The sequence below is a fragment of the Mesorhizobium sp. BR1-1-3 genome, from assembly GCF_020165455.1.
Classification (GTDB): domain Bacteria; phylum Pseudomonadota; class Alphaproteobacteria; order Rhizobiales; family Rhizobiaceae; genus Mesorhizobium; species Mesorhizobium ciceri.
In genome coordinates, this window is record NZ_JAIUIC010000010.1 from 223,609 (window position 1) to 276,022 (window position 52,414).

General features: G+C 64.3%; 55 protein-coding genes (1 of these 55 cut by a window edge). 26 read left to right on the forward strand and 29 right to left on the reverse strand.

Going from position 1 to position 52,414, the window contains the following annotated elements:
* The 4 genes from LB559_RS22465 to LB559_RS22480 form a co-directional block, all read right to left on the reverse strand.
* Nucleotides 1-185, reverse strand: partial view of an ABC transporter substrate-binding protein gene (locus LB559_RS22465; protein ID WP_013530558.1) — the beginning only. The gene continues 622 nt to the left of window position 1, outside the view; only the first 185 of its 807 coding nucleotides appear in the window; it begins with the start codon at nucleotides 183-185; the stop codon falls past the left edge of the window.
* Nucleotides 186-295: 110 nt separating this feature from the next.
* Nucleotides 296-1,459, reverse strand: a complete 1,164-nt coding sequence (locus LB559_RS22470) for a saccharopine dehydrogenase family protein (protein WP_224675004.1) — start codon at nucleotides 1,457-1,459, stop codon at nucleotides 296-298.
* Entirely contained in the window at nucleotides 1,456-1,956 is a 501-nt protein-coding gene (locus LB559_RS22475) for an Lrp/AsnC family transcriptional regulator (RefSeq protein WP_013530560.1), read from the reverse strand. Before LB559_RS22475 ends, LB559_RS22470 begins: the two co-directional genes overlap by 4 nt.
* A gap of 131 nt (nucleotides 1,957-2,087) precedes the next feature.
* A complete protein-coding gene (locus LB559_RS22480; protein ID WP_224675005.1) occupies nucleotides 2,088-2,960 on the reverse strand; it encodes a LysR substrate-binding domain-containing protein in 873 nt (290 codons plus the stop codon).
* Between the two features lie 138 nt (nucleotides 2,961-3,098).
* Here LB559_RS22480 and LB559_RS22485 point away from each other — a divergent pair, with 138 nt between their 5' ends.
* A complete protein-coding gene (locus LB559_RS22485) occupies nucleotides 3,099-3,305 on the forward strand; it encodes a hypothetical protein (protein WP_224675006.1) in 207 nt (68 codons plus the stop codon).
* Nucleotides 3,306-3,326: 21 nt separating this feature from the next.
* Nucleotides 3,327-4,076 carry a sulfite exporter TauE/SafE family protein gene (locus LB559_RS22490; RefSeq protein ID WP_224675007.1) on the forward strand — a complete coding sequence of 250 codons (750 nt, stop codon included), beginning with the start codon at nucleotides 3,327-3,329 and terminating at the stop codon, nucleotides 4,074-4,076.
* A 35-nt stretch (nucleotides 4,077-4,111) separates the two neighbouring features.
* Here LB559_RS22490 and LB559_RS22495 read toward each other — a convergent pair whose 3' ends face one another.
* The 3 genes from LB559_RS22495 to LB559_RS22505 form a co-directional block, all read right to left on the reverse strand.
* A complete protein-coding gene (locus LB559_RS22495; protein WP_127368917.1) occupies nucleotides 4,112-4,606 on the reverse strand; it encodes a GNAT family N-acetyltransferase in 495 nt (164 codons plus the stop codon).
* Nucleotides 4,603-4,893 (reverse strand): DUF1778 domain-containing protein, encoded by a 291-nt coding sequence (locus tag LB559_RS22500; RefSeq protein WP_013530564.1) that lies wholly within the window; start codon nucleotides 4,891-4,893, stop codon nucleotides 4,603-4,605. Before LB559_RS22500 ends, LB559_RS22495 begins: the two co-directional genes overlap by 4 nt.
* 86 nt (nucleotides 4,894-4,979) lie before the next feature.
* Entirely contained in the window at nucleotides 4,980-5,429 is a 450-nt protein-coding gene (locus tag LB559_RS22505) for a universal stress protein (RefSeq protein WP_027160859.1), read from the reverse strand.
* 191 nt (nucleotides 5,430-5,620) lie between these two features.
* Between LB559_RS22505 and LB559_RS22510 the strand changes: the two genes are divergently transcribed.
* On the forward strand, nucleotides 5,621-6,202 hold the full coding sequence (locus LB559_RS22510) for a histidine phosphatase family protein (RefSeq protein WP_224675008.1): 582 nt from the start codon (nucleotides 5,621-5,623) through the stop codon (nucleotides 6,200-6,202).
* Nucleotides 6,203-6,232: 30 nt separating this feature from the next.
* Here LB559_RS22510 and LB559_RS22515 read toward each other — a convergent pair whose 3' ends face one another.
* Together LB559_RS22515 and LB559_RS22520 are read right to left on the reverse strand one after the other, a co-directional pair.
* Entirely contained in the window at nucleotides 6,233-6,634 is a 402-nt protein-coding gene (locus tag LB559_RS22515; RefSeq protein ID WP_013530567.1) for a VOC family protein, read from the reverse strand.
* 120 nt (nucleotides 6,635-6,754) lie between these two features.
* Entirely contained in the window at nucleotides 6,755-7,507 is a 753-nt protein-coding gene (locus LB559_RS22520) for a pseudouridine synthase (RefSeq protein ID WP_224675009.1), read from the reverse strand.
* Nucleotides 7,508-7,665: 158 nt separating this feature from the next.
* Here LB559_RS22520 and LB559_RS22525 point away from each other — a divergent pair, with 158 nt between their 5' ends.
* Nucleotides 7,666-8,112 (forward strand): SRPBCC domain-containing protein, encoded by a 447-nt coding sequence (locus LB559_RS22525; RefSeq protein ID WP_013530569.1) that lies wholly within the window; start codon nucleotides 7,666-7,668, stop codon nucleotides 8,110-8,112.
* A 41-nt stretch (nucleotides 8,113-8,153) separates the two neighbouring features.
* On the opposite strand, the gene LB559_RS22530 is transcribed toward LB559_RS22525, so the two are convergent.
* A complete protein-coding gene (locus LB559_RS22530) occupies nucleotides 8,154-8,996 on the reverse strand; it encodes a helix-turn-helix transcriptional regulator (RefSeq protein ID WP_127366235.1) in 843 nt (280 codons plus the stop codon).
* A 78-nt stretch (nucleotides 8,997-9,074) separates the two neighbouring features.
* On the opposite strand from LB559_RS22530, the gene LB559_RS22535 reads away from it, so the two are divergent.
* Entirely contained in the window at nucleotides 9,075-9,959 is an 885-nt protein-coding gene (locus LB559_RS22535) for an SDR family oxidoreductase (RefSeq protein WP_224675010.1), read from the forward strand.
* 112 nt (nucleotides 9,960-10,071) lie between these two features.
* Here the strand turns inward: LB559_RS22535 and LB559_RS22540 are convergent, their stop codons facing one another.
* Complete coding sequence (locus LB559_RS22540; protein ID WP_127366234.1) at nucleotides 10,072-10,773, reverse strand: RibD family protein; 702 nt, start codon at nucleotides 10,771-10,773, stop codon at nucleotides 10,072-10,074.
* 56 nt (nucleotides 10,774-10,829) lie between these two features.
* Between LB559_RS22540 and LB559_RS22545 the strand changes: the two genes are divergently transcribed.
* From LB559_RS22545 to LB559_RS22565, 5 genes are all read left to right on the forward strand, one after another.
* Nucleotides 10,830-11,462, forward strand: a complete 633-nt coding sequence (locus LB559_RS22545; RefSeq protein WP_411970106.1) for a dienelactone hydrolase family protein — start codon at nucleotides 10,830-10,832, stop codon at nucleotides 11,460-11,462.
* Between the two features lie 306 nt (nucleotides 11,463-11,768).
* Complete coding sequence (locus LB559_RS22550) at nucleotides 11,769-12,716, forward strand: substrate-binding domain-containing protein (protein WP_013530574.1); 948 nt, start codon at nucleotides 11,769-11,771, stop codon at nucleotides 12,714-12,716.
* Between the two features lie 245 nt (nucleotides 12,717-12,961).
* A complete protein-coding gene (locus tag LB559_RS22555) occupies nucleotides 12,962-14,530 on the forward strand; it encodes a sugar ABC transporter ATP-binding protein (RefSeq protein WP_224675011.1) in 1,569 nt (522 codons plus the stop codon).
* Nucleotides 14,527-15,543 carry an ABC transporter permease gene (locus LB559_RS22560; RefSeq protein ID WP_013530576.1) on the forward strand — a complete coding sequence of 339 codons (1,017 nt, stop codon included), beginning with the start codon at nucleotides 14,527-14,529 and terminating at the stop codon, nucleotides 15,541-15,543. Before LB559_RS22555 ends, LB559_RS22560 begins: the two co-directional genes overlap by 4 nt.
* A gap of 285 nt (nucleotides 15,544-15,828) precedes the next feature.
* On the forward strand, nucleotides 15,829-17,118 hold the full coding sequence (locus tag LB559_RS22565; protein ID WP_224675012.1) for a hypothetical protein: 1,290 nt from the start codon (nucleotides 15,829-15,831) through the stop codon (nucleotides 17,116-17,118).
* Nucleotides 17,119-17,145: 27 nt separating this feature from the next.
* On the opposite strand, the gene LB559_RS22570 is transcribed toward LB559_RS22565, so the two are convergent.
* The 4 genes from LB559_RS22570 to LB559_RS22585 form a co-directional block, all read right to left on the reverse strand.
* Nucleotides 17,146-17,715 (reverse strand): hypothetical protein, encoded by a 570-nt coding sequence (locus LB559_RS22570; RefSeq protein ID WP_224675013.1) that lies wholly within the window; start codon nucleotides 17,713-17,715, stop codon nucleotides 17,146-17,148.
* Complete coding sequence (locus LB559_RS22575; protein ID WP_024501760.1) at nucleotides 17,712-18,326, reverse strand: hypothetical protein; 615 nt, start codon at nucleotides 18,324-18,326, stop codon at nucleotides 17,712-17,714. The genes LB559_RS22570 and LB559_RS22575 overlap by 4 nt, the downstream gene beginning before the upstream one ends.
* Nucleotides 18,323-18,904: a hypothetical protein gene (locus LB559_RS22580; protein WP_224675014.1), complete on the reverse strand. Its 582-nt coding sequence runs from the start codon at nucleotides 18,902-18,904 to the stop codon at nucleotides 18,323-18,325. Before LB559_RS22580 ends, LB559_RS22575 begins: the two co-directional genes overlap by 4 nt.
* Nucleotides 18,905-18,995: 91 nt before the next feature.
* Entirely contained in the window at nucleotides 18,996-19,364 is a 369-nt protein-coding gene (locus LB559_RS22585; RefSeq protein WP_013530581.1) for a hypothetical protein, read from the reverse strand.
* A 187-nt stretch (nucleotides 19,365-19,551) separates the two neighbouring features.
* Here LB559_RS22585 and LB559_RS22590 point away from each other — a divergent pair, with 187 nt between their 5' ends.
* Nucleotides 19,552-19,854, forward strand: coding sequence for a hypothetical protein (locus tag LB559_RS22590; RefSeq protein WP_024501757.1), 303 nt, complete (start codon nucleotides 19,552-19,554; stop codon nucleotides 19,852-19,854).
* Between the two features lie 64 nt (nucleotides 19,855-19,918).
* On the opposite strand, the gene LB559_RS22595 is transcribed toward LB559_RS22590, so the two are convergent.
* The gene (locus LB559_RS22595) at nucleotides 19,919-20,623 is read right to left on the reverse strand and encodes an XRE family transcriptional regulator (RefSeq protein WP_013530583.1); all 705 of its coding nucleotides are present in this window, start codon (nucleotides 20,621-20,623) and stop codon (nucleotides 19,919-19,921) included.
* Nucleotides 20,624-20,811: 188 nt separating this feature from the next.
* Between LB559_RS22595 and LB559_RS22600 the strand changes: the two genes are divergently transcribed.
* Both LB559_RS22600 and LB559_RS22605 read left to right on the forward strand, forming a co-directional pair.
* Nucleotides 20,812-21,102: a hypothetical protein gene (locus LB559_RS22600; protein ID WP_224675015.1), complete on the forward strand. Its 291-nt coding sequence runs from the start codon at nucleotides 20,812-20,814 to the stop codon at nucleotides 21,100-21,102.
* Between the two features lie 113 nt (nucleotides 21,103-21,215).
* A complete protein-coding gene (locus tag LB559_RS22605; protein ID WP_224675016.1) occupies nucleotides 21,216-21,884 on the forward strand; it encodes a GcrA cell cycle regulator in 669 nt (222 codons plus the stop codon).
* Between the two features lie 249 nt (nucleotides 21,885-22,133).
* Here LB559_RS22605 and LB559_RS22610 read toward each other — a convergent pair whose 3' ends face one another.
* Nucleotides 22,134-22,496 carry a DUF982 domain-containing protein gene (locus LB559_RS22610; protein ID WP_027160844.1) on the reverse strand — a complete coding sequence of 121 codons (363 nt, stop codon included), beginning with the start codon at nucleotides 22,494-22,496 and terminating at the stop codon, nucleotides 22,134-22,136.
* Between the two features lie 54 nt (nucleotides 22,497-22,550).
* Entirely contained in the window at nucleotides 22,551-22,832 is a 282-nt protein-coding gene (locus tag LB559_RS22615; RefSeq protein ID WP_013530587.1) for a DUF982 domain-containing protein, read from the reverse strand.
* Between the two features lie 246 nt (nucleotides 22,833-23,078).
* Here LB559_RS22615 and LB559_RS22620 point away from each other — a divergent pair, with 246 nt between their 5' ends.
* Nucleotides 23,079-23,681 carry a DUF6456 domain-containing protein gene (locus LB559_RS22620; protein WP_224675017.1) on the forward strand — a complete coding sequence of 201 codons (603 nt, stop codon included), beginning with the start codon at nucleotides 23,079-23,081 and terminating at the stop codon, nucleotides 23,679-23,681.
* A gap of 55 nt (nucleotides 23,682-23,736) precedes the next feature.
* Here the strand turns inward: LB559_RS22620 and LB559_RS22625 are convergent, their stop codons facing one another.
* From LB559_RS22625 to LB559_RS22640, 4 genes are all read right to left on the reverse strand, one after another.
* The gene (locus tag LB559_RS22625; RefSeq protein ID WP_024501751.1) at nucleotides 23,737-24,042 is read right to left on the reverse strand and encodes a hypothetical protein; all 306 of its coding nucleotides are present in this window, start codon (nucleotides 24,040-24,042) and stop codon (nucleotides 23,737-23,739) included.
* Nucleotides 24,043-24,153: 111 nt separating this feature from the next.
* On the reverse strand, nucleotides 24,154-26,124 hold the full coding sequence (locus tag LB559_RS22630) for an acyltransferase family protein (RefSeq protein WP_063168641.1): 1,971 nt from the start codon (nucleotides 26,122-26,124) through the stop codon (nucleotides 24,154-24,156).
* A 216-nt stretch (nucleotides 26,125-26,340) separates the two neighbouring features.
* A complete protein-coding gene (locus LB559_RS22635; protein ID WP_013530594.1) occupies nucleotides 26,341-26,634 on the reverse strand; it encodes a hypothetical protein in 294 nt (97 codons plus the stop codon).
* Nucleotides 26,635-26,796: 162 nt separating this feature from the next.
* Nucleotides 26,797-27,543, reverse strand: coding sequence for a helix-turn-helix domain-containing protein (locus LB559_RS22640; RefSeq protein WP_224675018.1), 747 nt, complete (start codon nucleotides 27,541-27,543; stop codon nucleotides 26,797-26,799).
* Between the two features lie 228 nt (nucleotides 27,544-27,771).
* Between LB559_RS22640 and LB559_RS22645 the strand changes: the two genes are divergently transcribed.
* Nucleotides 27,772-28,095: a hypothetical protein gene (locus LB559_RS22645; RefSeq protein ID WP_224675019.1), complete on the forward strand. Its 324-nt coding sequence runs from the start codon at nucleotides 27,772-27,774 to the stop codon at nucleotides 28,093-28,095.
* Here LB559_RS22645 and LB559_RS22650 read toward each other — a convergent pair whose 3' ends face one another.
* The 5 genes from LB559_RS22650 to LB559_RS22670 form a co-directional block, all read right to left on the reverse strand.
* Nucleotides 28,096-28,839: a Crp/Fnr family transcriptional regulator gene (locus LB559_RS22650; RefSeq protein ID WP_027160839.1), complete on the reverse strand. Its 744-nt coding sequence runs from the start codon at nucleotides 28,837-28,839 to the stop codon at nucleotides 28,096-28,098.
* 1,045 nt (nucleotides 28,840-29,884) lie between these two features.
* Nucleotides 29,885-30,004 (reverse strand): hypothetical protein, encoded by a 120-nt coding sequence (locus LB559_RS22655; RefSeq protein ID WP_013530600.1) that lies wholly within the window; start codon nucleotides 30,002-30,004, stop codon nucleotides 29,885-29,887.
* Between the two features lie 109 nt (nucleotides 30,005-30,113).
* Entirely contained in the window at nucleotides 30,114-31,145 is a 1,032-nt protein-coding gene (locus LB559_RS22660; protein ID WP_024501745.1) for a hydroxyacid dehydrogenase, read from the reverse strand.
* A gap of 422 nt (nucleotides 31,146-31,567) precedes the next feature.
* Nucleotides 31,568-32,758: an FAD-dependent oxidoreductase gene (locus LB559_RS22665; protein WP_224675020.1), complete on the reverse strand. Its 1,191-nt coding sequence runs from the start codon at nucleotides 32,756-32,758 to the stop codon at nucleotides 31,568-31,570.
* A 118-nt stretch (nucleotides 32,759-32,876) separates the two neighbouring features.
* Complete coding sequence (locus LB559_RS22670) at nucleotides 32,877-34,373, reverse strand: formyl transferase (RefSeq protein WP_224675021.1); 1,497 nt, start codon at nucleotides 34,371-34,373, stop codon at nucleotides 32,877-32,879.
* A 249-nt stretch (nucleotides 34,374-34,622) separates the two neighbouring features.
* Between LB559_RS22670 and LB559_RS22675 the strand changes: the two genes are divergently transcribed.
* Together LB559_RS22675 and LB559_RS22680 are read left to right on the forward strand one after the other, a co-directional pair.
* Entirely contained in the window at nucleotides 34,623-36,725 is a 2,103-nt protein-coding gene (locus tag LB559_RS22675) for a GumC family protein (RefSeq protein WP_063168635.1), read from the forward strand.
* A 1-nt stretch (nucleotide 36,726) separates the two neighbouring features.
* Complete coding sequence (locus tag LB559_RS22680; RefSeq protein ID WP_224675022.1) at nucleotides 36,727-38,073, forward strand: VpsF family polysaccharide biosynthesis protein; 1,347 nt, start codon at nucleotides 36,727-36,729, stop codon at nucleotides 38,071-38,073.
* Here the strand turns inward: LB559_RS22680 and LB559_RS22685 are convergent.
* Both LB559_RS22685 and LB559_RS22690 read right to left on the reverse strand, forming a co-directional pair.
* Nucleotides 38,036-39,298 carry a glycoside hydrolase family 5 protein gene (locus LB559_RS22685; protein ID WP_027160835.1) on the reverse strand — a complete coding sequence of 421 codons (1,263 nt, stop codon included), beginning with the start codon at nucleotides 39,296-39,298 and terminating at the stop codon, nucleotides 38,036-38,038. The two genes, LB559_RS22680 and LB559_RS22685, sit on opposite strands and share 38 nt — an antisense overlap.
* Nucleotides 39,295-40,464 (reverse strand): DUF1972 domain-containing protein, encoded by a 1,170-nt coding sequence (locus LB559_RS22690; RefSeq protein ID WP_224675023.1) that lies wholly within the window; start codon nucleotides 40,462-40,464, stop codon nucleotides 39,295-39,297. The genes LB559_RS22685 and LB559_RS22690 overlap by 4 nt, the downstream gene beginning before the upstream one ends.
* A 336-nt stretch (nucleotides 40,465-40,800) precedes the next feature.
* On the opposite strand from LB559_RS22690, the gene LB559_RS22695 reads away from it, so the two are divergent.
* The 9 genes from LB559_RS22695 (at nucleotide 40,801) to LB559_RS22735 (ending at nucleotide 52,318) form a co-directional block, all read left to right on the forward strand.
* Nucleotides 40,801-41,970, forward strand: coding sequence for a glycosyltransferase (locus LB559_RS22695; RefSeq protein WP_224675024.1), 1,170 nt, complete (start codon nucleotides 40,801-40,803; stop codon nucleotides 41,968-41,970).
* Nucleotides 41,967-43,274, forward strand: a complete 1,308-nt coding sequence (locus LB559_RS22700) for a hypothetical protein (RefSeq protein WP_024501738.1) — start codon at nucleotides 41,967-41,969, stop codon at nucleotides 43,272-43,274. Before LB559_RS22695 ends, LB559_RS22700 begins: the two co-directional genes overlap by 4 nt.
* Nucleotides 43,275-43,282: 8 nt before the next feature.
* On the forward strand, nucleotides 43,283-44,512 hold the full coding sequence (locus LB559_RS22705) for a GNAT family N-acetyltransferase (protein ID WP_013530610.1): 1,230 nt from the start codon (nucleotides 43,283-43,285) through the stop codon (nucleotides 44,510-44,512).
* 12 nt (nucleotides 44,513-44,524) lie between these two features.
* The gene (locus LB559_RS22710) at nucleotides 44,525-45,748 is read left to right on the forward strand and encodes a GNAT family N-acetyltransferase (protein ID WP_127385385.1); all 1,224 of its coding nucleotides are present in this window, start codon (nucleotides 44,525-44,527) and stop codon (nucleotides 45,746-45,748) included.
* Nucleotides 45,749-45,848: 100 nt separating this feature from the next.
* A complete protein-coding gene (locus LB559_RS22715) occupies nucleotides 45,849-47,030 on the forward strand; it encodes a glycosyltransferase family 9 protein (protein ID WP_318014182.1) in 1,182 nt (393 codons plus the stop codon).
* A gap of 224 nt (nucleotides 47,031-47,254) precedes the next feature.
* Complete coding sequence (locus LB559_RS22720; protein ID WP_027160830.1) at nucleotides 47,255-47,479, forward strand: hypothetical protein; 225 nt, start codon at nucleotides 47,255-47,257, stop codon at nucleotides 47,477-47,479.
* A gap of 45 nt (nucleotides 47,480-47,524) precedes the next feature.
* Nucleotides 47,525-50,014, forward strand: coding sequence for a DNA ligase D (gene ligD / locus LB559_RS22725; RefSeq protein WP_224675025.1), 2,490 nt, complete (start codon nucleotides 47,525-47,527; stop codon nucleotides 50,012-50,014).
* Between the two features lie 286 nt (nucleotides 50,015-50,300).
* Complete coding sequence (locus LB559_RS22730) at nucleotides 50,301-51,206, forward strand: Ku protein (protein ID WP_024501732.1); 906 nt, start codon at nucleotides 50,301-50,303, stop codon at nucleotides 51,204-51,206.
* On the forward strand, nucleotides 51,203-52,318 hold the full coding sequence (locus LB559_RS22735; RefSeq protein WP_224675026.1) for a tetratricopeptide repeat protein: 1,116 nt from the start codon (nucleotides 51,203-51,205) through the stop codon (nucleotides 52,316-52,318). Before LB559_RS22730 ends, LB559_RS22735 begins: the two co-directional genes overlap by 4 nt.
* Nucleotides 52,319-52,414 lie beyond the last annotated feature (96 nt).

Here is a 52,414-nt window from a genome sequence, read left to right on the forward strand (position 1 = left end):
CCGGTGCGTTCGCCATTGGCGCCGACCAGCGAGAAGGGCGGTCCCTGGGTCTGCACGGCGACGCGCAATTCGCCGCGCTTGGTGATGTCGTCGAGCGTACCCGCACTGGCCGCAGCGGTGAGCCCGGCGAGCGCAAGCCCGGCGATGAAAAGTCTTCCGGCGATGAAAAGTCTGGCAATCTTCATTTCGGTATTCCTCCCTGTTGTCGTTAATGTGTGCCCGCGGTTCTCCTTGGGCTCCTTTTTGAGCGGCAGCGCCGTTGCCGGCGGCAGCCACCGTTCGAAAATCTTTCGCCTCAGTCCCGTGCCACCGTCTCGGAAACCGTGATGCCACGCCTGGCCAATTCATCGAAGAACCTGATGTCGGGCACATCCAGCAGCGGGTTCAAAAAGCCGGGTCTGGTGATCTCGCCCCTCGCCAGCATCTGCGCCACGATGCTGGCGGGATAGCCGACGCCGAGGCTCATGCCGAACAGGCCGGAAACGAGATCGCGTTCGATGATCAGGTCCGACGTCACCGTCTTGGCGCGGCCGCCTTCGAGGCCGGAAAAGACATTGCGCATCACGCAAAGATCCTTTTCGCCGGGGCCGTATTGCAATTGCGGGCCGAGCAGCCGGCCAAGGAATTCGCGCGGGCTGTTGGAGGTGCCGGGCACCTTGTCCTCAGAGAGGAAACCGAGTTCCTTCAACGGCGCCCAGAAGGCCGACCATCCCGGCCAGCGCAGTGTGTAGCGGCCGGAGCGGCGCAGCCCTTTTGCGGCGTCCAGCATCTCGACATAGTGCAGCGCGTCGCCATTGGGGAAGGCTTCGAGCCTGCCGAGGCCGGCAACCTCGATTTCATGGATGAACGGATTGTCGTGCTGCTGGCCGGCAGGCACTGCGACACGGTTCCCGTCCTCGATCATCACGCTGTCGCGGTTCTGGCTGACCAGGACCATGTCGAAATTCCAGCTCACCTTGTAGCACAGCGGCTTGGCCATCGCCTTCGGCTCGGGGATGCCGCCGCAATAGGAATCGATCGAAGAAATCGAGTCGAACTGCCTGGCGGCGCGCGCGTAGAGCACGAGGTCGATGCCGGGGTCGAGCCCGCATTCGGTCATGATCGAGACACCGGCCTGTTCGGCGGCCGGCGCCAGGTCGGCGATCGACTTGGCGTAGTTGGTGGTGACCAGCGGCGTGCGCGTGGTAATCGCGGCCGTTACCGCCTCGCGCATCAGCGGCTGCGGCAACAGGTCGATGACGGCGTCGACATCATCAAGCACAGTGGCCAGGGCCTGGCCGATCGCGCCCTCAGGCACCACGAAGCGCACGCGGGCAAGATCGGTCAGGCCGGCAAGCCGGGCCGGGCCGTCCGGCGCGGTGTCGACGCAGACAATTTCCTCGACGCCGTCGCTGGCGACGAGGTCGGCGATTGCCGCCCGGCCTTGCAGGCCAAGGCCGCCGAGTACCGCGATCTTCATGCCGGCTCCTTACGATCGTCCGACCAGCAGCCTTCCGGCAGGCTGACCCATTTGTTGCAGGACGCCATGACGACGAATGTCTCGCTGCGCACGACTTCGCCCGGCTCGCCGGCGCCGGGGATCAGCTCGCTGGTGACGCGGTAGAGATCGGCGACGTCACCGGCCACCGTCACGTCGACGATGATGTCGAAGCGTCCGGTGACCACCGAGGCCGAATTGACGAAAGGCAGTTCCGAAATGCGCTGCGCCAGTTCGCGGGCCCGGCCGCGCCCTTGGGCATTGATGCCGACAATGGCGGAGATCAGCTCGGGGCGCTCGGTCAGGTTCAGCAGCCCGACGATCTTGAGCAGGTTGCGGTCGAGCAGGTTGCGCAGCCGCGAGCGCACCGTCGGCACCGAAATCGCCAATATCTCGGCGATCCGGTTGATGCCCGGCTGGGCGTCCTGCGACAGCTGTTTGACCAGCCGCCGATCGGTCAGGTCGAGATGTTCCCGCAAAGTCCCCGTCTTTCACAAAAGGAAAAAAGTTTGGCGATTTTTTTGCCAATGTGCAAACAAGCTACGTCACGAATATTTGAAAAGCAAGGCAATGATTCAGCGCTGATGGGGATAGGTGCTCGCTGTCCGGCTCACGCCAGCGCTGTCGCGAGCAATTTTGCCTGCGGTGTCAACTCGTCGAAGCGGCGGGCGCAGAGGTTGAGCTGGCGCGTTGCCCAGTCATCGGTCAGCCGCAGTGTGCGCAGCGTCCGCGCCGAGCGGCGGGCGGCACTTTCCGGCACGATGGCGATGCCGGCACCTTGCGCGACCAGCCGGCAGACATTGTCGAGGCCGGGAACGCGGATGCGGACATGCAGATGGCCGCCAAGGCGGGCCGCCTGGCGGGCGATGTGCTCCTGCAGCGCATGGCCGGTGCTGAGGCCGACGAAAGATTCGCCGAGAAGCTCAGTGAGGTTGACGGTGCGGCCTTCAATGCCGGGCCGGTTTCGCGCGGCGATCACCACCAGCCGGTCTATGAAGAACGGTTTCTGCTCGAGGTGCGCAAGGCCGGCCCAGGTGGCGGCGATGCCGAGATCGGCCGCACCACTGGCCACGGCTTGCGCGATCTCATGGCTGGGGCGCTCGTCGAGCTCGATGTCGATGCCGGGGTGCGCGACAAGGAAGGCGGGCAGGATCTCGCGCAGCAACTCGGCTGTGGCGGCGGTGTTGGCCATCAGCCGGACGCGGGCGCGCAGGCCGGTGGCATAGGCGGCGAGGTCGCCGGCCATCGCTTCGATCTGGTTCTGCACCGCGCGCGCATGATGCAGCAGCGCCTGTCCGGCCGCCGTCGGCACCACCCCACGGCGCCGGCGCTCCAGCAGCGGCGCGCCGAGCCGCTCCTCCATGCCCTTGATGCGGGCGCTGGCCGACGCCAGGGCCAGTCCGGCAAGCTCGGCGCCATGGGTGATGCTGCCGCGTTCGGCGACCAGCAGGAACAGGCGGAGATCGACCAGATCGAAGCGCATTCTCTTGCTCCTGCGAATATTCAGCGCCGGGAAGGCGGTCGGCTCTCCAGCCTTCGCCTTGGCCGAAGGCTGGCAGCGCAACTTCCACATTGTGATCGGCCAGGATTTTCGTCAAACAGTTTCGAAGGAGATCTTGTGATGAACGAACGAACATCAGGGCGGCTCGGCATTCTTGAAAGCACGGCGATCGTGCTGGCCATTGCGGTGGCCGGCCTTGCCATGGCGCGAGCGGGATCAGGCCTGCGGGGATGCGCGGCGACGGTCGTATCCACCAGCCGCGATGCGGCGCCGGCAAAGGCCGCCAGCCCGGATGCCGAAGCAACCGATATGCTGCTGCATGACTGATCCGGCCCTGAAGATACGATCATGCTGAGCGCCGGCATCCTCGCCTGGATCGGCGCCGTGTTCCTCGCCGCCGGCTTCGTCAAGGGCGTCGTCGGCATGGGGCTGCCGACCGTGGCGATGGGGCTGCTGGCGGTAACGATGCCGCCAGCACAGGCCGCGGCACTGCTGCTGATCCCGTCGCTGGTTACCAACCTCTGGCAATTGCTGACCGGCCCGTCCTTCGGCCGGCTGTGCAAGCGGCTGTGGACGATGATGGCCGGCGTGATGCTCGGCACCGTTGCCGGCGCCGGCCTGCTGACCGGCACGCATACGGGCGCGGCCTCAGCGGGGCTGGGCGCCGCACTGGTGCTTTATGCGATCCTCGGCCTCGCCAAAGCCGGCTTCACCACGCCGGCGCGCCGCGAAGCCTTGATGTCACCGCTGGTCGGGGTGGCGACCGGGCTGGTCACCGGCGCCACCGGCGTCTTCGTCATCCCGGCGGTGCCCTATCTGCAGTCGCTGCGGCTGGAGAAAGAAGACCTGATCCAGGCGCTCGGCCTGTCCTTCACCGTGTCGACGGCGGCGCTCGCCATCGGGTTGTTCAAGGCAGGCGCCTTGGCGTCGCCGAGTGCGCAACTGGTGGGGTCGGTCGCAGCCCTTGTGCCGGCGCTGGCCGGCATGTTCGCCGGCCAGGCGCTGCGCCAGAAGATGAGCGTCGAGACCTTCCGCAAAGTGTTCTTCGCGGGGTTGCTGGCGCTTGGGGTCTATCTCGTGGGGGAGTTGGTGTTCTAGGCGCCGGACTTCCCCAGAGCACTGGCAGGAAGTCGTCAGCCAATGCTTTCGCTGAGATCAGCGAGCGTGACCATGAGTGTCAACGGCTCGACCGGCGAGGGCTCGAACCCGATGGTGATGTAGAAAGCTCGGGCATCGTCGGAAATCGCATGCACCACTATGCCTTTGATGCCCAGTATTTCAGCAGCCTGGAGAATTCGTAGACCGGCATCCCTTACCAGCGCCCGACCGATGCCCCGACCGTGATAGGCTTGGTCTACGGCCAACCTGCCTTGCACTGCGACGGGGATCGGATCGGGCATGTCGCGCCGGAAACGGCTGGAAGCTTCGACCATTTTCACGGCGCCGCTGGCAACGGCATAGTAGCCAATCACACGGTTGCCTTTGCAAGTCACATAGGTCCGGGATGCACCGCCCGCTTGATTGGTGCGAGCACGTTTTTTCAACCAATCGTCGAGCGCTGTAATGCCCGACGAAAATTCCCCGAGTTCGTGATGATCCGCGAGTGGAACCGGGACCGACAGCGTCACGCAGCTTCCCACGGAGCCTTTGTCGTCATCGTGCGGCGCAATCGGTCGTTGGGCTGCGGCGGCGCGTCGAGGCGTGCCAGAAACGCAGCGTAGACATCCGGTTCGACGGTAAACACGAGACGGTTGAGCAACGCTTCCTCAGCGGCGCGTTGCGAGGCTTCAAGCATGAAGTCGGTGCGATTCTTACCGAGCAATTCGGCTGCGCGGTCGATCAGATTGCGAACTTCCGGCTTGACGCGGATGTTGAGCGGAACGCTCTTCGGCACCGGATGATGTGACGTTGGCATGGACGGCTCCTTCGTTGCACATATCTAGCACAGCGTAACGACATTGTCATTACGCGGTTCGATGGAGCATGCGATCCGTAGTAGCCCTAGCGCACGACCAGCACCGGGATCTCCGTGTAGGACAGCACTTCCGCCGTCTGGCTGCCGAGGAGCAGCTTGCCCAGCCCGCGGCGGCCGTGCGAAGCCATGACGATCAGGTCGCAGCCCAGGGCCTGCGACAGTTCCAGAATGGCTTCGGCGGGCCGCTTGTCCTCGACATGCACGACCTCCGCCGAGACGCCGGCGGCGTCGGCCGATGCCTTGCACTTGTCGAGAACTTCCTTGGCGTATTTGCGCGCCTCTTCCTGATAGGCGGCCAGTTCATCGCCGGCGGCGTAGCCGGCCATGGCGCCGCCCCAGGCGAAGATCGGGAATTGTTCGGAGACGGTGATGAAAGTAACAGAGGCGCCGAGACCCTTGGCCAATGTCAGGCCGTGGGTAACGCCCTTGTCGGCCAGTTCCGATCCGTCCGTGGCGATGAGCAAATGTTTGTACATGATGACATGACCTGTTGCGCAAGGGCCAATGCCCTTGAGGTGGCGGGAACCTTGATATAGTTGCGGCCTCGGGCCGATCACAGGGCCGGCCCGCCGCGAATCAAGGCCAGGCGACCACGCAGTTTTGTACCAAGCGGATTCCCCTTTGCCGCATCGTCGCCTAAGGTGCCGGTGACATTGAAAGGCAGTCCATGAGCAACTCGTATCCCCAAATCCATCTGGTCCGGCATGGTGAGACGGCATGGAGCCTTTCGGGGCAGCATACCGGCCGCACCGACATGCCGTTGACCCCGGTTGGCGAGGCCGCCGCGCGGGGTCTCGCGGACAGGCTCGAGGGCCTGTCTTTTTCGGCGGTATGGTCGAGCCCGTCGCAGCGCGCCTACAATACCAGCGTACTGGCCGGCTTCGGCGCGCAGAGCGTCAAGAAGGACGATCTGCAGGAGTGGGACTATGGCGCCTATGAGGGGCTGACGACAAAACAGATCCTGGCCGAGCGCCGCGGCTGGAATGTGTTTCGCGATGGGTGTCCAAAGGGCGAGATGGCGGCCGATGTCGGCGCGCGGGCCGACAGGATTATCGCTGGGCTGCGCGAGGCCAATGCCAGCATATTGGTGTTTTCCAGCGCGCATTTTCTGCGCGTGCTGGCGGCGCGCTGGATCGGGCTGCCGCCGGAGGGCGGCGCGCTGCTGGTGCTCGATACGGCCAGCATCAGCGTGCTCGGCTACGAGCATGATTTGAGCGAGCCGGTCATCCGGAAATGGAACCAGAAATAGAGCAGCTTCGGCCAGCGGCGCCGCTTACGCCTATCTGTCGAATTTCCTGATCGCCTCAGCGGTTACCGGCGTGAAGAAATTCACCAGATTGCCGTCAGGGTCGCGAAACAGCAGCGAGCGGTTGCCCCAGGGCATGGTGGTCGGCTTCTGCACAGTGATATTCCTGAGGAGGTCCGAGAGCCTGGCGAATTCAGCATCGACGTCGCCGACGCGGAACTCGATGATGGCGGTGTGGTTGTCGGCGGGGCGGGCGATGTCGCCGCCGAACAGCATCAAGGTGCGTGTGCTGCCGATCGCCAGCGTGCAGGTCGGCGTCGCCAGTTCGGCGAAGTCTTCCGTGTACACCGTCACGGGCATGCCGGTGATCTCACCGTAGAAGTGAACGAGACGCTGGACGTCCGACGTGATGATGCGGACGGAGACGAAATTCATTGCATTGGCTCCCTGATCGTTGAAGCCATGGCCGGCTCCCATCCGACCTATAGGCCAGGTCTCCTGACAGCTTTCCGTCAGGAAGGATCGCCGTGCGCCTGTACCAGCGGCACGCCCTGCTTACCCCCTCAGCAGCGCCAGTTCCTCCGGTGTCAGGTGCCGTGCCGTACCCTTGGCGAGGTCGCCGAGCGGCAGGCGGCCGATAGCGATGCGGATGAGGCGCAGGACCTCGACGCCGTGCGCGGCGAGCAGGCGACGGATGTGGCGGTTACGGCCTTCGTCGAGCACGATCTCCAGCCAGGCGGTGCGGCCGCCACTGCGCAAAAGTTCGATCGCGTTCGCGGTGAGCACCTCGCCGTCGACGATCACGCCGGCGCGCAACGTCTCCAGCATCGGAGCATCCGGTACCGTGCCGATCTGCACGTGATAGGTTTTCGGCAAATGCGAAGCCGGGTCCATCAGCCGGTTGGCAAACCGGGTGTCGTTGGTCATCAGCAGCAGGCCTTCGCTCGCCTTGTCGAGGCGGCCGACCGGGGAGACGAAGGGCAAGTCGAGCCCTTCCAGGCAGGCATAGACGGTGTCGCGCTGCTGCGGGTCCTCGCGGGTGGTGACCAGCCCGCGCGGCTTGTTGAGCATGAGGTAGACCTTGCGCTCGGCAACCACCGGCCTGTCGTCGACGACGATGCGGTCGCGGTCGAGGTCGACGCGCAGCGCCGCATCGCGCACCACCTTGCCGCCGACACGCACGCGGCCTTCGGCGATCAGCACCTCGGCCTGCGTGCGCGAGCACAGGCCGAGCTTCGACAGCGCCCGGTTGAGACTGACGCCGGGCGCCGCCTGCCTGCCGCTCTGCCGTGTCTGCCGTGGTGTCATGGTGCCGTCTGCGCTGGTGGAGCCGACAGATGCCACGGGCTGCAATGGCTTCGCAAGCGTGGTGCTGTCTTCCTATACAGGGCAAGGGGCAATGGCGGCATCCGTACCGCCTGGAACAGCGATATTGTCGCCGCCGCATCCGCTATAATCTGCACCCCATGAGTGAGTCCGCTGCGCCGATAACCAAGACCGTCGTCATCGGTGCCGAGCCGGCCAAGGTCTGGCGGATACTGACGACGCCAGAAATGATCCCGCAATGGATGTCCGACGAGGAGTTGACCGTCAGCCTGCAAGGGCAGGCCGGCGGCGCGATCGTGATGCGCGGACTGCTGCACGGAATGCCGTTCGAAAACCACGGCACCATCCGCACTTTTGAGCCGGGAATGAGCTTCGCCTACAGCTACTGGAGCACGCTATCGGCCTCGCGTCTGGCGGACGTGCCCGAAAATCACACCGTGGTCAGCTTCGACCTGGCGCCGGCGGATGGGGGAACACTGTTGACACTGACGCTCAGCGACTTCGCCGAACCGGCGATCCGGCCGCATGCCGATCTCTACTGGGGGCCGACCTTGCAGATCCTGAAGGCGGTCTGCGAGCGCGCTTGAGGGCGGGCGGGAGTCATCGCAGCGGATAGGTCGTCCCGCCCTTACTCTTTGGGGTATCGGGCGAGAGCCAGCGCGCGGATGCGGTCGGCGACGGCGCTGTCGACCGGGTTGTAGACGGTCAGGCTCAAATCCGGCCGGCCGTCGACCGCGAAGCCCGAATATTCCAGTTCGATATCGCCAAGTTCCGGGTGCTTCAGGCGCTTTGTCCCGTCGCCATGGCTGAGCACGCCGTTTTCCCGCCACAGGGCGGCAAACTCGGGGCTGGCGCTGCAGAGTTCGTCGACGAGTTCACGCACCTGGGAGACAGCGCCGGCGCGTGCCGCATCGGCCCGGAACGCGCCCACCACGAAACGGGCGAGGTTTTGCCAGTCGTGCTGCCTGGCGCGGATATGGGGACTGAGGAACATGAAGCGCAGAATGTTGCGCTCGCCCTCGGGCAGGGTGCTGTAGTCGGTCAGCACGACCCTCGCGGCACGGTTCCAGGCAACGACGTCCCAGGTGGCGGTCCTGACTATGGCGGGGCTGGCATCGAGCGTGTCGATGAGGCGCTGCAGCCGGGGGCTGACGCCTTCGACGCCCCTGTAGCGGACCTCGGGCGGGCGCCCCAGCCCGAGCATGAAAAGATGTTCGCGCTCCGCCTCGGTCAGCAGCAGCCCCTTGGCGATGCGGTTGAGGACATCGGCCGAGGGTGCGCCGCCGCGGCCCTGTTCCAGCCATGTGTACCAGGTCGGGCTGATGTTGGCGCGCTGTGCGACCTCTTCGCGGCGCAGCCCCGGCGTGCGTCTGCGTCCGGAAAACCCGAATGATGCGGGATCAAGCCGGGTGCGCCGGTCTTTGAGGAACGCTGCTAGTGAGCCGGAATTGGAGGGCATCCTGTTAGCCATTATACCACGATAAGATCACTACTTTAATAGAATAATAGACCAGCAATATTACGCAGGCAACTGTACAGGAGATTTTGCATGCGTATCTTTCTCACCGGCGCGACCGGTTTCATCGGTTCGGCGATCGTTCCCGAACTCATCAAGGCAGGCCACCAGGTGGTCGGCGTGACCCGCTCCGACGCCGGCGCCGAGGCGCTGGCCGCCGCCGGTGCTGAAGTGCATCGCGGAACGCTCGAGGAGCCCGAAGGGCTGTGCGATGGCGCGGCCAAGGCGGACGGCGTGATCCACACGGCATTCGACCACGACTTTTCGCGGTTTGCCGAGAATTGCGAAAAGGACAAACGCGTCATCGCGGCACTGGGCGCCGCGCTCGCCGGCTCCGACCGGCCGCTGGTGATCACCTCCGGCGTCGGCATGGGCAGCCCCGGACATGGCCAGTTGGCGATCGAGGACGTCTTCAACGCCAGTCATCCCAATCCGCGCATCGCCTCGGAGCTGGCCGGCAATGCCTTGCTGGACGCCGGCATCAATGTGTCGGTGGTGCGGCTGCCGCAGGTCCACAATCCGGTCAAGCAAGGCCTTATCACGCCGCTCATCGAGATCGCGCGTGAAAGGGGCGTCTCGGCCTATGTCGGCGAAGGCCGCAATCGCTACTCCGCGGGCCACCTCCTCGATGCGGCGCGGCTTTACCGGCTCGCCGTGGAAAAGCGGCAGCCGGGCGCGCGCTATCACGCAGTCGGCGAGGAAGGTGTCGAAGTGCGCGCTATCGCCGAGGCGCTCGGCCGGGGTTTGAAATTGCCGGTGGTTTCCATTGCGCCGGAAAAGGCGGTGGAGCATTTCGGCTGGATGGCGATGTTCGCGCCGATGGATCTGCCGTCCTCCAGCGCTCTGACCCAGGCACGGCTCGGCTGGCACCCCACCGGCCCGACGCTGATCGCCGATCTCGACGCCATGCGGTATTGATGCGCTTAGCAACGCTCGAGGTGAGCCGAAGTCTCTGACTTCCTCATCCCTGGACGAAGCAGGAGCGCAGCTCCGTCGCGGAGACCCTGGACCACGCCGCGACCTTTCGGGATTATGCTCCAGGGCTGACCGCGTAGCGCAGATGGACGAGCCCATGCGCCAGCGCCTCGCAGCTCTTCAGGGACAGCTGCGTCTTGCCCGCCAGGCCGCTCTCGCCGAACTCGACGAAACCCTGATTGGCGGCCCGCCCGTCGATCGCGGGTGCAACGAGAAGGCTCAATTCATCGACGAGCCCGGCGGCGAGGAAGGAACCGTTGATGCTGGCGCCGCCCTCGAGCAGCAGCCGGCTTATGCCGAGTTCGCGTCCGAGGACCTCAAGCATCGCGGCGAGATCGACATCGGCAGTTTCCGCGACGATATAGGACACGCCGTCGGCGGCAAGCTCTGCCAAATGGCTGTCGGCAACGTCGCGCCCAAGCAGCACCACGACATGGTCGCCACCGATGTCGGGTTTGGAAAAGTGAAGCTTGCCCGAGGCATCGAGCGCCACGGCATAACTGCCCGCACCTATTTGCGCGAAATGATAGGGCCGGTCGACCTTGCCGGCATTGGCCGGCGGATGCGCGCCGGCCTTGCTCATCTCGGCCATGGTGACGCGCCCGACGATCCAGGCATCAGCCGCGAGATCATTATGGATATGCTCGTAGAGGCTCGACCACTCGGCCCGGGTGCCATCGGGGCTCGAGGTATAGCGGCTGGGGTGGAGGCTGCCGTCAAGGGATGCCAGCATATGGCAGATGATTTGCGGCTTCATGTTGTTCTCCAGTCGAGTGCTTTGGGTTCAGTCCAAAGTAGTGCCACGCCGGGAGAATGGAAGCCGCACGCCTCATGACGTACCCAGCCGTTGAGACGGCATGTGCCGGCAGGTATCATGACCGGATGTCCGCGAACATAATCCTGTTTCATTCGGTTCTGGGGCTGCGCGAGCACGAGCGGCATCTCGCTGGAAAGCTGGGCGCCGCCGGTCACGCCGTTTCGCTGCCGGACCTCTATGCGGGCGTGGCGACGGACGATCTCGAGCAAGGCTTCGCGATCAAGGCGCGGATCGGCTGGGAGGTCATTTGCCAAAGGGCGCGCGATGCCCTGGCCTCGACGCCCGGCGATACGGTGCTGGCGGGGATTTCGATGGGTGCAGGCGTGGTCGCGTCAGTCTGGGCCTTGCGGCCGCTGACGGCCAAGGTGCTGCTGTTGCATGGGCTGGCAACCGTGCCTGCGAACATCCGGCCCGGCCTGCCGGTTCAATTGCATGTCGCCGACACCGATCCGTTCTTCCCCGAGCCGGATGTCCGCGCCTGGCAGCACGCCGCCGAGGCCGCGCAAACCGATGTGCGGATCTTCCGCTATCCAAACTCGGGACATTATTTCTCGGATCCAGCTCTGCCCGACTACAACGACACAGCCGCGGCGCTGCTTTGGCAGCGTGTTCTGGCGTTCCTGGATTGAGAAGCAGAGGGGCGGCCTTGCATTGGAGGTCTTCCGACAAAGCGGCCCCCACGCCGGAAATCCAAAATCCGACAATTCCGATAATTTGCCTGGCACCGCTGTTATATCGATGTTGCACAAATGGTTGGCCCTGGGTTAGCATCCCTGCGCAGGCGTCGGTGGGAGGCTCTTTTTACAGCGGCGGCCAGCTGGAGCGGCATGCGTTTTCGGGCGCAGGGAGGATGCTCCACACTTTGAACCGACGCATGATCCTTCCTGAAACCGATCCCGGTTTTCGGGTCATGCGTTCTTGTGGAGGAGGATCCCATGAACAGACGTGAATTCCTGCTGTCGTCCGCGGCTTTCGGCGCCATGATGGTTGCCGCGCCTTCTGTGTTTGCGCAGGACAAGCTCACTATCCTTGGCTCGGTGCCCAGTCTCGGCTTTCCGTTCTTCGTGCACATGCTGAACGAGATCAAGGCGGAAGCCGCCACGCAAGGCGTCAATCTGACCGAAAGCGACGGCCAGAACTCGGCCACCAAGCAGACCGCCGACATCGAGGCCGCCCTGGTGCAGAAGGTCAACGCCATCGTCATCTCGCCGCTCGACGTCAACGCCCTGGCGCCGGCCATCGAAGAAGCGGTCAAGGCCGGCGTTCCCGTGGTGACGATCGACCGCCGCGTAGACGGCGTCGAGGGCATCCTCGCCCATGTTGGCGCCGACAATGTGAAGGGCGGCGAGGCGGAAGCCAACGCCGTGGTGGCGGCGTTTCCCAACGGTGCCAAGCTGTTCCATCTGCAGGGCCAGCCCGGCGCCGGCCCGGCGATCGACCGCAACAAGGGCGTGCACAATGTGCTCGATCCTCTGAAGGACAAGTATCAGATCGTCTTCGAGCAGACCGCCAACTTCGCCCGCGCCGAGGCGCTGTCGGTGACCGAGGCTGGCCTTGCCGCCAACGGCAAACCCGACGCCATCGTCTGCGCCAATGACGACATGGCGCTGGGCGCCATGGAGGCTTGTGCCGCGCGCAACTTCACCGACGTCAAGATCTACGGCTTCGATGCACTGCCCGAAGCGCTGGTCGCCGTGCGCGACGGCAAGCTTGCGGGCACCGTCGAGCAATTCCCCGGCGAGCAGTCGCGCACTGCGGTGCGCATCGCGGTGGCCTTTGCCAAGGACAAGACCGAGCCGAAGGAGAAGCTGGTGCTGCTGACGCCAATCGTCATCGGCAAGGACAATCTCGACAAGGCGGAGCGGATTGGCGAGACGAAGTAGGGGTTTGGCGGGGATCGGCCGATTGGCAAAGCCGGCGGGACAGCGCCCCCCTCTGTCCTGCCGGACATCTCCCCCTCTGAGGGGGAGATCGACTGTTCCTCCTGCTTTCGCCAGTTCCCAAATGTTGAAAGAAAAGGTGCCGCCGGTGACACAGCCAATCTCCCTTGAGGGGGAGATGTCCGGCAGGACAGAGGGGGGCGTTCAAGCGCTGACAGGCGACATCAACTGCATGGAAGGAGCCACCCTTGCCGCCAGCCGCTGAAGCCGCCTCGCCCGAACCCATCCTGCTTGCCGTCGAAGGCATCACCAAGCATTTCTCGGGCGTCACCGCGCTCAGCGATGTCTCGCTCGATATCCGCCCCGGCGAGATCCTCGGCCTGCTGGGCGAAAACGGCGCCGGCAAATCGACGCTCTTGAAAATCCTCTCGGGCGTCATGCCGCCGTCGGGCGGCCGCATCACTTTCGACGGTGCCGATTATCATCCCTCCAGCCCGCAGGATGCCAAGCGGCTTGGCATCGTCACCATCTATCAGGAACTGAGCCTGATCCCGACGCTGACTGTGGCGGAGAACATTTTCATCGGCCGCGCGCCGATCGGCCCGCTCGGGCTGGTGAGTTGGCGCAAGATGGAGGAAGATTCCCGCACGATCATCGCCCGCGTCGGTCTCTCCATAGACCCGATGACGCCGGTCTCGGCATTGTCGGTGGCCGAGCAGCAACTGGTCGAGATTGCTCGGGCGCTGTCGCTGGAAAGCCGGCTGATCATCATGGACGAGCCGACCTCGGCGCTGACCGAGACCGAGGTGCAGCGGCTGCTGTCGATCATGGACCGGCTGCGCAAGGACAGGGTCGCCATTATGTTCGTCACCCACCGGCTGGAGGAAGCGTCCGCCATATGCGATCGCATGACGGTGCTGCGCGACGGCAGGCTTGCCGGCCACCTTAACCGTGAAGGCGGGCCGATCGCGCTGCCGAAAATCATCGAGAAGATGGTCGGCCGCGCGGCGTCCGAGCTCTACGCCCGGCCGGCGCAACGCGCGGTGGCCGGCGATGTCGTGCTGTCGGTGCGCGGCCTGCGCACCGTGCGCGACCCCGAGGCGCCACACGCCATCGTGCTCGACGGCGTCGACATAGACCTCAAGGCCGGTGAAATCCTCGGCGTTGCCGGGCTTGTCGGCTCAGGCCGCACCGAATTGGCGCGCGCCATCTTCGGCGCCGACCGCATCGCGGCCGGCACCATCACGCTCGACGGCGAGCCGATCGCCCCGGCATCGCCCGCGGACGCCATTGCGCTCGGCATCGGCCTGGTGCCGGAGGACCGCAAGCACCAGGCGATCTTTGCCGCGCTGGGCATCCTGCCGAATTTCTCCATCGCTTCGCTGGGCAGCTTCAGCAACGGTTTCGGCTTCATGGCCGAGCGGCGCGAGCGCGATGCGCTGTCCGGGTTTCGAAAGATGCTGTCGATCCGCATGGCTTCGGCCGAGCAGGCGATCGAGGGCCTGTCGGGCGGCAACCAGCAAAAGGTGATCCTGGCGCGCTGGCTCGCGCGCGATCCGAAAGTGCTGATCGTCGACGAGCCGACGCGCGGCGTCGATGTCGGCGCCAAGACCGAGGTGCACCAGATCCTGGTGCAGCTTGCGGCGCGCGGCATTGCGGTGATGATGATCTCGTCCGAGCTGCCCGAGGTGCTGGCCGTTTCGGACCGCATCGTCACCATGCGCCGCGGACGCATCACCGGCCAGATGCCGGGCGTCGAGGCAAACGAGGAAAGATTGATGGAACTGATGGCACTCGACCGCAAGGAGACACTATGAGCGTGGCGGGGGAGCAGGATCAGCGCGGCGGCATCAACTTCGCGCGGCTTTTGATGAGCTTCGGGCCGCTGCTGTTCCTGGTGGCGCTGATCATCGTCTTCACGGTGCTGAAGCCGAGCTTCATGGACCCGATCAACCTGTTCAACATCACAAGGCAGATCTCGATCACCGGGCTGATCGCGCTCGGCATGACCTTCGTCATCCTTACCGCCGGCATCGACCTGTCGGTCGGCTCGCTGCTCGCCTTCTGCGGCATGGTCGCCGCCGTGGTCGCCAAGGGCGGCACGGCCAACACGCTGTCGCTGTCGACGAGCGGCACGCAAGGGTTCGGCTGGTTCGCCGCGCTGCTGGCCGCCATCATCGTCGGAGCCGCTGCCGGCGGCGTGCAGGGACTTGTCATCACCCGGCTGAAAGTGCCGCCCTTCGTCGTCACGCTGGGCGGGCTGACGGTGTTTCGCGGGCTGACGCTGACCATCTCCAATGGCGGCCCGATCTCGGGCTTCGACGCCTCGATGCGCTGGTTCGGCACCGGGCTGATCGGCCCGGTGCCGGTGCCGGCGCTGATCTTCGCGGCGGCCGCCATCCTGTGCCACATCGTGCTGCGCTACACGCGCTATGGCCGCGCCGTCTATGCCGTCGGCGGTAATGCGGAAGCAGCGCGGCTGTCGGGCCTGCGCGTCGACCGCATCCTGGTCTCGGTCTACGTCATTGTCGGCTTCTTCGCCGGGCTCGCGGCCTTCGTGCTGTCGGCCAGGCTGAACTCCTCGGAAGCGGTGGCGGGCATCGGCTACGAACTGACCGTCATTTCGGCCGTCGTCATCGGCGGCACCTCGCTGTTCGGCGGCATCGGCTCGGTCGGCGGCACGGTGGTGGGGGCGGCGCTCATCGGCGTGCTGCAGAACGGGCTGCAGTTCAACAATGTCTCGTCCTACACGCAAAGCATCGTCATCGGGCTCATCCTGATCCTGGCGGTGGCGTTCGACCGCTGGCTGAAGTCGCGGGTGCGACGGTGAGGGGCGAAGGGAGATGTTAACGCCCAGGCGCCCCCCCCTGTCCTGCCGGACATCTCCCCCTCAAGGGGGGAGATCGGATGTCATGACTGCTTTCGCTAATTTTCAACGTTGAAGAGAAAGCGGCGAGGACGAAGCTGCTGATCTCCCCACTTGAGGGGGAGATGTCCGGCAGGACAGAGGGGGGCGCCTCGCTCTGCCCCCTGGCAGGAGACCCCACCCCATTCCTTGCAAAACAATCATGCTTTGCTAGAAAGATTTTGGCGGGTGGCATCGTGAGAGAACCTCATGTTTGCCGATATCATCAGACCGATCACCCTGGGTTTTTCGCTGCTGCGGCGGTTCTGGCCGCAGCTCATGGCACTCGTGCTGGCCGGCGTGCTGGTCGGCGATCTCCTCATGCTGCTGGCGGCGAAGGTGGCGCTGGCCAATCACTTCGCCGGGTTGGCGATGCTGACGCTGGTGGCGCTGGCGCAGCTGGTGATGACGGTGGCAATGTTCCACGTGCTGCGCCCCGGCCTGCCGCATGTGGTGGCCGCGCAGCGCGGCGTCGACAAGGCCGCAACCACCGAGACGCAAACGAAGCCGGGTGCCGAGGCTGACCGGCGCGGCTCGCGGCTGGTGCGGATGATCACCATCGCGCTTCTGCCGTTCTTCGCCTATTATGCCGCCTGGGGATTTCTGGGCGACATCGTGCGGCAGTATTCGCGCGAAACACTCGACCAGGCCGATTTCGGCCAGAGCGCTGATGTGCTCGACGTGCTCGATTCACGCTGGCTGCTGGTCTCCGTGGCGGTGTCCTGGCTGATCCGCCGGCTGGCCAAATTCATGCAGGCTGAAACAGGTGCCGCGTCGTTCTGGCAGATCGTGGTGGTGATCTGCGAGACCAACTGGATCTTCGTCGGTCTCTACGTGATCAGCCGCTGGAAGGATTCGGCCCTGCAATGGCTGATGAGCCGCAATTTCTGGTCGGCCCTGCAGGCATCGGTGGACGGGCTGGCAAACCCGGTGCCTATGGCCTCGGCCGCACCCATGGTGCCGGTCGAGATCTCCTCGATCGCGCCGTCGACGGCTGCGATCAACCTGTTCTTCTTCATGCTCCTGCCGCTGATCTGGCTGGTGATGGCGGCGCTGATCTACGGCTATGATGTGCGCGACGATGCTGCCCTGATGCGCGTGCACGGCCGGCTGGAGCGTGCCGGCCAGCGCTATGCCGGCCTGCCGAAATTCCTGCGCGATTTCGTCGAGCATTTCATCGCCGGCTACCGCTCGCGCTATCTGCCGATCGCCAACGGCGTGCGGCTGACGGTCAGCGCCAGCCTGGTGCTGTTGTGCACGCTGGTGGTCGGCTACCGGTTGCTCGACTGGGGCGCGGCCTGGCTGTGGCTCGGCGCGACGCGGCTGATCGGCCCACACGAGCTCGATATCTGGCAGATTTTTTCGCATGCCGTGACGCTGCTCTTCGGCAGCCCGTTCCAGGATTCTTCCACCGGCATCCTGATCGAGTCGCTGCGCATATGCTTTCTCGCCGCCGTGCTGGAGACGGCGTTTTCGATGGCGAAGCGGGCGGGGAAGTGAGCTTTCTTTACGGGGAGAAGGATGCTGTCACTTCGGCGGCCGCTGAAAACGCAGGAACCAGGGGCGCTCGCTGCTCAGGCCAATGGCTGGGCGGATGGTCTCGATCGCATCCTCGGGCACGATGAAGGTCTCGCCGACGCTGATGATTTCGCCCTTTTTGGCGCCGGAGAAGATCGCCGAGGTGCAGTTCATCACGCCGTCCGGCAGGCTGACGCCGGAGATGAAGTCAGGCAGCCAGCGGCGGCCGGCGGCGTCGGTCAGCATCACCTTGCAGCCCAGCCACTGCTTTTGCAGATCGGGATCGCCGACCGTGACGGCGAAGGTGGCGATGACGGCCAAGGCATGCTCGGGCAAGCGGCCGGCCTTGCCGCCGCGCAAATCGGCCAGCCGCCATTCGCTGCCGCCGAACGGCGCGCCTTGGCCAAGCTCGACATCCCTGGCGATGAGGTCCTCGCCATGCAGCCATTCACGGATGCTCTCATAGCTGGTTTCGGCCAGCGTCAGCGGCAGCAGGATAGCGAGCGCGGCAAGACCGCGCCGTCGCCATTTTTTCTCGCCACCGCCGGCTGGGTCGATGTCGGTTGAAACCGCGCTCATGTCTTGCCCTGCCGTGTCTGGCCCTGCGGCGGTGCAGGAGCGTCGAGATCGTATAGCGGCAAGACATCCGCCGGTTGACCATCGGCACCGGTCGGAACGGCATCGAGGCTGATGCGAGCCTGGGCGTCGAGCGGGCCGAACTGACGTGCGGCGATAAGCAGGCTGGCGCCTCGGATCTGGTCGGCCGGCAACTCGAAGACGAACAGGCCGCTTCTCTCCAGCCCTGGATCGACGGCATGTGGCGGCATATCCTGGCGATAGTTGAGCCGCTCCGTCTGGCGGTAGCGCAGGCCGGTCGGGCCTTGCCAGGTGCCGTCGGCGACCGTGGTGGAGGTGCTGGTGGCGGTGAGATTGGTCGTCGCCACCGCCCACAGGCCGCTGGTGGTCAGCAGCCTTTCCTGGCCGAACTGGTTGGTCTTCAGCGTGCGCGCAAAGACCATTCTGTCGAGGCGGACATCGAAGCTGCGCGCCCGCACCGTGTCGTGCATGGCGCCATCAATGGGGATCGGCGCGGTGAGTTCGGCATAATGCGGCTTCGACACCTGCATGCCGTAGCTGAGCGCCACGGTGGCGGCGACGATCAGGAGATTGCCGATGGCGCGGATCCTCATGAGCCGCTCTCGGGCAGGTCGGCGACCGCCATGGTGACGGTGCCGAGCCGATAGGGATTGAACCAGCCCGGCGTGCCGTTAAGATTGTCGCGCGGCTTGAAGATCTCGGCGGTGACGCCGAAGCTGAGGTTTGCCGGCACGGCGGCGTTACCGGCAAGCGGCCAGACATAGGCCATGCGTTCGGTCATGCCGGGATGCAGTTCCGGCGTCAGCGTCGAATCGCGGGCCAGCGCGATCATCGGCGTGGAATCGGGCAGGTCGATCCCGTCCGGCTTGAAGACGTTGAAATAAGCCTTGTCGGATTGCGCCGTGCGATTGGTCAGATCGGCCTCCAACACCAGCGCCTTCTGGCCTGGTTTCAGCGCCACGCCATAGACCTTGGCGCGGCTGACATAGGCGCGCGCGGGCTGGACCCGCCAGCGCCCGGCATCGATGGCGGCATCGGGCGGCAATTGCGGCGGGGCGTGGGCGGGCAGGGCGCCGAACGCGCCCATCAGGCCGGCGACGAGCAGGGCGGCGATGGTTCCCGCGCCGGCCGTTATCCAGGTTTGAAATTTTGAGCGGGCAGTCTTGAACATTCCAAACTATGCACGTCGAACGGTCAGCCACCCCTGCGCAGTCTAGAAAGAAAAAATGGCTGATGGGACCCGCAAACGGCTGGTCCAGTCCTCACGCCGCTTCCCTTGCCCAGAGCCTGTGGCCATGGCGGCGGAAATAGCGCGCCACCAGGCGCTGCTGCTTGGCCCTGATCAGGTCGGGCAGGCGCCGCTCCTGGCGCCAGCGCGGTATGTTGCGCCAGCAGGCTATGAAGCGGGCGGCGTCCTCGATTGCCTCCTGCGCCGAGAGTGCCGGACCGATAGCGGCCAGGAACAGCGCCTCCGACGGTTTCAACTCGTCGATCACCGCCTTGCGCCTGACGTGATCCTGGCGGGCGTGGGCGATGCCGCTGCGACGGATTGCTTCGAAGGCTTCAAGCAAGGCCAGGCTGTCGCCGGCGTAGCCGCAGGAACGGGCAAAATCGGCGGCAAAAGCGTCCATTATCGCTCCCGGGTCTGATGCAGTGGGCAGGTTCGTACCCGACTCACATTTTCATACATTTATGAAAGCATAACTCAAATTACGCTAGAAGAAAAACTTCTGGGAAAGTTTGAAAACTGCGACTCGACTCCCGGCGTAAAACACAGGAATATGCGAACAAATCAGGAACAAAGACGAGGCAGGGGCGATGGCATTGCCGGGCAAGGAACCAACGATCGCGCATGTCGCCTCGATCTCGGTCGAGTGCGCCGATTGCGGCCGCAACAGGTGGTGGCGACCCGATCAGCTGAAGCGGTTCGGGGTGACGGGGAATACGCCGCTGTCCGCTCTGTCGGGCCGCATCGTCTGTTCGGCCTGCCGCGCCGACGGACTGCCGGGGACGGCGATTTCGATCCAGGCGGCGTTTGTCGACGAGCGCCAGCGCGTGCGCAGCGAAGCGCGGATGCTGAGCGACAGGGATGTGCCGCTGGAGGGATCGCGGCGGGCTTGAGTGGGAGGGTGCCAGCGCTGGTTCTTCCTTCTCCCGCAGGAGGAGAAGGAAGAGCGTCCCTTGCTCAATACCCCAGCAATTCCTTCAGCGGAATCACGCGCCAGACATGTTTGATGGCGTAGCGGTTGAAGGTCAGCGTCTTCGGCGGGTTGTACTGCTCGACGACCAGCTCGCCCGCCGTGCGCTTGACCAGCTTCTTGATGAAGGCCTTGCCGTTGCGCTCGTTTTCCTCCGGGAAGGTCTCGATCACCACATGGTCGCCCGGTACGGCGTCGCGGCCGCCGCAATAGATCAGGTCGCCGGGCTCGTAACGCGGCACCATGGAATCCGAGAGCACGTGCAGGGCGAACACCTTCGGCAGGTTGCGCACGCCCGGCGGGCGCTGGACGTAACCCGCCGGCTCGCCGTTGAAGGTGAAATCGCCATCGTCGCCACCGACAGCCGCGCCCAGCACCTCGATGTCCATCGAGCTGGCGGGTAGCGGACCTGCATCGGTGACGATCTCCGCATCGGCAACCGGTCCGGCATCGTCGAGAAACACGACCTGCCCCTGGCCCAGCGCAACCGGGTCGACGCGCAGGAAGGCGGCAGTCTTCAGCAGGTTCTCGGTCTTGGGCAGATTGCGGCCGGTTTCCCAGTTGCCGACGGCGGCGACATCGGTGTCGTTGTGCTCGGCGATGTGGCGCATGACCAGGCCGCGCTGCTTGCGCGCCTTGCGGATCGCCGCTCCGACCTTGATCGACAGTTCCGTTTTTGCCATGGCGCCCATGTGAGGGATGAAAGCCGCTCTCGTCTATGAAAGAATGGCTTGCATCTATTTTCGAGTTATGCTTATATCTGCTCATGCAAAACCTGTCCAGCTTTGATGGCGCCGAGTCGCCGGCCTCACGCGAGGCGCGCCCGGCGGTCATAACCGCCCATTCCCTTTCATCCCGGCCGTCCTCCTCCCCGGCGCGGATGAAGCCCGAGGCCCAGTGCCTGACCGCACCAGCCTCGGGTCCGGTCCGCCGCCTGTCTCCGGCGACCGGAACGGCCGGAGCCGCCGCTCCCAGCGGCTTCGGCCCCCAATTCGGCCGGCATGGCGCCGGCGCTGTTTTTGCGGCAGGCCGATCCTGCATCCGCACCGAGGACGGCACCGTCATCCTGTTCGACAGGCTAACGGGCAGGGCGGTTTCCGCCCTGGACAGAAACACGGCCGAAGCGCGGCTTCTGCACCTTGCCGGCGGGAAATCGGCCCAAGCCGGCTGAGGCTGGCCGGCTGACAGCCGCCTCTTGAAAAACAACCTGACTGCGGCCTGGCGACCGGGTCGAACCTTGACGCTGCCCGACGGCGCGCGGCCGAACTTTGGATGGAGCTGGATATGGCAAGCTATAGCGACGCGGAATTGCACGAGATCGCCCGCTGGCTGAAGGATGGGTTCTCAGCCTCCAGGATTGCAGTCGCGTTCAGCGCGTTGCGCGGCAGTCCGGTGTCGCGCGACGCCATCATCGGCATCGTGCACCGCAACGCCATGCTCGGCGCGATCGGCTTTGCCAATGGCAAGGGGCCGCCGCCGCGATCCAGGCAGGCCGTGGGCAAGCGCGCTGGAAGCAAGCGGGCGAGTGGCGCGTCGGCGAAAGCGACGCCTGTCGTCGGCAAGATGGAGGGCGTGCTTGCCGCCAAGGACATCCATGCGCGTGAAGTGGCCCGGCCCGGGCGCGCGCATTCGTTCGTGCGCGAGGTGGGCGTGCTGATCGCCGACGGCGTGGCCTATCGCCTGGAGGCGCCGGCGCCGCCGCGCGCGGCCATCGGCCGGCAGCCGCATGGCGTGGCGATGCGCTTCATCGATTGCCTGTTTTCACGCTGCCGTGCGCCGCTGGATCTGACGGTGGAGGGGGATCCGGACATTTCTATTGCCGAAGAGGGGGCGCCAGGCAGCCGCCCAGGCGCCGACATGCTGTGCTGCGGCATGCGCACCGGGGCGCTGAAAAGCTATTGTACCTACCACCAGGCGCGCTTCCAGCGCCGCGTATTTGTTGCGACGGGGTGAGGTTTGATCTCTTCTCCCCCGTTCACGGGGAGAAGGTGCCGGCAGGCGGATGGGGGGCAGCGCTGACGAGGCAGGATGGAAGCTGACATGAAATTCAAGCATCCGATTCAGATGCCACTTACCGAAGCGTTGGCGCCGCCCCTCATTGCCCTGCCGGGCGTTCGCTGTTCGAAAAGCCAAGCAATTGGCTTTTCGTCCGCTGCGCGGATCACACCTCATCCCCGTAAACCGGGAGAAAGAAGCAAAGCCCTATTTCGGCATCTGCCGGCCTTGCTTGGGCGTGCGGCTCTGCATGCTCCTTGCGTCCATCGCCATCGGCGGGTTGCCCTCGCCGACCAATATGCCGGTCACCCGGGCAAAGCCGGTAAACACCTTCATGGCGTCGGCTTCGGAAATCTGGGCGGCGATCGCCGCGCTGCAGGCGTTCAACGCGCTGCGGTAGACATGGCCGCGCCGCTCCAGCGGCCAGCGCTGAAGAAAATCGGCGGCTTCGCTGACGCTGTCGATCTCTTCGATCTCATCTTCCACCCGCACTTTGAGCGGCACTCCGGTTTTCATCGTACCCACGGCGTTCACCTTCGCTTTGCGCGCGGCTCCAGCTACCGCACCCATAAACGCGCCCCGCTGGGGGCCGGTTGCATCAATTTTTCGGGCGGCGCCCGCTCCTCACGGGCTAGCCACCGCATCCAGCCAGTCATGGGCGCGGCTTTTGGGCCTGTCGACCAGTATGTTCTGCTGCTTGGCCGCCCTGGTGAAGGCGTCGAACGCGATGCGCTGGCAGCAGATGCCGTCCACGGCGAGCGTAACCAGCCGGGAAGCCTCGAGATAGCCAGGCGCTGTCTTGTCGGGCCATTGGTGGCGCAGTGCCTCGGCGGCCCCGGCCACCGAACTGACCAGCATGGTTTTGTTGTCGCAAAAGCGCACGGTAACCGGCATGAAGGCTGTCATCGGCGAACCTCCCCTTGGCATGGACGCGACATAACGTCGAAAGCTCGCGCCGGTTCCATCAGCCTGGATGGCGGGCGGCAAGGATGCTGGCGCGGCGGCGAAGAGGCGACGACCTCCGGTTCATTGAAGGCCAACCGAGCAGCGCTCCGCTCTGCCACCGCGTGGGGAGATGCCCGGCAGGGCCGAGGGCGCGCGAAGGATCGCCACGTGCCGGCCTCCACCACCCATCCCAACCAGGAGCCTCCCATGAGCAAAAAGACCAGACCCGCAAAACCGCAGGCGCCGAAATTGCCGAAGGGCGAGGCCGAGCAGGTGCGCATACGCCGCGAGATCGGCCATGATTTCGCGCTCAGGGATGACGCCTTCGGCCGCAAGCGGCTGGCAGCGGGCACGCTGGAGGCTGCGCGTGTCTACGAAGTGTCGAATGACGGCTACGCCGCGACCGGCGGCATCGTGCGGCTGCGTGCCATCGATGCGCTCGTCGGCATCACTTCGCTGTCGCGCCAGCAGCGCGAGGCAGGCCTGCGCTACCGCGAGGATTTCCGCCGCAGTCAGCAGGCTGATGTCAAGCCGATGCGCTGGACCGAGCGCATCGACGGCGGCCGCGAGGGCGGCGGCATCGCCGACAGCGTTCTCGACGCCGGCAGGGCCTATGCCGCCGCCACAAGAGCGTTAGGCCATTGGGAGGTGGCCGCCGTGGTACGACAAGTCTGCTGCGCGGACGGTTCCCTCAAGCGCCTGTCCGAGCAGACCGGCGAGGGCCGGAACGTGGTGACGAAGCTGCTGAAGGTGGGGCTCGATCTGCTGGCGGTGCATTATGGGATGATGATGAGGAGGCGGGTGGGGTGAGCGGCGCAAATATCCGGCCGGCGGCGCCGGCCGGATCATTTTTCACAGGATCAGATCATCGGCAGACGCGGATTTCCTCGACGATCCTGTGGTGATGGCGCCAATGCTTGACCAGTGCGATGTGGCAACGGTGGTGACGGTGGTAATAGCGCGGCCTGTAGCCGTTGTCATAGGCGTCGTACTGGTAATAAGGGCGATAGTAGCGATCGCCATAGTCGTAACCATTGTAATAATCGTCGCCGTAATAGTCGTCGGCATAGCCGCCAATGCCGATACTGATACGGCTGCGGGCGTCGGAGGGGGCGATCATCGCCGCCGCCGAAGCAATGGCGATAACCGAAACAAGCAGGAGCTTTTTCATAGCCGCCTCCTTTTCAAGGTTAGGCTAATATAACTGCCGAGTTGCAGCCTCGTTCCACAGATTCGTAAGATGTGACGAACAATGCAGACCGGGGCGCAGATGCCCAGGCGCCTAAAACAAGGCCCTTTCCAATGGCCCCGCCAGTGTCTCGGCAAAGCCCGTCGCCAGATGGTGCCTGTCACGAAACGCCAGCTTGCCTGATATGACGACGTGGCAGGAGGTCGGGCCGCAGAATTGGTTGGTGAGGTCGATGTAGCGGGTGTCGGGCACGCTGGTCACCACGGCGCGCTCGGTGGCGGCGGTGCTGTCGTTGGCGGCTTCGGCCCTTGGCGTGTCGCAGTGCGGCGAGGGTGCCTCGCGCCACCACAGGGTGCGCGCCACGCAGGAGCCGGCGAAGCTGGCGTTGATCGGCGTGTCGCGGATGACTGCCGTCTCGACACCGGCCCGGCTGAAGGCCTGCAAGGTCGAGCGCAGGCCGGCCTGCCAGCGCGCTACTTCGGCGGTGCGTTCGGCGGCGGGCAGATCGCGGGTCAGATTGCCGATGGAAAATTCGGAGATCACCACCAGGCGCGGCTTGCGGCGGATGATCTCTGATATGGCCTGCTCGCGCCAGGCGTCGCATTCGGTGTAGTCGCGCTTCAGCACCGTGTTGAAGGTGGAGAGCCGCGAGGCGCGGCACGATGATTTGAGGTAGGTGACCACCTTGGTGTCGTTGCGCCTGGCTGCTTCGATCAGCGGCGTCGACCAGTGGTCGGCGTGCGAATCGCCAAACAGCACGATGGTGCGGGTGGCATCGGCCGGGCCGAATGTGCAGGGTTTCGGCGTCACCGTTTGGAAGTCGGCCAGGCAGTTCTTGTCGACGGCCCGCGCGATGGAAGGTCTTTCGGCTGCCTGCTCGATGCCGCGCTGCTCGGGACCGATGTTGCGCGTGGCCAGATGCGCATTGGCGTAGGCGACCGCCACGCCGGCACCGGTCAGCGCCAGCGCGGGTGCGAGCGCGCGAGCGCCCACCGTCAGCCAGGCGCCGCGTCGTGCCGGGTTCTCGATGAGGTGATAGGTGAGCACCGACAGCGCCAGCGCCAGCACGCCGCAGCCCAGCCGCTGCGGCACCGTAAGATCGGGCGTCAGCATCCCGGCGTAGACGATGACCGGCCAGTGCCAGAGATAGAGCGAATAGGAGAGCGTGCCGATCCATTGCAAGGGCGGCAGCGACAAAGCGGTGGCCGGGCCAAGGACGTGCCGGTCGGTCCGCCCGTTGGTCTGTTCCCCGCAGCCGCCGCTCAGCAGCACCAGCACGGTGCCGGCAACCGGCAGCAGTGCATACCAGCCGGGGAAGGGCAGGTCCTCGCTCAACAGGCGATAGGCCGTCGCAATCAGCGCCAGGCCGAGCCAGCCAAGGGCTGGCCGCAGCCAGATGCGGTGCTGCAGCAAAGCCATGGGGACCAGCGTCGCCAGGCCGCCGGCAGCGAACTCCCAGGCGCGCAGCGGCGAGAAATAGAAGGCCCAGGCCGGCGCCGCGCTGGTCAGCCACAGGCAGGCGGCGAAGGAGGCGAGGCCGACCACGCCGATCATGGCTGCGGCCGTTCGCCGGCCCGGCCGCAGCCAGGCGGCCAGCAGAAGCAGCGCCGGCCAGGCCAGATAGAACTGCTCCTCCACCGACAGCGACCAGAAGTGGATGAAGGGATTGCTGGTGGCGTCGGCGGCGAAATAGTCGAACGACCAGCGCAGCAGCCACAGATTGATGGCATAGGCGGAGGCAAACATGGCGCCGCGCGAATAGAGCGCCTGCTCCTGCGGCGCCAGGATGAAGTAGCCGGCGGCCAGCGTGACCAGGATGACGAACAAAGCTGCCGGCAGGAGCCGCCGCGCGCGCCTGGCATAGAAGCGCCAGAGGTCGAGCCGGCCGGTCTCGCCGATCTCCTGCATGAGATGGGTCGATATCAGCCAGCCCGAGATGACGAAGAAGATGTCGACGCCGGCAAAGCCGCCGGGGAGCGCGGTGAGGCCGAAATGGTAGGCGACGACGCCGCCGACGGCGAGCGCGCGCAATCCTTGTATGTCCGGCCGGAACGATGCTGCCACGACGGCTCCCTCGTGCAAGCCCCGCCCCTGTGCAATGTCGGCGGTGCAGGCCGATATCGCAATGCAACAAATTTATCGCAGTGCAACATGGCAGAAATGGGGAGATGGGCCGGGTGCCGGCCGGGCCGATCCTTGCGTGGCTGGCTTGTCTGCACACCTGCGGCAGACGCAAAACAGCCCCGCGCGGGGCTGTTTCTCATTCGGGTTGCTGGACTGCTACTTGCTGCCGCCGTTCGCTTTCACGCTGCTGCAGAATTCGGGATGGCTGTTGGCCGCAGTGGCGTCTTTCGCCTCGTCCTCGCAGGCCTTCATCATCGCGGTCTGGTCGTCCGGCGTAAGGGCCTTCCAGGCTTTCACGAAGTCGTCGTTGCTGACCATCGTCTTCATGCTGCTATCGGTGTAGAAGGGCTGCATCTTGGCTGGATCGTCGAGAGCCGACGTTTTGGCAAACGCCGCGCCGCCGACCATCGAAAGTGCCATGGCGCCCAAGCAGATCATCTTGATGTTCATGGGTACTCTCCTGTTGCTTTGGGATCGTCGAAGCAACGATCCATTGGAAAACGACAGGTTTGGGTGAAAGTTCCGGCATTTTTTGCGCAGAAAAGCCGAAACGAGGAAAAATATAGCCGAAAAACTTGAAACTTTTCCCGATTTTTCCCGTAGGAGGCGAGTTTATCGGGTCTCTCGTGCGAGACTGACCACCAGTCGATCGACGCTGGGGTCGTCGAGGCTGACGATATGGGCCATCTGCAGCGCCCGCTTCATGCTGACCCTGGTGACGTCCTGCCGCATGATGACCGGCACAAAGGCCGGCCCCGATCCTGTGAGGACGATCGCCCTGCCGACCAGAACCGGTTCGGAGATGGGAGCCCACTGTACGGTCATGATCGAGGGCTCGCTTGTCTGGCGGCGGTTGATGCCTGTGAAATAGATCCAGTTCAGGCGCGAGATCGCTACGCCGTAGTGGTTGCCGGGCATTCTGGCGCCACCCTGGCCATCGCCCGGGGCCCACCGCGTCACCCGCCTGAAGGTGACCAGCTCGGCCTCACGTCGCAGGAAGGTGACCGAGCGCATCAGAAGGTCGGGGCGGCCGGGAACCGAAAAATAGGTGAAATAAGTGCCGCCGGCGATGGCGGGCGACGGCGGCCGCACCATGTTTTCGTACAGTGCCTCGCGCAGCGATGCGTTGCCGTCGCCCTTGGCTGCGGGAACAGCCGGCTCGCGATACAGCTCGTTTTCGTCGATCTTGAAATAATCGCAGATCAGCCTGGCGGTGGCTTTGTTGGGCACTGCCTTGCCTTGCAGATAGCGCTCGAACTGGGTGCGATTGATGCCAAGCTCACGGCACACCGCGCTGACGGAAGCGTGGCGCTGGACCAGCCGCCTGAGATTGACGGCGAGATTCTCGCGAATTGGCACGACATCTCCCCGACAGACGTACGGACCAGCATTCAAGCGATAGCTTATATACACTTGCATGCCGCGGCGCTGGCGCGAAGATGGACCTTTGGCCAATAGGCAACGATCCCGTAGAGCGTAGGCTGTACGATTCTGACAGTCCGGCTATGCAAGCCGTGTAAATGGGCGTATTTCGGTGGCAAGAGCGACCTCGGATCGGCCTCTCGACATCCTGTAATGGAGGGCGGTTTGGATCGTACCGGCCTGGTCGAGCTTCTGGACTACACGCAGGCGCAATTGACGAAGATCCGCCAGGCGGTCGCGTCAAGCGATCACGCCGGTGCCATGTTCACCATTGATTGCCTTGTCGGAGCGGCGGCCGAGCAGACGAAGTGCAAGCTTGCAAGCCTGGAGCATGCCGGCTTGCCGATCGGCAAGGATGGGCCGATCGGCAGGGATGGGCCGATCGGCAGGGATGGGCCGATCGGCAGGGATGGGCCCATAAAAGGCGGTGCGGCACCGCCCGGCAAAGCGACATCGGGCAAGCCGGATGCCGGCGGCAGCCGCTCCTGATCAGGCCGCGCCGATCTCGCCGATCAGCCTTGCATATTCGGCCTCGGCTTCGCCGTAACTGCCATTGGCGAGTTCCAGCAGCCCGGCGCGGTCGCGAATGACGATCTCGCCCCGTCTCGAGCGAATCAACGCGCGGCCTTCGAGCAATTGAAGCGCGACGGTGACGCCTGGCCGCCTGACACCAAGCATGATGGCCAGGAATTCGTGGGTGATGGCGAGATGTTCGCCGGGCACCCGGTCGTCGCACATGAGCAGCCATCGCGCCAGCCGCTCCTCGAGCTTCAGCCGCGCGTTGACGAGCGCGGTGCAGCCGGCCTGGGTTTGTAGTGCGTTGACGAAGCGCAGCAGGAACATGCGCAAGGTCGTACTTGCCTCCAAAGCTGCCTTGAAAGCGCCGGCTTCGATGCGGATCGCTTCGCCTTCGAGTTGGACAAAACAGGCATGCGGCGCACGGTCGTCGCCCATCACCAGGGAGTATCCCGTCATGCCTTCGAAGCCGATGAAGCCCACTTCGGCCTCTTGGCCGCTTGCCGTGCTGGCGACCACCGAACCAATGCCCTGTTCGATGAAGTAGACGGCCTCGATCGGAACATTCGGGGTCACCAGCATCATGCGCAATGGCAAGTCGCAGCGCTGCATGTGCGGCTCGAGCAACGCCAGATCATCCGCAGGCATGCGCCGCAGCAGTTGGTTTCGGTACGGATGGTTCCCGTCGGGATCAGAGTTTTTGTTGGGATCAGACATGGCGTGGCCCAATGCAGGGCAAGAGCCATCCAATCTCCCAGCCGTCCGTGCCCGTAAAAACGTGAGGACGATGGCCTATGTTTAGGGGCTCTGAACGCAGAAAGATATCAATGCGATATGAAATTCGAAGCACGGCGCCCCCCAACGCCTGTTCGCATATGAAAAGATCGGCCTGAATGTTAGTGTCGGAAACGTACCAAACGCCATTTGGTACAAAACCGACATATTTCACGAGAGCGCCGGATCACGCCGATAAAATCCGCTGGCCAATGAAAAGCGCCATGTCGCGCTGGGCCTGGGGACCGTTCGAAGAAGGGGGAGGACCGGGGGGAGAATTGTACGATAGTTACTGTGATGAAGGCCGATGTTGACTCTTGCTCAGCCCGATTTCATTTTTTGACCCACAGCGTCTAAAGCGCATCGCGTTTGATCCGATTTATGCGATGCGCTTTAGGGTCTTTGTTTATGCATGTCGTTCTCCCAAAGCCGAGGTCACCTTTGGACGACATGCATTAGAAAGTGGCGCTGCTCCGAAAGGGGCTTCTTATGTCGAGCCTTCGTAAGCGCAATCCCGGTCTCCATCCTTCCGATCTGCAACTGTGCCAGCGCGTCTTCGATCGGGTCTGCCTGGAGCGCAAATTTGATCGCATGTCGGGGGAGTCGGACGTGCAACTTCTGGCAGCCACGGTGTTTTCGCTGTTCCAGAATGGCTGCCGCAATGAAGGCGAGTTGCTTGAGAGTTTCAGGCGGACCCGCCAATGACCAAGGCCAGGATCACGTCCGCGGCACCGGCCGAAAACGAACCTTACGACGCTGCGGTCTTCGCCCGGAAATACGGCATGTCGCGGAAGGCCGCGGAGGTCGTGCTGTCCGCGAATGGACCGTCCAGAACAGCCTGTGACGCTGCCGCCCGCTCTTTTATGGAAGCGGTTGCCCGCAGAGCGAAGAGCAGCCATAAACACTGATGCTGCGCCTGGAGCGATTGCCGTCTCGCCGCCGACCCGCGGGCGCCTCCAATGCTACCTTCATCGAACACCGTGAGGCGTCAGCCTGCCGGGCCTGTCGGGCCGATCGGACCGGTCACTCCTGAAGTGGCTTGCTGCGCCGTCACGGCGGAGAGTTTCTGCCGTTTGAGCAGCATCGGCTTTTCATAGATCTTCTTCATGGTCACGGCCTCCCTCCGCAAAGTTCGATTGCGGTAGCGTCATCGCCGGCCGCGCTCCTGTCAAGCCGACCTGGTCGAGGGCCGGCCAACCCGAACGAAAATCCACGCCTCAATTCCTGTCGGCCGGCTTGGAACGCATGCGCGAAACCGTCTCGCGCTCGGCGCGTTTGGAGCGCAGCGGCGGCAGGTCGCGGTCGATCAGGTCCATGTCCTCCAGCACCATATCGCCCATGCGCTTGAAGGCGATGTCGAGCGCGCCGGCGCGGTGAGCCGAGCGCAGGAAGCCGGGCAGGGCGCGCACCGGATGGTCCCGCGCCAGCGGTTCTTCGGGGAAAACGTCGCTGGCGGCGACGATGTGGCCGCTCTTCACCGCCGCCATCAGCGCCGGGAAGTCCACCACGCCGGCGCGGCTGAGCAGGATGAAGGCAGCGCCCTTGCGCATGCCGGCAAAGGCGTCGGCACCGAGAAAACCCTGGTTCTCGCTGGTCACCGAGGCAACGACGAAGATGAAGTCGCTGGTCGACAGCACCTCGTCGAGGGAGGCCGGCTCGACGCCATTGTCGATGAGGATCGATGGCGGCAGCCACGGATCGAAGACTTTGGTGCGGGTGCGGAAACCCGACAGCAGCCGGTTGAGCGCCCGGCCGAGATCGCCGAAACCGATGATGCCGACATCGGCGCCAGACAAGAGCCGCGCCGTCTGGTTGCCGTCGCCGCCCCACAGTTCCTGTCCCTGGCGGAAGGCGAGGTCGGCATCGACGATGCCGCGGGCGAGATTGAGTGCCATGGCAAGGCCAAGCTCCGCGACCGGCTCGGCGAACACCAGGCCGGTGGTGACGACATGGATGCCGCGCGCGAACAACGTCTCGTAGGGCATGTTGTTGATGAGGTTGGTCTCGACATTGAAGACGCAGCGCAGCGCCTTCATCCGGTCGAGCGTTTCGGGCGATATGGGCGGCTGGCCGATGATATAGCGCACCTCGGCCAGCACGTCGGCCGGCAGTTTCGCGACGCCGTCAGCGGTCGTCTCGACGATGCGATAGTGCGCCTTGAGCCGCGCCAGCTGCCGGGCTGTGAAGATCAGGTCGAGCGTGCGTGGTTCAGGCGCACTGATGACCAGCGGCAAGGCGCTGTTGGACATGACTATTCCCTCTGTTCCCCAATGGCCAAAATACCTTGGATGAAACGATTTACAACATCGCGCGGCCGAGGAGCGCGCGATTGGCGCTGGGATGAGGTGCCCTGTCGGAGCCGATATGTGCCGGCAATGCAACAGTGAAGAATCGTTTGACCGCGATGGCGTGGATACGACGTAAGAACCAGTAATGGCACAATTGACACGGGGCTGGGAATTGGTTCTGCTGGCGCCGTATCAATTCGGAGGGCACTTTACAGTGAAGAAATACGAGAAACCAACCTTGCAGAAGCGCGACAGGCTTTCGGGTGTCACGGCCCAGACTGCCCCATCGACACCTCCGCCGGCCGTCAGTGATTGATTGGCGTCTGACGCATTCGCCTGACAAGGGCAATCAATATCGGCGATAGGGCGCCACTGGTCGCGCCCTATCGCATATTGGCCACGGGTGCCCGCCGTTGTCCCAGATGCCGGACCTTACGGCCGATGATCATCAGCTGGCGCGCGGTGTTGTTGCGCAGGCGCCGCACGCGCCATTCCAGCCCGGTGTCGGCGGTAATCGACTTGGCATAGTAACTGACCCGCATGCCATCCTCATCGGCAGCCACCTTGACCGGGTCGTCATAGAAGGCGTTGATCTTGTCAGCCGCCATGCCTGGAGTTTCGAGCCAGCGTGGAATGTGAACCGAATGGAGCTGATCGACATCGGTCATCACGCGGCCGATGCCGACGCCCGGCGTCGGACACGTGGTACAGAAAGCATCGCCGATGAAGATGACCCCGTCGCGGCGATGGCCTTGCGTCGTGCTCAGACTGATCTGCCTGATCTCGACAGGACTCGCGACTTCGAAGTTGCCGCATCGCACGGCTATTTCGGGCATCAATTCGCAGAGCATCTTTTGCGGCTCCTGGCGGAACGCCCGCGTCCACGGCTCGGCCACATTGCGATAGAGGAACATGTTCGCCCGCATCTTGTCGCCGAGGGGAAAGATGCTGATGTAGGCGATACGGTCGGCGGCCCGCCTGCTGTAGCAGGTGACGGACTGATGACCGAAATCGCTGGGCGAGATGGCGAGGTCGAATCCCATCGACAGTGAATGCGCCTTCGATTGCTCGATACGCTCGACGCCGACGGCGCGCCGCACCGCCTCGCCGTGACCGGTTGCCACCACCAGCAGGCGGGCATCGATGACGGTGCCGTCGGCCAGCACAAGCCGCTGCCGGTCCGGTCCAGTCGAGACTTCGGTTACCTTGCCGACCGTCAGCGGCACTTGCGCAGGCAAGGCGTCGCGCAGGCCATTGATCAGCGCGCCATAGGAGAATGTGAATTCAGCCTTCTTCTCATGCGCGAAGAACTGGCCGAGGCGAAAGACATGCGTGTCGGTCGTGGAGGTGACGAGACGCTTGAGTGTCGCATCGAGGCCGAGCTTTTCGAACAGCAGCATCTGGTCCATGCCGATCTTCTCGGCCCGGAATTCCTCATGGTGGACGCGGTGCGGATCGATCAGCGCCACCTTGCGGCCGGCTCGTCCCAACAGAATTGCCAAGGTCGTGCCGGCCATTCCGGCACCGACGATCGCCACATCGACTTGGGCCGGGCCAGCCTCTGAGATACTCATTTTGCTGCTCTTTCTGATGGCAACGGCGCGTTTCACAATCTCCGGTAGAAAATATCTTCCGGACCTAAATCAACCGCAAGCAACCGGCGCGCGTGCTTGGTAGTAACCAATGTTTAGGTTAATCGCGGGTCCGCTGCTTCCAGCGCGGTGCGATCGCCGAGCCATCGATGAACTCAAAGCCGCCAGCCTCGTTGAGCGTGTGAAGTTTACGCCCACTCCATAGCGCACCTGGATTTAAGATGGTTTCAACGACCTGCTCCATGCCGATCAAATCAAGGTGAGAAATGCGTGCGATGCCAAGCGCCGCGCCATAGCTCCTGCGGCAGTCCTGGACCGGGCGCAGCAGGTCGTTGCCGCGCCTGACCATGCGGCCGGCCGGCCGCGCCGAGGCGATATCGATCAGCACGGGATTTTTGGGGTGCGGCGTCCAGGGGCCGCGAAAATCCGGCGCCGACCACAGATGCAGCGCGTCGGAGAAGGCGCCGCCGCCGTCGCGGACGGTGGCGAACAGCCACCAGGCGCCGCCATGCTCGACAAGCGTGGCGTCGCTGGCGACGACACCGGACAGAAGCGTCGCCTCCTTGACCCATCCGCCGGGAAAAGCTGTGGCCCGGTAGAGATCGACCGTGCCGTTGGCGCAGCTTTCCGGCACCATCCAGACCTCGCCGCCGCGCTCGAAGACGAAGGGGTAGGAGAGATGGTAGGGCAGCTCCAACACCGGTTCAGGCCTTCCGAGCGGGCCTGCCGGGCCGAAGGGAACGGCGGAGATGATGGCTTTGCCGAGCCGATGGATATAGTCCTCGACGAATAGGGTCAGTTGGCCCTGGTAGAGGATGGGGAACGGATCGGCGTAGAAGCGGCTGCCGTCGTCCGGCAACTCTTGCCAACCCGACGCCGGATGCGCGCGCAGCTCGAACAGATCGCGGCTCCCGGTTTGCCGCCAGCCGACCTTCCAGTGCGGCGCGTTGTAGCAAAGGTGATAGATCTTCTGGATGATCCGCCGCGCCAGCGCCTTGCCGGCCCTGACCCCAAGCTTGCCCGCCGAGGGCATTGGCGGCGGGCCACCCACCTGCGCCGGTTCGGGCAGATCAGGCACGGACTTTGCCGCGCCTGACATGGCAGCTATGATCAGGCTTGCTGTGCGCGCCAGCATATCCTGGAAGGACGCCAGCGCGATGCCGCCATATTCGGTGCCCAGACGCCCGGCGGCGATCGCAACGCCGTTCTCCTCGATGCGGGCAAGCGGCGTGCGACCTGCGAGGATCAGGGCCAGCAAGGCCGCTTCGCCGCTGGCGCCGTCATAGGTGACGCGCCAGATCCGTGTGTTTTCCAGCCTGACATCGCCGCAGAGGTCGATGACCAGGTCAGGCGAAGCGGGGGACTGCCGGTAGGGCGCGAGCGCCGAAAGCGGCACACGCTTGGCCAGTCCATCGTGGGACAGTCCGTGGATCGCCGTTTCGAGTTGAAACAGGGCCGCGGCGCTGCGCGGAATGCCGCCGCCCGCCGGCCTGACATCGACGGACAGTTCGACGTCTTCGAGCGCGGCGAGGCGCTCCAGCAGCGTGACGTGAAAGGCGCGGACGCAGTCGCCGTCCAGGCGGAGGCTTATCTGCATGTTGGAGGTCCGAAAAGGCGGTGCCCGGCCTTGCCGGCCAGGCCGGTCCGGTCAAATTGTAACCCCATTTGCATTCGTCTCCGCTCGCTGCGTAGCAAACACCTCGATATGTATATTTTTAAGCAAACCGCGTGCCAAAATTCACGTCACCTCTCAACATAATTAACAATGTTTTAACAGTTGGAGGAATAGCTAGGTTAGCGCCGCAAACTGATCTTGCCGGCATATGGAGTATTGTCGGAGGCAGCCATGCAATCATCCCTGCCCATGGTTCCTCAGCAACACTCCCCAGATCCGGCACGCGCGGGATCATATGCAGCCTCCACTGTCGAACTGGGCGATCTGAAGCGCATCCTGGTGCGCCGCCGGTTCTGGATCTTCGGCACCGTCGCACTGCTGACGCTGGTCGCCCTGCTCTACGGCCTTTTCACACCGGCGCTCTACAGCTCGGCGGCGGAAATCCTGATCGATCCGCAGGACCTGCAGGTGGTCACCAACGACGTCAATCCCAGCCGTATCTCACCCGATGGCGGCATCACGCAGGTTGAGAGCCAGGTCAGCGTGGTCCAGTCGACAGGCGTGCTGATGCGGGCGATCGCGGCGACAAACCTGACGCAGGATCCGGAATTCAATGGGCAGGGCTTGCTGTCGCGCCTGCTCGGTTCGGCATCAGCCGAAGGCGACAGGTCGGTGCAGACACTCGACGCACTGCGCCGGCGCCTGGCGGTGAAGCGGGCCGACAAGGTCCTGGTCCTCGACGTCATCGTCACTGCCAAGAGCGCCGACAAAGCCGCCCTCCTGGCCAACGCCATCGCGCAGGCCTACCTGGTCGACCAGGCGAGCGCGCGCGCGAAAATGGCCAAGGACGCTTCCGAGTCGATCACCGCGCGGCTGGACGAGCAGCGCAAGCGCGTCCAGCAAGCCGAAAACGCCGTCGAAGCCTACAAGTCCGCCAACAACATGGTGATGGCGGCAGGCAATCTGGTCAGCGACCAGGAACTGACCGAGATCAACACGCAGCTTGCGGCGGCGCAGAGCCGCACCGCGGCGCTGAAGGCGCAGGTCGACCAGATGCGCCGGCAGAGCGGCACGCCGGACGCAACTTCGGAAGCAATGCGCTCGGCGGTGATCTCGAGCCTGCGGGCGCAAGAGGCGACGTTGGTCGACCAGGTCTCGCAGCTCGGCACGGAGTTGGGGCCGCGTCATCCCTCGCTGATCGCAGCCCAGCAGCAACTGCGCGACACGCGCCAGCTGATCGCGCGCGAACTTGGCCGCATCGCCACCGCCACCGAGACCGACTACGAACGGGCGCTGGCCAACCAGCAGGCGCTGGAAGCCAAGGTCGCCGGCATGAAGAGCAAGTCGCTCGACACCGATCAGGCCTCGGTGCGGCTGCGCGAATTGCAGCGCGACCTCGAGGCGCTGCGTTCCGTCTACTCGAACTATCTCCAGCGCGCCCAGGAGACGCGCGAGCAGATCAATGTCGACAGCACCAATGCGCGCATCATCTCCAACGCCATGCCCGCCTTGAAGAAGAGCTGGCCGCCTCTGCCGCTGCTGTTGCTGGGCGCGATATTCGGCGGCCTTGGGCTCGGCACCGGTCTGGCGCTGATCGCCGAATATTCCTCGCCGACGGTGCTTTCCAGCGCCCAGATGCAGTCGGCCATCGACGCGCCGGTGCTGGGCGTGGTGCCGGCAAAGTCGGACACAGGCCGGCGCTGGTGGCCTTTCGGCGGGGCGCGCGCCGCCGCCTCCAGCCAGAAGACCGATGCCGTCGTCGGCCTTGCGCTGAGGCGCATGTTCAGTTCGGGCCAGCGTCCGGCGGACTGGCCGCTGGTGCCTTCCATCTTGGTGACATCGTCGCCGGGCGAGGGCGCGCAGCGTAGCCGGGTGGCGCGGCTGCTGGCCAATGCCGCGGCATCCAGGGGCAGCCGTGTGCTGTTCATCGATGCCAATGCTGGCGGCGGCGGCCAGAAGGATCCGCAGCCGGGGATCCTCGATGTTCTGCGCGGCGAGTACGCGTTCGAGGCCGTCAGCCATTACGCCGCCGGCAGCAACGTTGCCGTGCTGGGCAGGGGACGCTCAAAGGCGGTCTTCCAGGAAGCCCATGGCATCTATTTTGCGCAGCAGATGCTGGCGCGGGCCAGCCGGAGCTTCGAGCTCGTCGTCATCGACGGTGGCGCGCTGGCCGACAATCTCAATGCCTCGCCGCTGGTCGCCATGGCCGACGAGATCGTGCTCGTCGCCACGCTGAACGCCACCCCGATGCGCGACGTCACGACGACTTCGCAGGCGGTCTCCGTGATGGGGCGCCTGCCGACAGCCGCCTTGCTGGTCGACGAGGCCGCCTGATATGGTGGCCAGTTGGAGCGCAAGCGCTTCGAACCATGGTGCTGCCGCACCCCGTGCCGGCACGCCCATCTCCGGCACCTCGGTCGATGCGCTGACGCGCTTCGGACTGATCGCGGCGGTAGCGGTGCTGTTCAGCATCTCGGGGGGCATGCTGTGGCTGGTCGGCTACAATTATGATGGCCTGTTCGGCAACCCGGCGACCAAGATCCACCCGTCCACCTATCTCATCGTCCTGCTGCTTGCCTGGCGCTCCTGCGCATCAGGCAATCCGGTCGGCCATATCGTCCATCTCGCCGACAGGCGGCCGGCCAGCGCGCTGATGGCCGCCATATCGATCGTGCTTCTGGTTGTCGTCATCGCCAGGCAGCGGCCAGGTATGGCCGGCATGATCGATACGTTCGTGGCTGCGGCACTTCTCGTGCTGATGCTCAGCGAGGACGACGAACGGACCTTCGCCGGACTGCAGACCGTCGTCCACGTGGTCATGACGGCGAATGCCTTGCTTGCCCTTTTCGAGTTCGCCACCAAGACGCTTATCTTCCCCTATCGCCTCGACGGCGTGGCGTTTACCACCGATCTGCGCTCGAGCGCGCTGCAGGGGCATCCGCTTGCCAATGCCATGGTGACGTCGATCTATGTGCTTGCGCTGCTCTCCGGTGCCAGATCCCTGTCGATGCCTGTGCGGATAGGGTTGATCGGCTTGCAATGCGCGGCACTCGTCGCCTTCGGCGGCCGCACGGCGATGGTGACGACGGTGGTGCTCGGCGGCTGCTACCTGCTTTTTCAGGGCATCACCAAATTGCGCCAGGGCCGCGTCAATCTCCTGGGTGCGGCACTCGGCTTCATGCTCGCCGCCCTGCTGCCGGTCGTCATCATCGTGGCGGCATATCTGGGCTTTTTCGACGCGCTGCTGGAGCGCTTCGTGTCGGACAGCGGCAGCGCCAATGCCCGGGTCGAGATGTTCGAGCTCTTCAAGCACCTGGAATTGCGCGATCTGATCGTGGGGCCGGATGTCGACCTGATCGACAGCCTGCGCCGCATCAACGGTCTTGAACAGGGCATCGAGAACCCGATCATCCGCACGGTCCTTTATCAGGGCGCCTTCTTCACGCTTTTGCTGACGTTCGGCTTCGTGCTGTTCCTGTTCGAGGTGGCGCGCCGCTGCCATCCCGGCATCTGGCTGCCGATGCTGGGCTGGGTCATCCTGATCAACACTTCGGAAAGCGTCGCGTCGAAGACGACGCTGCTGACCAAGTTCGTGGTGCTGGCATTGGTGCTCTATCGGCCGGCGCGGACAGCGTTCAGGCCGGTCAGTCCGCCGGCATGGTCAGGCCAAGCGCCGCGATGATATCGGGGTCCAGCGCCCGGGTGGTGTCGTCCATCATGCCCATGCCATCGAAGAGATCCCACAGTGCCCAGGCGAAGCCGAGTTCCTCGGCGCTCCGCCTGACATCGGCGATGTAGCGCCCGCGATCCGGGTTGGGCGCGGCGACATAGCGGGCGTCGGTGCGCAGCGCGCCGAACTCGCCCATGATGATGCGTTCCGGCGCAAGGCTATGGCCGTCGGCCCAATCGCGGACCTGGCGAAGATATTTGTCGACAAACCAGCGGTCGGGCTGGGCGTCGAAATAGACTTTCAGCACACGCTCGGTCTCGGCATAGGCTGCTTGCTTGGCGTCTTCAGGGGTTTCGGTGTCCTGCGCCATGCGCGCCCTGACCGATGCCAGCGTCTGTTGCAGCGAGCCGGCGGATGCCGGCCACGGCACATTGTTGAGCGACCGATAGACCGGCTCGCGCATCCAGGGCGCGCCCTGATGGCTGAACAGATAGGGCTCATAGAAGTGGAAGGTGAACAGGATCGGCTCGAAGGGCGACAGCGGGCCCGGATCGAGCGCGGTCAGTCCGCTCACCATCGAGCCGCAGCCTCCGGTGACGACCAACGGCAGGGTCGCTGCCGATGCCCTTGCCGCGGTCAGAAGCGCGAGCTGGATTTGCAACCAGACGTTCGACGCGCAGGCCTGCGCCGGTTCGTTGACCGGCTCGAGCGCCACCCTGCCGGGCTGGAACCGCGCCAGCCTGCCGGCAAGCTCGCCGACCAGCCCGCGATAGAGATCGAAAGCGGGTGCGGCGGTGCTGGAGACCATGCGGTCGGGGTTCCAGTAATGGGTGGCAGCGTTGGCCTGGATGTTGACGATGATGCCAAGATCGGCGTCGAGGGTGGCGGTGACGGCGGCGTCCAGCATGTCCAGCAACTGACTGCGCGTCTTGGCGTCGGCGGCCAGGAAGGGGCCGGGATCGATGGGCAAGCGGATGAAATCGAGCCCGGTCTCGCGCAACCGACGCAGGTCGTCTGGGGTCGGCACCGGCCGTTGCGACTGGAAGGGCGGCCAGCCGTAGTCGGTGCGGGGTGCGGGAAATTCACGCGTCAGCGAGAACCAGGGCCAGGCGTTGACGCCGCGCCGAAACCGCGTCCCGGCGGCGGCGCGAGCGATTGGTGCGACCGGGAGCGAGCCGAGAGCCGCTGCAGTGGACAGCGCGGTCCGCAGCACCCGCCGGCGCGACCAGCCTATCATACGGTTCCTGGCGATGCGTGATCCATCGCAGTGGTCTTGGCGGCGGTCATGCCGAGCAGATGATAGGCCTCGTTTTCATAGGCGAGCAGGACATCGTCCCAGCGAAAGGCTTCGCGGGCCCGCGCCCTCGCGGCAACGCCGCAGGCCTTGACCAGGGCATCATCGTCCAGCGCCTGCTGCATCCGCTCGGCGCAACTGTTCTTGTCGGTGAAGTAGATCGCCGCAGCCCCTGCGGTCCACCTGTTGTAGGGATTGTCATGCGCGATCACCATGTTGCCGGCCGCCAGCGCCTCGACCAGCGACGGGTTGGTCCCGCCCACCGTGTGGCCGTGCAGATAGGCGCGGGCGTGGAAGCGCAGGGCCTTCACCGTTGCCTGGTCGTAAATGGCGCCCGGCAGCACCACCGAGCCGTTCGCCGCCTTGCGGATGGCGGCATGGTAGGGGATGTCGTCGGACAGCGTTCCCAGCACCACCAGCTTCATGTCGCGCTTGGTGGAGCAAAAGGATTCGACAATCGGCAGGATGTTGTTGTCGGGTTCGATGCGCGCGATCGAGATGAGATAACGCCCGGGCTCGAGGCCGAGCGCCCGGACCGGCGCCTCGGGCGCTGATGCCACCGGATCGGCGCCATAGGCGATGGTGGCGATGGCGCTGCGCGGCCGGCGCGTCGCCAGGTGATCGGCGATGGCGGGATGATCGGCGACCAGCCGATGCGAGGCCCAAGCGCCGATCCATTCGTTGAGCCAGAACCAGGTTCGCGCCGCCATCCCCCATTTGGGGCGACGCCACTCGATGCCGTCCATGTTGGTGAAGATCTTGCGCCGCTTCAGCCTGAGCCAGGTCAGGAAGACCGCGCCATTGTAGCCGAGCACCAGGCAAACGCCCGATCGCCTGGCAGCATCGCGGGCGCATTGCCAGTCGAATTCCAGGGTCGCGCGCGGTCCCTTGGAGGCGACCTGGATGTGAATGAGCTCGATGCCGCGCCAGGTTTCGCTGCGCACCCGCTGGTCGATCCGCTCGACCTCATCCTGGCAATAGACGCCGACCTTCCAGCCGCGCCCGACAAGAAACAGCGCCAGTTTTTCGGCAAAGGTTTCAAAGCCGCCATGGGCCGCGGGTATGCCGCGGGTCCCCAGGATTAGAATGGCGGGCTTTTCTGGTTTCACGGCCGGCGGCACTTTCACACATCTCATATATTAGATATTGCTTAATTTATAATGAGCAGACCGCAACTTTCGTGCCATCTTCCGATTTCGGTATCCTGGGAGGGGATCATGGCGCGGGGTTGTAAAAAAACGGTGTTGAACCCGGTGGTTGTTTCATTCTCGGTCAACCCTTCTGTGCGTAGCTGTATCGAAACGAAGCAATGCCAGGGGCGTACGGCCGGCAGTCGGACATATCGAACCGATAGGCGGACATATCGAACCAGGCATGATTCTTGCGGACGGGGTTCTGCCACAATCGCCCAGCGCGATGGTTGCAGCACCCGGCGGGAAACAAAGATGCGGATTGCCTGCGTTCATCAGGGTTATGAACTCTATGGTTCTGACCGCAGCTTCGCGGAGAGCGTGGCTGCGCTGCGCGCCGCGTTTCCGTCGGCCGACATCGAGGTGGTCTTGCCGCGCAGCGGGCCGATCGTCCAGATCCTGGAAGCGCATGCCAGCCGGATCGTCTTCGAACCGCTCTGGGTGTTGAGGCGCCAGGCCATTGCGCGCCTTGCGACAGTCGAGATGGCGCGATTGCCGGTTGCCGTGTTCAGGGCGTGGCGGCGCCTCAAGGCCTGCGACCTCGTCTATGTCAACACCTCGATCGTTGCCGACTATGCGCTGGCCGCGCGCTTGCTGCCTTACAAGGCCGTCCTGCACATCCACGAAATCCCCGAAGGCGCCATGCGCAGGGTACTTGTCGGCCTGATGCGCTGGAGCCATGCGGATCTGATCTTCAATTCGCGCGCGACACGCACCGCGTTTGGCGATCCCAAGGCGGCGCGCGCATATGTCGTCTACAACGGCGTTGCCGGGCCGGCGGCGGTCGAACCAATGACGTATGACGGCAAGCGCCCATTGCGGGTGCTGCTGCTCGGCCGCATCAACCGGATCAAGGGGCAGGAGGTCCTGCTGGAGGCGATCGCCTCGATGCCGGCAGAACTCCAGGCGAGGGTCGAGGTCAGGCTGGTCGGCGGCGCCTTCGAAAGCACCGAGCGCGAGCGTGCGCTTGCCGAACTGGTCGAAACCATGGGGCTTGTCGAGCGCGTCGGAGTCCTGCCTTTCATTCCCGATCCCTCGGAGCATTATCGCTGGGCCGACATCGTCACCGTGCCGTCGCGGCGTCCGGAATCGCTGGGCCGCGTCGCCATCGAGGCGATGGCTTATGGCCGGCCGCCGCTTGTGTCGGCGATCGGCGGGCTGGTGGAAGTGGTCAGCGACGGGCAGACCGGCTGGCATGTTCCGCCCGGCGACGCAGTAGCTCTTGGCGCGAAATTGCAGGAGATCATCCTCGCCCCTGAGGCCTGGCGCGGGTTTGTCGCTGCCGGGCGCGCGCGCTACGAGGCGATCTTCAGCGAGCCGGTCGCGGCCGCGGCGATCACCGCGATCGCCGCCGAAAAGCTGAAGACGACCATCGCGCGGCCGGGCAGGGCGCCCGCTGCCCGCGCAGCGGAGACACGGCCGTGAAGTTAGCGTTTCCGAGCCATCTGGTTCGACGCCTCGTGCTGATGATCGGCGGCGAGGCGATGCAGAGCGGCTTTCATTTCGCCCTCAACATCATGCTGTTGCACATGCTGTCCGCGCAGGGCTACGGCCTCTTCGCCATCGGCATGGTGATGGGCGGGGTCGGCCTGTCCTATATCAGGTCGCTCACCGCTGTTCCCGCCAGCATCTGGATGAGCAAGAGCACCAACAGCGCCGGCGTCGATACCTATGACGTGGCGTTCGGAACGGCGGCGCTGATCGTGGCGTTGCTGATGGCCGTCGGCACGGCTGTTCTGATGCATGTCCTTGGAGATCCAAGCGGAATTGCCGCCGGCTGCTTCGTCGGTGCCTGGTCGTTGCGCAGCCATATGCGCACGGCTTTCTTCGCACGGCGCCAGCAGGTTGTCGTCTCCATCAGCGATGGCGCTTTTACAGTCGCCGGCTGTGTCCTGACCGGGCTGTCGATCTGGTTGGTCCAAGACCCGCTGCAGACCGTATTCTATGCACTTGCAGCCGCAAATGTGTTCGGCATTTTCGTCCTGGTCCGCCTGGCTCGGCGCTCGCTTCGCATCAGCTTCCGCATGCCGACGCGCCGACGCTATGTCAGGCTCTGGCCCCAACTGCGCTGGTCGGCATTCAGCGCGACCACCACCAACATCCAGGGTCAATGTCTGGCGCTGCTGGTCGCCGGCATTGCCGGGCCAGCCGCCTACGCACCGCTGGCGGCGGTTCTGGTGCTGTTTGCTCCGCTGCGCATCATCAGCCTTGCGTTCGTCAACATGACGCAGCCGGATCTCGCCAGGCTGATGCGGAACAATGAAACAGGCCGTGTCTGGACGCAGGCCAAGATCTGGGCGCTCGTCATGGGGCTCGGCGGCCTTGCTTATGGATGTGCGATCATGTTCGTCCTGCCGATGATAAAATCCCAGGCTCTCCAGGACGCTTCGACCTGGTTCATTGGGCTTTTCGTGATCGCGAATTTTGTCCCGATCATGCTCTATATCATGCCCCGCATCGTGCTTGAGATACTCGGCGATTTTCGGATCGTCGCGTTCATCACCACGGGCGGCGCGGTCGTCGGGCTGGCGCTGATCGCGGCCCTGCTGGCAATCGCGTCTCCGCCGTGGGCGTTGTTGGGTTCCGCCGTCTCGGAGATGTTCGTGCTCGTGGCATCGTGGTATTTCGCGCATCACCGCATGTGGAATATCGAGCATCCCGATGAGGCGCGCGACAGCCGGTTGGGCGCGTGGCGGCGGACCTTGCCGTTCGCTACGGCAAAGCGATAGGAAAAAACATGGCAGTCCAGGCGGTGCAAATTGCTGCGGTGACCGGCTCGCCCGATGGCCAGTCCTCCCATCCGGCCACCGTCGTCGCCATCGATGCCTACACGGCGCGGCTCCACACCAGCTTGGAAGCGGTGAGGCCGCTCTGGCTGCGCCTCCAGGCGGACGGTGTGTGCACCGCCCACCAAAATTATGCCTGGGCCGAGGGGATCGTCGCGCGGCTAATGCCGGAAGGTGCGGAACTGCTCATCGTGGAGGTAAACGATGCCGTGACGGGCGCGCCGCGAATGCTGGTGCCGCTGATACGGCGGCCGGCCTTCCGCCATCGGGTGATCGAATGGCTGAGCTGTGGCGTTTGCGACTATTCGGCACCGCTGCTGGCCGATGCCAGCCCGTGGACGATGCAATCGGCGCAGGCCGCGTGGGCTGCGGTGCGTTCCGTGCTGCCGCCGGCGGACCGCATCCAGATCACGGGAATTCCGCAATCGATCAGCGGCGTCGCCAACCCTCTGGCCTTGCTCGCAGCCACGCGCGATTCCCTGCATACCAGCTTCGGCCTCGCCATCGACGGCGACCCGGAAACCGTGCTCAAGCGCCTATGCCGGCCATCCTTCGTCAAGGCCTTCAACAAGGACTGGCGCCGCCTCGAACGGCTTGGCGACGTGGAACTGGTCGAAGCCAACACGCCGGCCCTGGTGGAGGTCATCTTCGGCGGCCTGGTCCGGATGCGGCTCAGCCGCTTTCGCGAACTGGGCCGCTTCGACCTGCTGACGCAGGCGACGGCTGTCGACTTCTATCGAAACGCCGCTCTCGAGGGCCTGTCGGATGGATCGGTGCGGCTCTTCGGGTTGCGTGTTGGTGAAGCTCTGATCGCGGTACAATACCTGCTGATCCATCAAGTCACCGTTCATGCTCTGCTGATCTCAATCGATCAGGGCGCGGTGCCCAATGTCTCGCCGGGACTTCTGATCATGGGCAAGTTGATGAGCTGGGCGCGGGGCCGCGGTTTCGATTATTTCGACCTGTCGGTCGGCAACCAGAGTTACAAGGAACATATGGGTGCCGTGGGTTCGGGCCTGCGCGAGCTTTGCCACGGGATTACGGTGCGAGGCAGCGCCGTGAGCGCAGCCATCGAGGTCCGCAACCGGACCGAGGTGTTCGTGCGCTCCAAACCTCGGCTGCTGAAGAGGCTCCAGGGACTGATGCGGGACTTGCGGCGCCTGCGTGGGGGATCGGAATGACGGGAGAAGCATGTGGCAAGCTACGCGGCGCGAACGACTCCGATAAGGGATTTGCCCGGTGGGCGGTTTTCCCCGACTGTCGCCAACGCTGATGCAACCGCGCACTTCACGGCTCGGCTGCACACCAGTTTCGACACCGTAAGGCTGCTATGGCTGCTGCTTGAGGCGCACGGCGTCTGCACTGCCCATCAGCACTATGCCTGGGTCGAAGGAATCGCCGCACGGCTGATGCCCAAGGACGCGGACCTGGTCGTCATCGAGGTGAGTGACGCCGTGACCGGCGCGCCGGCCATGCTGCTGCCGCTGATGCGGCGCCGGGCCCTCGGCCACCACGTCATCGAATGGCTGAGCTGCCGCGTGTGCGACTACTCGGTGCCGCTGCTGGCGGATGGGAGAGCGTGGACCAGGCAGAGTGCCGACGCCATGTGGGCGGCGGTCCGTGCCGTTCTGCCACCGGCGGATCGCATCCATATCGCGGGGATCCCGCAGCAGATCCACGGCCTCGTCAATCCGCTGGCACTGCTTTCGGTGGCGCGCGACTCCATCCAGGTCACCTCCGGCCTCGTCCTGCACGGCGACCCGGAGACGCTCATCAAGCGGATCTGCAAGCCGTCCTTTGCCAAGGCCTTCCGCAAGCATTGCCGCGGCTTCGAACAGCTTGGTGGCCTCGCTCTGGTCGAGGCCGACACGCCGGATCTGACCGAGGAGCTCCTGGATGTGCTGCTGGAACTGCGGCTGAAGCGTTTTCGTGAGCTTGGGCGTTTCGACCTCCTGACGCAGGTCCCGGTCGTCGATTTCTACCGCGCCGCGGCGCTGCAAGGCCTGTCCAATGGATCGGTGCGGCTCTTCGGTCTACGCGTCGGTGAAGCCTGGCTCGCCTCCATCTATGTGCTGGTCAGAAAAGGCACACTTCACGCCCTCCTGCTGGGCATCGACCAGAACGCGGTCGCCAATGTCTCACCCGGCCTGACGACGATGGGCAAGCTGATGATGTGGGGATGCGAGCGGGGCTTCGACTATTTCGACCTGTCGGTCGGCGGCCAGGGCTACAAGCAACATATTGGTGCCGCGAGTTCGGTTCTGGCCGAGATCTGCGAACCGGTGACGGTGCGGGGCAGGGCTGCGAACGCAGCCATTCTGCTGCGCAGCCGGGTCGAAGGCATGACGCGGTCGCGCCCCCGGCTGCTCAAAGCCGTCCAGGGCCTGACGCGCCGCTTGCGGCGATTGAAGGACTGAGGACGAGCGTTTGCCGGTCCTGCCGACGACCGATGCAAAGAGGCACCAAGGCCGGCAAGGTTGTTGACAGGGTTGGTTGGCTCTATATTTGAAAGCGCGCTTGACGTTCAGAAATGAGTGTCGTCGGCAGATTTTCTCAAATTGGCGTTTTCGGCAGATCATCTCGATGAATGCAAGTTTAGGAGATGGGATTCGTTCCATCCTCATTATTCAAACGAAGTACATTGGAGATGTCGTTCTGACATCTGCTTTGGTTCGCAATCTGCGTCTTTCTTATCCACAAGCATCGGTAACCATGCTTTGTGCGCCGGGACTCAAGCAGTTCATCGTCGCACAAGGGATCGCCGATGTTGCCGTTGGCTTTGAATCCCGCGGCAGAGGAAGGACTCTGCTCAAGCGTTTGAGCGACTATCGTGGCGTCATCTCTGATCTGCGGCGTCGAAAATTCGATCTTAGCATCGACCTTACCGATTCAAAAACCTCGCGGATAATGCATCGTTTGATCGGCGCTCCACTTCGCGTCGGCTTCGATCCTTCCGAGCATCCGATGAAGTTCTGGGAAATCCAGCTTGCAAACGTTCTCGCCGCGACTTTCGGACAGGGCGGCCCCCATTATCTCTACAGGAACCTGTCTCCACTCCACGCGCTTGAGTTGGATTGTCCGGACCCAACGCCTCGGCTGCAGCCGAACGGGACCGCCCAGGAAGAGTGTGCCAGGATTCTTGCGGAAAACGCTTTGGCAAAGAAGTCATATGTGGCCGTGCATGCCGGCGCTAGGTTCGAAGGACGTTGTTGGCCGCCGCAACATTTTGCTGCGGTCATCGACGAGGTATACGCCAAAACCGGGTTGCGATCTCTGCTCGTTGGTGGGCCGGATGAGGGGCTTGCCGCGCAAAGGATCCTTGAAGTGGCAGCGTCGCCGGTCGCCAGTGTCGTCGGAAAGGCCTCGCTTGAAGTCCTGACGGCATTGTTGGCCGAAGCATCAATCTTTCTAGGCAATGAGAGCGGCCCGATGCACATCGCGGCATCTGTCGGAACTCCAGCGGTGGGGTTGTACGGCCTGACGTCGCCTGAGCAATGGGGCCCGTTCGGTGTCCCGAACCGGACGCTCCAGCCGCCCATGCCCTGTCCATGCATCGCTCCAGGTGTTTGTAAAGAAAACAACCCCGGTGGGGTCTATTGTGTGCAGCGGCTTCAGGTTGCCGAGGTCGCGGCAGCGACACTCGATCTCATCGGGGAAGTCCGGAAATCCACTCATTCGGGTATGCCGGCCGCTTCGTAGGCTGGCGGTAACAGGCACGATCACGCGCGGCTACGTCTTCGCGCGCTTCACATCGTGATTCAGGCCGAGACCCGAGCATCTTCAAAAGACTGCAAAATTTAACCGGACTGCAATCTGCACTGCCACGAAATTGACAGGACACCTCGTCTCCGGCATCCTTGGAGCCAGTCGCAAGGCCGCCGACAGCGGCCGCGTTGCGTGTCAGGGCGACCGAGGGCAGTGTCATGTTCAGTCCCGTCACAGGTCAGAATTCCAAACGCGCCGCGGTGCGCAAAGCGCTCGATCGTCACAAGGTCTACATCACCGAGCAGCGTTTTTCGGAGGGCACCTACCAAGCCCGGGTTCTGGTCGATGGCGAGGCCTATTGGGTCGACGAATTCCGGCTGAGCCAGTTGCAGCAAGGGCTGTCGCCGGCGGAGCTCGAGTTGACGCCGGCTGCTGACGATTGAGAGCGTGACTGGCTTGTTCCTGGCCGCCGTGCTTCGATCTTTGCGATGACGACTCCACCAAAGCTCAAAGCCTATCGCGCCAAACGCGAATTCGCCAAGACGCCGGAACCGGTTGGCGGGCTCGTCAGCAGCGACGGCAACCGCTTCGTCGTGCACAAGCACCACGCCACCGCAGACCATTATGATCTGCGACTGCAGGTCGGCGATGTCTTGAAGAGCTGGGCGGTGCCGCGCGGGCCTTCGCTCAATCCGGCCGACAAAAGGCTGGCGGTCGAGACCGAGGATCATCCGCTCGAATATATCGACTTCGAGGGTGTCATTCCCGAAGGCGAGTATGGCGGCGGGCCGATGATCGTCTGGGACACCGGCAGCTGGGCGCCGATGCACGATGTCGAAAAGAGCTTGCGCACCGGCGCCTTCAAGTTCCGGCTGGCCGGCGACAAGCTCAATGGCGGCTGGATGCTGACCCGGCTGAAGCCGAAACCCGGCGAAGACGAAAACAAGAAGAACTGGCTGCTGTTCAAGGAGCGCGACCTCGCCGCCGACACCGCGCTTGACATCCTCACGGCCCGGCCGGAGAGCGTCAAATCCGGATTGCGCATCGAGGAGCTGGCGGCGCCGGCAAAGCCCGCCGCCAAACCCGTGCCCAGACAGGGATCGCTGAAGCCCGGCACGCTGCCGGGCGCCTTCAAGGCCCCCATGCTTGCCCGTATCGAGCCGCAGCTGGCGACGCAGGTGCCAAAACCGCCCGATGGCGAAGACACCAAACAAGTCTGGCTGCACGAGATCAAATTCGACGGCTACCGCACCATGGCGCATCTCACTGACGGCGTGGTCAAGCTGATCACCCGTGGCGGCATCGACTGGACGAAGCGTTATGGCGACCTGCCGCATGCGTTCGCCAAACTGCCGTGCCGCGACGCCATCATCGATGGCGAGATCGTGGTGCTCGACGCCCGGGGCATCAGCCGTTTCGCGCTGCTGCAGGATGCGCTGGCCGAGGGCGCCGGCAGCAAGCTCCATTTCTACGCCTTCGATCTTCTCCATCTCGACGGCTGGGACCTGACCAAGGCGCCGCTGGTCCGGCGCAAGGCGCTGCTGGCGCAGATGCTATCGGGCCTCGGCGCCAATTCCGCCATCCAGTTCTCCGACCATGTCGAGGGCTCGGGGCAGGGGCTCTACGACCAGGCGTCGGAACTGGGGCTGGAGGGTGTCGTCTCCAAGCGCGCCACGGCCATCTATCAGAGCGGCCGAAGCAAAAGCTGGACCAAGACCAAGGCGCTGCAGTCGGGCGACTTCGTCATCGCCGGCTTCACCATCTCCGATGCGGCCGAAGGGCTGGCGGCGCTCGGCATGGCAGAGTTCGAGGATGGTGAATTGCATTATCGCGGCAAGGTCGGCACCGGTTTCGATGCCGCCACCGCCGGTGAGTTGCTCGCCAGGCTGGAGCCGCTGCGGGAAGGCGCCACCGCGCCCGAGGGCGTTCCGCGCGAGGTCATGCGCGAGATGAACTGGGTGCGGCCGCTGCTGTCGGCGCGCATCCACTACGCCAACCGCACAGTGGACAACGCACTGCGCCACGGCGTCTTCCGCGGTTTGAGGGATGTCGGCCTGTCGACGCCGGTATCCTCGACACGCAAGCGGCTGATCGCCGAGGCTGACCTTGCCACCATCTGGGTGACCAACCCGACGCGCCGGCTGTTCGGCAAGACCGGCCCGACCAAGCTCGACATCGCTGTCTATTACGCGCTGGTCGGCGATTTCATGCTGCCGCACATTCTCGGCCGGCCGGTGTCGCTGGTGCGCTGCCCGACCGGCCTGCCGAAGGATTGCTTCTTCCAGCGCCACGCCTTCACCGGCATGCCGCCCTCGGTGGTGACATTCGAGGCGACAAATTCCGAGGGCGAAACCAAATCCTATCTCTCGGTCGAAGGCGCGAAAGGGTATCTGGCGCTGGCGCAGTTCGGCGTCGTCGAGTTCCACACCTGGGGCACCCACCGCGCCAGCCTCGACAGACCCGACCAGATCGTCCTCGACCTCGATCCGGGAGAAGGGATCGACTGGCGCGAGGTGGTCGAGGCCGCGGTGCACATCAAGGACGAATTGGAGCGCCTGGGGCTGGTGCCGTTCGCCAAGACCTCCGGCGGCAGCGGCATCCACATCACGGTGCCTGTGACAGGCAAGCAGAACTGGAAGAAACTGCACCAGGCAACCAGCGCGATCGCCACGCATCTGGCGACAACGGCGCCTGATACTTTCACCACCACCATGGGCAAGGACAACCGCAAGAAGCGCATCTTCATCGACTACCACCGCAATGCGCGCGGCCACACCTCCGCAGCACCTTACTCCTTGCGCGCCCGCACCAATCTGCCGGCCTCGACGCCGGTCAGCTGGAGCGACCTCGAATCCATCGATGCGCCGCAGGATCTGAATTATTCGTCGCTGCCGGGGCTGTTGGCGACGTCGGGCGATCCGTGGGCCGAGATCGACGAGTTCGCGCGGGATTTGCCGACCCTGCGCTCGTCATCCTAGGGTCTGCGCCGCGTCGCTTCGCTCCTTGCTTAGCCCGAAGACGACGAAGAGTATGATCGACGCTTCGTACAATTTGAATTATCCTTCGCCTGCGACCCTCAGGCGTCCTAAAAGATTTCGTCAGGGATTTGCCTGTATCGTGTGGGGTCGGTGTAGGATTTGCGCGGCGCCAATCGTCCTTCGGACGAAAGCGCTGCAGAGTATGATCCCGAAAAGTGGGAACCGGTTTTCGGATAAGATCATGCTCAAGCTAAAATGTCAGTGCATGACCGCGTAGGAGTGTTTCATGGCGCCTAGGGCAAGTTGGAAAGGTTACCTCAAACTCAGCCTCGTGAGCTGTCCGGTGCGGTTGTATCCCGCCACCAGCGCCAGCGAGCGCATCTCGTTCAACCAGTTGCACAAGAAGACCCATAACCGCATCAACATGAAGCCGGTCGACCCCGAACTAGGGCTCGTCGAGCGTGCTGATCTGGTCAAGGGTTACGAATACGAGGACAAGCAGTACATCATCATCGATGATGCAGACCTCGACGCGGTGCGCATCGAATCCAATCACACGATGAACATCGAGGCCTTCGTCGACGAGGACGAGGTCGACGTCATCTACCAGGACGCGCCCTACTACATGGCGCCCGACGGCGCGATGGCGGAAGAGACCTTCGCCGTGCTGCGCGAAGCGATGCGCAAATCCGGCAAGCTCGCCATCGCCCGCCTTGTGCTGTCGAGCCGCGAGCGCGTGGTGACGATCGGCGCGCGCGAGAACGGCATGTTCGTGTGTACCTTGAGGAACCCGAACGAAGTGCGCGGAACGGCTGAATATTTTGGCAATATTCCAGCTGGCAAGCCCGATCCCGAAATGCTGCAGCTCGCCGAAGCGCTGATCAAGCAGAAGGAAACCACCTTCGATCCGAAGAATTATGAGGACCGCTACGAGGCGGCACTCATGACGATGATCCGCGAGAAGCTGAAAGGCCACAAGCCGATTATTGCGGCGGCACCGGAGCGCGGCAATGTCATCAACCTGATGGATGCGCTGAAGGCGAGCCTGTCGCAATCGAAGCCGCCGGCCAAGTCGAAGAGCAAGGCCGACGAGGTTGCCAAGCCAGCCGCGAAGAAAGCGGCAGCGGGTGGTGCTGCTGAAAATCCGCTGAAGGCCAATCTGCTGAAGGCGGTCGGCAAGAGCAAGAAATGACGGCACCGGCCGGCGCTGTTTTCGGCACCATCGGCGCGCTGGCGGCGTTTCCGCTCAGACTGGCCGCGCGTGAAGTCGAACGCCAGCACGGCCAGCTGCGGCGCGGCGTCACCAGGCGCACCACGCATGTCGTGTGCGGCCGCACGCTGCTTGCTAAGGCCGGGCTCTCCAGGAACGGCGATGCCGAGATCGAGCGCCGTGTCGCCGCCGAGCGCGGGGCCGGGCGGACGCTGATCAGCGAGAACGGATTCCTGCGCCTTCTCGGGCTGATGAAGGCACCGGAGGCGTCTTCGCTGTCGCGGCAATCGCTGATCGAGCAATCGCGGCTATCCGGCGCCGAGCTCGATTTGTTGTCACTGTTCGATGCGTTCGAGCATGACGCAGAACCCTATTCCTTCCGCGACCTGATCCTGGCGCGCAAATATGCAGGGCTCGTCGCCGGCGGCGCGACATGGGGGGCGATCGCGCGCTCCGTCCACCGCTCCGGCCCGGTGGCGTCGCTGACCGCCAAGTCGCTCAATGTCGGCTCGCAGCATGGGCGCGCCGATGCGATCTACCTCGAAGGCGGCCAGAGCGAACTCGACGGACAGCTTCTGTTCGATTTGGGCAGCGCCGGTTCGGCAGGCGACGACACACTGGAAGAGTTGTTTGCCGAGGCCGAAGCGGCGGAGGAGGGTGGCGACCATGATAGGGCAGCCGCACTCTACCAGCGCTGTCTCGCCATCGATCCGAGCGATGCGATTGCCGCCTTCAACCGCGCCAACTGCCTGCGCGCCGGCGGCCACGCGGCGGACGCCGCGCACGATTATATCAATGCGATAAAACTCGATCCGGCCTTCGTCGAGGCCTGGTTCAACCTCGCTGGGCTGATGAGCGAGCAGGGCCGCGAGGCCTCGGCGCGAAGGCACCTGCAGAAAGCGATCGCGCTCGACAAAAACTATGCCGATCCGGTGTTCAACCTCGCCCGGCTCGAATTCGACGCCGGCGATCTGCCGGAGGCGCGGCGGCTGTGGGTGCGCTATCTCGAACTCGATGCGGAGTCCGAGTGGTCGCGGATGGCGGCCAAGGGCGTGCAGTTCGTGGATCTGCAGTTGGCGCGTACGGCGGGGTGAGGGATGATTAGCGATGACAGCCGATCTCCCCCCTTGTGGGGGAGATGCCCGGCAGGGCAGAGGGGGGCGCTGTCCCGCCAACAGATCGGCCAATTT

Bases quoted from the DNA above. Each gene is read 5' to 3' on its own strand.
- LB559_RS22470 (WP_224675004.1), bottom strand. From the start codon at position 1,459: ATGAAGATCGCGGTACTCGGCGGCCTTGGCCTGCAAGGCCGGGCGGCA.
- LB559_RS22480 (WP_224675005.1), bottom strand. From the start codon at position 2,960: ATGCGCTTCGATCTGGTCGATCTCCGCCTGTTCCTGCTGGTCGCCGAA.
- LB559_RS22485 (WP_224675006.1), top strand. From the start codon at position 3,099: ATGAACGAACGAACATCAGGGCGGCTCGGCATTCTTGAAAGCACGGCG.
- LB559_RS22490 (WP_224675007.1), top strand. From the start codon at position 3,327: ATGCTGAGCGCCGGCATCCTCGCCTGGATCGGCGCCGTGTTCCTCGCC.
- LB559_RS22500 (WP_013530564.1), bottom strand. From the start codon at position 4,893: ATGCCAACGTCACATCATCCGGTGCCGAAGAGCGTTCCGCTCAACATC.
- LB559_RS22505 (WP_027160859.1), bottom strand. From the start codon at position 5,429: ATGTACAAACATTTGCTCATCGCCACGGACGGATCGGAACTGGCCGAC.
- LB559_RS22510 (WP_224675008.1), top strand. From the start codon at position 5,621: ATGAGCAACTCGTATCCCCAAATCCATCTGGTCCGGCATGGTGAGACG.
- LB559_RS22515 (WP_013530567.1), bottom strand. From the start codon at position 6,634: ATGAATTTCGTCTCCGTCCGCATCATCACGTCGGACGTCCAGCGTCTC.
- LB559_RS22520 (WP_224675009.1), bottom strand. From the start codon at position 7,507: ATGACACCACGGCAGACACGGCAGAGCGGCAGGCAGGCGGCGCCCGGC.
- LB559_RS22525 (WP_013530569.1), top strand. From the start codon at position 7,666: ATGAGTGAGTCCGCTGCGCCGATAACCAAGACCGTCGTCATCGGTGCC.
- LB559_RS22530 (WP_127366235.1), bottom strand. From the start codon at position 8,996: ATGGCTAACAGGATGCCCTCCAATTCCGGCTCACTAGCAGCGTTCCTC.
- LB559_RS22535 (WP_224675010.1), top strand. From the start codon at position 9,075: ATGCGTATCTTTCTCACCGGCGCGACCGGTTTCATCGGTTCGGCGATC.
- LB559_RS22540 (WP_127366234.1), bottom strand. From the start codon at position 10,773: ATGAAGCCGCAAATCATCTGCCATATGCTGGCATCCCTTGACGGCAGC.
- LB559_RS22545 (WP_411970106.1), top strand. From the start codon at position 10,830: ATGGAAGCCGCACGCCTCATGACGTACCCAGCCGTTGAGACGGCATGT.
- LB559_RS22550 (WP_013530574.1), top strand. From the start codon at position 11,769: ATGAACAGACGTGAATTCCTGCTGTCGTCCGCGGCTTTCGGCGCCATG.
- LB559_RS22560 (WP_013530576.1), top strand. From the start codon at position 14,527: ATGAGCGTGGCGGGGGAGCAGGATCAGCGCGGCGGCATCAACTTCGCG.
- LB559_RS22565 (WP_224675012.1), top strand. From the start codon at position 15,829: ATGTTTGCCGATATCATCAGACCGATCACCCTGGGTTTTTCGCTGCTG.
- LB559_RS22570 (WP_224675013.1), bottom strand. From the start codon at position 17,715: ATGAGCGCGGTTTCAACCGACATCGACCCAGCCGGCGGTGGCGAGAAA.
- LB559_RS22575 (WP_024501760.1), bottom strand. From the start codon at position 18,326: ATGAGGATCCGCGCCATCGGCAATCTCCTGATCGTCGCCGCCACCGTG.
- LB559_RS22580 (WP_224675014.1), bottom strand. From the start codon at position 18,904: ATGTTCAAGACTGCCCGCTCAAAATTTCAAACCTGGATAACGGCCGGC.
- LB559_RS22585 (WP_013530581.1), bottom strand. From the start codon at position 19,364: ATGGACGCTTTTGCCGCCGATTTTGCCCGTTCCTGCGGCTACGCCGGC.
- LB559_RS22590 (WP_024501757.1), top strand. From the start codon at position 19,552: ATGGCATTGCCGGGCAAGGAACCAACGATCGCGCATGTCGCCTCGATC.
- LB559_RS22595 (WP_013530583.1), bottom strand. From the start codon at position 20,623: ATGGGCGCCATGGCAAAAACGGAACTGTCGATCAAGGTCGGAGCGGCG.
- LB559_RS22600 (WP_224675015.1), top strand. From the start codon at position 20,812: ATGAAGCCCGAGGCCCAGTGCCTGACCGCACCAGCCTCGGGTCCGGTC.
- LB559_RS22605 (WP_224675016.1), top strand. From the start codon at position 21,216: ATGGCAAGCTATAGCGACGCGGAATTGCACGAGATCGCCCGCTGGCTG.
- LB559_RS22610 (WP_027160844.1), bottom strand. From the start codon at position 22,496: ATGGGTGCGGTAGCTGGAGCCGCGCGCAAAGCGAAGGTGAACGCCGTG.
- LB559_RS22615 (WP_013530587.1), bottom strand. From the start codon at position 22,832: ATGACAGCCTTCATGCCGGTTACCGTGCGCTTTTGCGACAACAAAACC.
- LB559_RS22620 (WP_224675017.1), top strand. From the start codon at position 23,079: ATGAGCAAAAAGACCAGACCCGCAAAACCGCAGGCGCCGAAATTGCCG.
- LB559_RS22625 (WP_024501751.1), bottom strand. From the start codon at position 24,042: ATGAAAAAGCTCCTGCTTGTTTCGGTTATCGCCATTGCTTCGGCGGCG.
- LB559_RS22635 (WP_013530594.1), bottom strand. From the start codon at position 26,634: ATGAACATCAAGATGATCTGCTTGGGCGCCATGGCACTTTCGATGGTC.
- LB559_RS22650 (WP_027160839.1), bottom strand. From the start codon at position 28,839: ATGTCTGATCCCAACAAAAACTCTGATCCCGACGGGAACCATCCGTAC.
- LB559_RS22655 (WP_013530600.1), bottom strand. From the start codon at position 30,004: ATGAAGAAGATCTATGAAAAGCCGATGCTGCTCAAACGGCAGAAACTC.
- LB559_RS22660 (WP_024501745.1), bottom strand. From the start codon at position 31,145: ATGTCCAACAGCGCCTTGCCGCTGGTCATCAGTGCGCCTGAACCACGC.
- LB559_RS22665 (WP_224675020.1), bottom strand. From the start codon at position 32,758: ATGAGTATCTCAGAGGCTGGCCCGGCCCAAGTCGATGTGGCGATCGTC.
- LB559_RS22670 (WP_224675021.1), bottom strand. From the start codon at position 34,373: ATGCAGATAAGCCTCCGCCTGGACGGCGACTGCGTCCGCGCCTTTCAC.
- LB559_RS22675 (WP_063168635.1), top strand. From the start codon at position 34,623: ATGCAATCATCCCTGCCCATGGTTCCTCAGCAACACTCCCCAGATCCG.
- LB559_RS22680 (WP_224675022.1), top strand. From the start codon at position 36,727: ATGGTGGCCAGTTGGAGCGCAAGCGCTTCGAACCATGGTGCTGCCGCA.
- LB559_RS22685 (WP_027160835.1), bottom strand. From the start codon at position 39,298: ATGATAGGCTGGTCGCGCCGGCGGGTGCTGCGGACCGCGCTGTCCACT.
- LB559_RS22695 (WP_224675024.1), top strand. From the start codon at position 40,801: ATGCGGATTGCCTGCGTTCATCAGGGTTATGAACTCTATGGTTCTGAC.
- LB559_RS22705 (WP_013530610.1), top strand. From the start codon at position 43,283: ATGGCAGTCCAGGCGGTGCAAATTGCTGCGGTGACCGGCTCGCCCGAT.
- LB559_RS22720 (WP_027160830.1), top strand. From the start codon at position 47,255: ATGTTCAGTCCCGTCACAGGTCAGAATTCCAAACGCGCCGCGGTGCGC.
- ligD (WP_224675025.1), top strand. From the start codon at position 47,525: ATGACGACTCCACCAAAGCTCAAAGCCTATCGCGCCAAACGCGAATTC.
- LB559_RS22730 (WP_024501732.1), top strand. From the start codon at position 50,301: ATGGCGCCTAGGGCAAGTTGGAAAGGTTACCTCAAACTCAGCCTCGTG.
- LB559_RS22735 (WP_224675026.1), top strand. From the start codon at position 51,203: ATGACGGCACCGGCCGGCGCTGTTTTCGGCACCATCGGCGCGCTGGCG.